Annotated in this window: 45 protein-coding genes and 3 pseudogenes (1 of these 48 cut by a window edge); 19 read left to right on the forward strand and 29 right to left on the reverse strand. The window is 64.8% G+C overall.

The annotated features are described in order from the left end of the window. Together M5E06_RS31860 and M5E06_RS31865 are read right to left on the reverse strand one after the other, a co-directional pair. Positions 1-605, reverse strand: partial view of a sulfotransferase family protein gene (locus M5E06_RS31860; protein ID WP_252141672.1) — the 5' portion only. The gene continues 178 nt to the left of window position 1, outside the view; the window shows 605 of its 783 coding nt (coding positions 1-605); the start codon lies at positions 603-605; its stop codon lies off the left edge, out of view. A 27-nt stretch (positions 606-632) separates the two neighbouring features. Next, positions 633-1,466: an ABC transporter permease gene (locus M5E06_RS31865; protein WP_252141673.1), complete on the reverse strand. Its 834-nt coding sequence runs from the start codon at positions 1,464-1,466 to the stop codon at positions 633-635. Positions 1,467-2,119: 653 nt separating this feature from the next. On the opposite strand from M5E06_RS31865, the gene M5E06_RS36125 reads away from it, so the two are divergent. The 3 genes from M5E06_RS36125 (at position 2,120) to M5E06_RS31875 (ending at position 4,382) form a co-directional block, all read left to right on the forward strand. Next, positions 2,120-2,752 carry a hypothetical protein gene (locus tag M5E06_RS36125; protein WP_502802024.1) on the forward strand — a complete coding sequence of 211 codons (633 nt, stop codon included), beginning with the start codon at positions 2,120-2,122 and terminating at the stop codon, positions 2,750-2,752. Positions 2,753-2,803: 51 nt separating this feature from the next. Further along, complete coding sequence (locus M5E06_RS31870) at positions 2,804-3,100, forward strand: hypothetical protein (protein ID WP_252141674.1); 297 nt, start codon at positions 2,804-2,806, stop codon at positions 3,098-3,100. Between the two features lie 409 nt (positions 3,101-3,509). Next, positions 3,510-4,382 (forward strand): hypothetical protein, encoded by an 873-nt coding sequence (locus M5E06_RS31875; RefSeq protein ID WP_252141675.1) that lies wholly within the window; start codon positions 3,510-3,512, stop codon positions 4,380-4,382. 65 nt (positions 4,383-4,447) lie between these two features. Here the strand turns inward: M5E06_RS31875 and M5E06_RS31880 are convergent, their stop codons facing one another. From M5E06_RS31880 to M5E06_RS31890, 3 genes are read right to left on the reverse strand one after another with little or no spacing between them, the layout of a single operon-like run. After that, on the reverse strand, positions 4,448-5,824 hold the full coding sequence (locus M5E06_RS31880; protein WP_252141676.1) for an SEL1-like repeat protein: 1,377 nt from the start codon (positions 5,822-5,824) through the stop codon (positions 4,448-4,450). Between the two features lie 23 nt (positions 5,825-5,847). Next, positions 5,848-7,248, reverse strand: coding sequence for an HlyD family type I secretion periplasmic adaptor subunit (locus tag M5E06_RS31885; protein WP_252141677.1), 1,401 nt, complete (start codon positions 7,246-7,248; stop codon positions 5,848-5,850). After that, positions 7,245-9,401 (reverse strand): peptidase domain-containing ABC transporter, encoded by a 2,157-nt coding sequence (locus tag M5E06_RS31890; protein WP_252141678.1) that lies wholly within the window; start codon positions 9,399-9,401, stop codon positions 7,245-7,247. The genes M5E06_RS31885 and M5E06_RS31890 overlap by 4 nt, the downstream gene beginning before the upstream one ends. A gap of 230 nt (positions 9,402-9,631) precedes the next feature. On the opposite strand from M5E06_RS31890, the gene M5E06_RS31895 reads away from it, so the two are divergent. The 4 genes and pseudogenes from M5E06_RS31895 to M5E06_RS31910 form a co-directional block, all read left to right on the forward strand. After that, entirely contained in the window at positions 9,632-10,303 is a 672-nt protein-coding gene (locus M5E06_RS31895) for a response regulator transcription factor (RefSeq protein WP_252141679.1), read from the forward strand. A 10-nt stretch (positions 10,304-10,313) separates the two neighbouring features. Next, on the forward strand, positions 10,314-11,729 hold the full coding sequence (locus M5E06_RS31900; RefSeq protein ID WP_252141680.1) for a sensor histidine kinase: 1,416 nt from the start codon (positions 10,314-10,316) through the stop codon (positions 11,727-11,729). Positions 11,730-12,140: 411 nt separating this feature from the next. Continuing rightward, positions 12,141-13,715 carry a M10 family metallopeptidase C-terminal domain-containing protein gene (locus tag M5E06_RS31905; protein WP_252141681.1) on the forward strand — a complete coding sequence of 525 codons (1,575 nt, stop codon included), beginning with the start codon at positions 12,141-12,143 and terminating at the stop codon, positions 13,713-13,715. A gap of 213 nt (positions 13,716-13,928) precedes the next feature. Beyond that, positions 13,929-14,275, forward strand: a pseudogene (locus tag M5E06_RS31910) (ISNCY family transposase); the annotation flags it as partial. Positions 14,276-14,497: 222 nt separating this feature from the next. On the opposite strand, the gene M5E06_RS31915 reads toward M5E06_RS31910, so the two are convergent. Further along, positions 14,498-15,433: a hypothetical protein gene (locus M5E06_RS31915; RefSeq protein WP_252141682.1), complete on the reverse strand. Its 936-nt coding sequence runs from the start codon at positions 15,431-15,433 to the stop codon at positions 14,498-14,500. Between the two features lie 277 nt (positions 15,434-15,710). Between M5E06_RS31915 and M5E06_RS31920 the strand changes: the two genes are divergently transcribed. After that, positions 15,711-17,993, forward strand: a complete 2,283-nt coding sequence (locus M5E06_RS31920; protein ID WP_252141683.1) for a type I secretion system permease/ATPase — start codon at positions 15,711-15,713, stop codon at positions 17,991-17,993. Positions 17,994-18,007: 14 nt separating this feature from the next. Then, a complete protein-coding gene (locus M5E06_RS31925; protein ID WP_252141684.1) occupies positions 18,008-19,534 on the forward strand; it encodes an HlyD family type I secretion periplasmic adaptor subunit in 1,527 nt (508 codons plus the stop codon). A gap of 354 nt (positions 19,535-19,888) precedes the next feature. Here M5E06_RS31925 and M5E06_RS31930 read toward each other — a convergent pair whose 3' ends face one another. Continuing rightward, positions 19,889-21,043: an RNA-guided endonuclease InsQ/TnpB family protein gene (locus M5E06_RS31930; protein WP_252141685.1), complete on the reverse strand. Its 1,155-nt coding sequence runs from the start codon at positions 21,041-21,043 to the stop codon at positions 19,889-19,891. Between the two features lie 201 nt (positions 21,044-21,244). Between M5E06_RS31930 and M5E06_RS31935 the strand changes: the two genes are divergently transcribed. After that, positions 21,245-22,270, forward strand: coding sequence for a class I SAM-dependent methyltransferase (locus M5E06_RS31935; RefSeq protein ID WP_252141686.1), 1,026 nt, complete (start codon positions 21,245-21,247; stop codon positions 22,268-22,270). 55 nt (positions 22,271-22,325) lie between these two features. On the opposite strand, the gene M5E06_RS35965 is transcribed toward M5E06_RS31935, so the two are convergent. From M5E06_RS35965 to M5E06_RS31960, 4 genes are all read right to left on the reverse strand, one after another. Continuing rightward, positions 22,326-23,807: a carbohydrate-binding domain-containing protein gene (locus tag M5E06_RS35965; protein WP_353654382.1), complete on the reverse strand. Its 1,482-nt coding sequence runs from the start codon at positions 23,805-23,807 to the stop codon at positions 22,326-22,328. 177 nt (positions 23,808-23,984) lie between these two features. Beyond that, positions 23,985-24,752, reverse strand: coding sequence for an RNA-guided endonuclease InsQ/TnpB family protein (locus M5E06_RS31950; RefSeq protein WP_252141687.1), 768 nt, complete (start codon positions 24,750-24,752; stop codon positions 23,985-23,987). Between the two features lie 67 nt (positions 24,753-24,819). Next, positions 24,820-25,242: a helix-turn-helix domain-containing protein gene (locus M5E06_RS31955; protein ID WP_252141688.1), complete on the reverse strand. Its 423-nt coding sequence runs from the start codon at positions 25,240-25,242 to the stop codon at positions 24,820-24,822. 93 nt (positions 25,243-25,335) lie between these two features. Further along, entirely contained in the window at positions 25,336-25,704 is a 369-nt protein-coding gene (locus tag M5E06_RS31960) for a helix-turn-helix domain-containing protein (RefSeq protein ID WP_252141689.1), read from the reverse strand. 338 nt (positions 25,705-26,042) lie between these two features. On the opposite strand from M5E06_RS31960, the gene M5E06_RS31965 reads away from it, so the two are divergent. From M5E06_RS31965 to M5E06_RS31980, 4 genes are all read left to right on the forward strand, one after another. Continuing rightward, on the forward strand, positions 26,043-28,718 hold the full coding sequence (locus M5E06_RS31965) for a right-handed parallel beta-helix repeat-containing protein (RefSeq protein ID WP_252141690.1): 2,676 nt from the start codon (positions 26,043-26,045) through the stop codon (positions 28,716-28,718). 146 nt (positions 28,719-28,864) lie between these two features. Then, complete coding sequence (locus tag M5E06_RS31970) at positions 28,865-30,010, forward strand: RNA-guided endonuclease InsQ/TnpB family protein (RefSeq protein WP_252141691.1); 1,146 nt, start codon at positions 28,865-28,867, stop codon at positions 30,008-30,010. A gap of 141 nt (positions 30,011-30,151) precedes the next feature. Then, positions 30,152-31,258 (forward strand): lysylphosphatidylglycerol synthase transmembrane domain-containing protein, encoded by a 1,107-nt coding sequence (locus M5E06_RS31975; protein ID WP_502802031.1) that lies wholly within the window; start codon positions 30,152-30,154, stop codon positions 31,256-31,258. 38 nt (positions 31,259-31,296) lie between these two features. Next, positions 31,297-32,778, forward strand: coding sequence for a glycosyltransferase (locus M5E06_RS31980; protein WP_252141693.1), 1,482 nt, complete (start codon positions 31,297-31,299; stop codon positions 32,776-32,778). A 16-nt stretch (positions 32,779-32,794) separates the two neighbouring features. On the opposite strand, the gene M5E06_RS31985 is transcribed toward M5E06_RS31980, so the two are convergent. Beyond that, the gene (locus tag M5E06_RS31985; protein WP_252141694.1) at positions 32,795-33,199 is read right to left on the reverse strand and encodes a hypothetical protein; all 405 of its coding nucleotides are present in this window, start codon (positions 33,197-33,199) and stop codon (positions 32,795-32,797) included. Positions 33,200-33,309: 110 nt separating this feature from the next. Here M5E06_RS31985 and M5E06_RS31990 point away from each other — a divergent pair, with 110 nt between their 5' ends. Then, entirely contained in the window at positions 33,310-34,494 is a 1,185-nt protein-coding gene (locus tag M5E06_RS31990) for an RNA-guided endonuclease InsQ/TnpB family protein (protein WP_252141695.1), read from the forward strand. Positions 34,495-34,559: 65 nt separating this feature from the next. On the opposite strand, the gene M5E06_RS31995 is transcribed toward M5E06_RS31990, so the two are convergent. The 9 genes from M5E06_RS31995 to M5E06_RS32035 form a co-directional block, all read right to left on the reverse strand. Further along, positions 34,560-34,778: a hypothetical protein gene (locus M5E06_RS31995; protein ID WP_252141696.1), complete on the reverse strand. Its 219-nt coding sequence runs from the start codon at positions 34,776-34,778 to the stop codon at positions 34,560-34,562. A 69-nt stretch (positions 34,779-34,847) separates the two neighbouring features. Continuing rightward, positions 34,848-35,069, reverse strand: coding sequence for a hypothetical protein (locus M5E06_RS32000; protein ID WP_252141697.1), 222 nt, complete (start codon positions 35,067-35,069; stop codon positions 34,848-34,850). Positions 35,070-35,445: 376 nt separating this feature from the next. After that, complete coding sequence (locus M5E06_RS32005; protein WP_252141698.1) at positions 35,446-37,374, reverse strand: PhoX family protein; 1,929 nt, start codon at positions 37,372-37,374, stop codon at positions 35,446-35,448. Between the two features lie 343 nt (positions 37,375-37,717). Further along, positions 37,718-38,452, reverse strand: coding sequence for a transposase (locus M5E06_RS32010; RefSeq protein ID WP_252141699.1), 735 nt, complete (start codon positions 38,450-38,452; stop codon positions 37,718-37,720). 125 nt (positions 38,453-38,577) lie between these two features. After that, the gene (tnpA, locus tag M5E06_RS32015; RefSeq protein WP_252141700.1) at positions 38,578-39,006 is read right to left on the reverse strand and encodes an IS66 family insertion sequence element accessory protein TnpA; all 429 of its coding nucleotides are present in this window, start codon (positions 39,004-39,006) and stop codon (positions 38,578-38,580) included. After that, positions 38,984-39,724, reverse strand: coding sequence for an IS4 family transposase (locus tag M5E06_RS32020; protein WP_252141701.1), 741 nt, complete (start codon positions 39,722-39,724; stop codon positions 38,984-38,986). The genes tnpA and M5E06_RS32020 overlap by 23 nt, the downstream gene beginning before the upstream one ends. A gap of 243 nt (positions 39,725-39,967) precedes the next feature. Next, positions 39,968-40,759 (reverse strand): IS21-like element helper ATPase IstB, encoded by a 792-nt coding sequence (istB, locus tag M5E06_RS32025; RefSeq protein ID WP_353654383.1) that lies wholly within the window; start codon positions 40,757-40,759, stop codon positions 39,968-39,970. After that, positions 40,756-42,072, reverse strand: a complete 1,317-nt coding sequence (istA, locus tag M5E06_RS32030; RefSeq protein ID WP_502802025.1) for an IS21 family transposase — start codon at positions 42,070-42,072, stop codon at positions 40,756-40,758. The genes istB (M5E06_RS32025) and istA (M5E06_RS32030) overlap by 4 nt, the downstream gene beginning before the upstream one ends. A 10-nt stretch (positions 42,073-42,082) precedes the next feature. After that, positions 42,083-42,664: a transposase domain-containing protein gene (locus M5E06_RS32035; RefSeq protein ID WP_252141702.1), complete on the reverse strand. Its 582-nt coding sequence runs from the start codon at positions 42,662-42,664 to the stop codon at positions 42,083-42,085. A gap of 310 nt (positions 42,665-42,974) precedes the next feature. On the opposite strand from M5E06_RS32035, the gene M5E06_RS32040 reads away from it, so the two are divergent. Both M5E06_RS32040 and M5E06_RS32045 read left to right on the forward strand, forming a co-directional pair. After that, positions 42,975-43,214: a hypothetical protein gene (locus tag M5E06_RS32040; RefSeq protein WP_252141703.1), complete on the forward strand. Its 240-nt coding sequence runs from the start codon at positions 42,975-42,977 to the stop codon at positions 43,212-43,214. A 194-nt stretch (positions 43,215-43,408) separates the two neighbouring features. After that, a pseudogene (locus tag M5E06_RS32045) lies at positions 43,409-43,890 on the forward strand (transposase); the annotation flags it as partial. Positions 43,891-44,063: 173 nt separating this feature from the next. Here M5E06_RS32045 and istB (M5E06_RS32050) read toward each other — a convergent pair. Next, positions 44,064-44,819 carry an IS21-like element ISAzs2 family helper ATPase IstB gene (istB, locus tag M5E06_RS32050; protein WP_252141893.1) on the reverse strand — a complete coding sequence of 252 codons (756 nt, stop codon included), beginning with the start codon at positions 44,817-44,819 and terminating at the stop codon, positions 44,064-44,066. A 10-nt stretch (positions 44,820-44,829) separates the two neighbouring features. Further along, positions 44,830-46,344, reverse strand: a complete 1,515-nt coding sequence (gene istA / locus M5E06_RS32055) for an IS21 family transposase (RefSeq protein ID WP_252141704.1) — start codon at positions 46,342-46,344, stop codon at positions 44,830-44,832. A gap of 190 nt (positions 46,345-46,534) precedes the next feature. Here istA (M5E06_RS32055) and M5E06_RS32060 point away from each other — a divergent pair. After that, positions 46,535-47,564, forward strand: a pseudogene (locus M5E06_RS32060) (transposase); the annotation flags it as partial. A gap of 146 nt (positions 47,565-47,710) precedes the next feature. On the opposite strand, the gene M5E06_RS32065 reads toward M5E06_RS32060, so the two are convergent. Continuing rightward, positions 47,711-48,298 carry an NUDIX hydrolase gene (locus M5E06_RS32065; RefSeq protein ID WP_252141705.1) on the reverse strand — a complete coding sequence of 196 codons (588 nt, stop codon included), beginning with the start codon at positions 48,296-48,298 and terminating at the stop codon, positions 47,711-47,713. A gap of 113 nt (positions 48,299-48,411) precedes the next feature. Then, positions 48,412-49,551 carry an acyltransferase family protein gene (locus M5E06_RS32070; RefSeq protein ID WP_252141706.1) on the reverse strand — a complete coding sequence of 380 codons (1,140 nt, stop codon included), beginning with the start codon at positions 49,549-49,551 and terminating at the stop codon, positions 48,412-48,414. Between the two features lie 551 nt (positions 49,552-50,102). On the opposite strand from M5E06_RS32070, the gene M5E06_RS32075 reads away from it, so the two are divergent. Beyond that, positions 50,103-50,516, forward strand: coding sequence for a flagellar biosynthesis repressor FlbT (locus M5E06_RS32075; RefSeq protein ID WP_252141707.1), 414 nt, complete (start codon positions 50,103-50,105; stop codon positions 50,514-50,516). A 142-nt stretch (positions 50,517-50,658) separates the two neighbouring features. Here M5E06_RS32075 and M5E06_RS32080 read toward each other — a convergent pair whose 3' ends face one another. The 4 genes from M5E06_RS32080 to M5E06_RS32095 form a co-directional block, all read right to left on the reverse strand. Further along, positions 50,659-51,429, reverse strand: a complete 771-nt coding sequence (locus M5E06_RS32080) for a DUF1217 domain-containing protein (RefSeq protein ID WP_252141708.1) — start codon at positions 51,427-51,429, stop codon at positions 50,659-50,661. A gap of 115 nt (positions 51,430-51,544) precedes the next feature. Beyond that, the gene (locus M5E06_RS32085) at positions 51,545-53,734 is read right to left on the reverse strand and encodes a flagellin (RefSeq protein ID WP_252141709.1); all 2,190 of its coding nucleotides are present in this window, start codon (positions 53,732-53,734) and stop codon (positions 51,545-51,547) included. Positions 53,735-53,770: 36 nt separating this feature from the next. Beyond that, positions 53,771-55,255 carry a flagellar hook-associated protein FlgK gene (gene flgK / locus M5E06_RS32090; protein ID WP_252141710.1) on the reverse strand — a complete coding sequence of 495 codons (1,485 nt, stop codon included), beginning with the start codon at positions 55,253-55,255 and terminating at the stop codon, positions 53,771-53,773. Positions 55,256-55,352: 97 nt separating this feature from the next. Beyond that, entirely contained in the window at positions 55,353-57,377 is a 2,025-nt protein-coding gene (locus tag M5E06_RS32095) for a flagellar hook-basal body complex protein (protein WP_252141711.1), read from the reverse strand. Between the last annotated feature and the right edge of the window lie 74 nt (positions 57,378-57,451).

The following is a 57,451-nucleotide window of genomic DNA, read 5'->3' on the forward strand; positions in this document are numbered from 1 at the left end:
CGGCGCAAGCCGACATTGAGCGGGGTCATGAGGGAGTCGTCCGGCACGCTGTCAAAGCCGGTGGGATCGATGCCAAGGTGGGTGCTGCACCGCTGCAGCACGCCACGCGGGTTGGAGACGATCTCATCGAAGGTGTCGACATGGATGCGCGCGGCCGGAAAATGGCTGCGCCAGACCCGCAGGCAGGTCTCATAATCGCCACGGCTGGCCGAGCCTTGCGAATTGAAATGGTCGATGAACCAGGTGTCGGAGGCCTCCTCGACCGTCATTTCGGCGCGCGGAATCGCCATCAGCGCCCCCGACCATGCCCGCTCAATCGGGTTGCGGATCAGGTAAATCAGCCGCAACTCCGGGAACTCGCGCTTAATCTCGGCCACGGTCTCGCTGGGCAGGATGCCATAGGCCGGGGTGATCTCGCCAGCAACCGCGCCTGCCGGGGCTGGGGCGAACTGGGCGCGGTACCAGTCCAATCCACGGTCTTTGTGGCTGTTCCAGAAATGCAGCTCCTTTTCCTCCGTCAAGAACACCGCCGGGTGCTTCTTGAGGTTGTGGTAAAGCCAGGTGGTGCCGGATTTCTGCGCGCCAATGCCAAGGAAATGAAGCATGAAAGGATCGTCTGTCGGGAGTGCGGATCACATCACGTCGGCAAAGGCCGGACGGCTGCGGGTGAACCAATAAAGCCCGCCCCAGGCGACGAGCACCGCCACGACGCTGTAGGCTGCCAACTGTCCCCAATCCGGCCAGAGTCCCCAAATGACCAGCGCGCGGGCCTGCTCGACCGGAATGGTCAAGGGATTCAAGATCAGGTAGCCGCGCAGCGCTTCCGGAATGGCCGTGATGGGAAAAAGGATTGGGCTGAGGAACAGCAAAAGCGTCATGACCGGCGAGATCACCTGCCCGATGTCACGCAGGAAAACACCAAAGGAGGCCAGGAACCACACCAGACCAAGCGTCATCACCACCAGCGGCAGCATCACCACCGGCAGCAGCAGCGCCGTCCAGGGAACTGCGCCTTGGACCAGGGCATAGATGAGGAAAAAGGCAACGAAACTGATCGCGCTGTGGAACAGCGCTGAACCAATGGTGCTCCAGCCCAGAATCTCCAGCGGGAAAACCACACGCTTGACCAGGTTGGAGTTGTTCAGGATCAGCGATGGCGCCCGGCTGACGCATTCCGACAGGAAATTGTGCAGAATGAGGCCGACGAAGAGGATCAGGGCAAAGCTGAGATGACTTTCGGGAGAGGCCGTCGTTTGCCCTGGCGCACCGCCGGTCCAGCGCGTCTGGAACATGACGCCGAACACGAGCGTGTACATCGCCAACATGACCAAAGGGGTCAGGAACGACCACAACAGCCCGGCGGCTGAGCCGCGGTAGCGCCCGGCGATGTCACGCCAGGTCAGCTGGCGCACGAGGTAGCGGTGCCGAAGCAGGCTGGTGGGAATGCTCAAAAGGCTGGAGACCATTGACGGCTGCTGCACGTTTGGGGAAATGGCGGAGCAGGCAGGTGCCTGACGCACCGGCTGCCCGGCGGCGGCGATCCTAGCATGCTTCGCTCAAGCCGGTACACCTCAGAACCCAACGTGGCGATTTACCCCTTTTGTTCTCCCAACATTGCCAAGAAGTAATGTGCGCTACCGCGCTATTTTGCGTATTCTGACGGTGAGCCAAGCTAAGTTTGCCGACTGTGGAGGGCACCGTTGGGTGGTAGCCCCGGCCCACTGTGCTGCCACAGTCGGCAATACCTTTTGTTGCTTGTTGCTTTTGGGGAGGAGACAGGATGATCCTGATCGTCCCTCACTCTCATCGCAGAGCTGCTTCAAATTTCTTGCATCGCAGCCTCCCGACCAGGGGATGCGCTGACCCTGAGTTTAGCGCCGCAAGCTCCGGCGTTCAGGCCTTGTCGTTACCCCCATCGCAAGGGAGCACTCCCGCCGGTGTTGGCATCGATCGCCACTGGAGGGGGTGATGACACACATGGTTTCTTCGACGGCATCAGCTTGCCACCGATCCCAGAAGGTGGAAGGGCCGTCCACCACATCATCTCAGACCAATGCGCGGCAGTGGGCAGACCGCCAGTGGGGGACAGGCGAACTGGGCGACGGGCGGTCGCGGGCGGATGGTGGTGATCGGCACGGCCTTGGCGCGCCGGCCGGCCGCCGGCTTGCCAACACAGCTGGAGTGCTGGGGCGATGCCAAAGCCGCCTATCGCCTGCTGGATCGTCTGCAAGTCACGCTCGAAGCGATCACCACGCGGTACCGAGAAACGGTGCGCCAGGAGACGGACACCGCCGCCGGTCTGGTACTCTGTTCGTGCAGGACGACAGCGGCATTGAGGAATGTCACAAGGCGCCGAAGACGGGATGTCGAGTGGAGGGCCGGCAAGTGCGCACAGCGGACCGCTTTTTGCCGCTCATCGGCTTCTTGTCGATGGTCGTCGTTCGCCTGCTCCAGCTCCGTCAGCGCGCGCGCCGAAGGCCGAAGGCCGCGGGTCGCCGATGGTCCGCAGGCGGGAGCGCTGGTGGCTCGGGCTCTGAGTGTGCCCCCCCCCGTGACGCTGGCGACGAGCCGTGGTGTCCATCGCGGCATCACCCGTCTCGACGGAATCCTCGCCCGCCCAGGAGAGGACGAGCCCGGGTGGCAAAGCCTCTGGCTTGGCGTCGAGCCCTTCAGCGCAAAGAGGATGTCAGAAGGCGGATGGGCTCAGTATCCGACGGCTGTGCCAAGGCGGCTCCGCTTCGCGCTTTTCTAGTTCGGGCTTTTCCGTTAAGCCTGTCGCAGCAAAGCTAAGGAGCGTTGAGCGATGGCTGAGGGTACCGTTGATTATTACGCTATGGTCGAAGAGGCATGGAAGCTCAGCGATGCCGCGCGCGATTATGTGAAAAATGCCGGCCGCGAGGTCGACAACGCCGAGCTGTGGGACAAGGTGTTTGCGTCCTCGCCGCTGATCGACCATGACCGCACCCGCGCCGAAGGCGGTCAGCCCATGGTCAAGATCTTCTTCAAGAATCCCTATGGCCTGCAGTACCGCGCCGATCACAAGGACTGGATTCCGTTCCGTCATGGTGCGCTCGATCCGGCCTACCTGCAGGTCATCTGACCAAAGGGGTGTTTGGGCATTTGCGGCCTCCTGACGCGAAGCCCGGCCCGTGCCGGCGCGAGCGCCAGGAGGCTGCGGCTGTGCCACACCCTCTTGTGGTGATCCAGGCGGTGCTGGTGGCGTCCCCACGCAGCTTGGCAGAGAGGTAACGAGCTGGCCGGTAGCAAAGATGCTGAGTGCCTCCTGGGCGGCGCTGGGCGCTTTTCACATGCCAAACGCTGGCAAGGACGACGGCAAGAACGGCCGGGACTGGTGTCATACGGCGTGTTCGCCACCGCACAGGCAGTGGACGGGGGGCTGTGCCAGTTTGCAAAGGGCACCTCTGGCTGGGTGACATCATAGGTTTCGGCCGCAAGGCCGCTGCCAGCGGCAACATCGCACGCCGCCATTTCCGCAGGATGTCTTATCCATGATGCTCGCCATCCTCTTCTGGTTTTACAAGGACTTCGACGTCTGCGAGAATCGGCTGGCAGGGCTGCGCGCCCGTAACCCTGGTGTGCCGATTTATGGCCTCTATGGCGGGGAGGCGGCGCAGGCGCTCGAAGCCGAGCGGCGGCTGCGGCAGTGGCTTGATGATTTCTACGCTTTCACCGAGCCGCGCAGTGCCCACTGGAAGTGGCAGCACGGCGATCGCGTGATCGCGGCTTGGCACCGTGACTGTGGTGCCGAGCTGCCATGGGACAGTCTGGTGATCGTGCAGTGGGACATGCTGCTGCTGGCGCCCTTGGAGCGGCTGTTTGCCACGTTGAAGCCTGGTCACGCCCTGTTTTCTGGTCTGCGGCCGGAGCGAGAGGTGGCGGGCTGGTGGGGCTGGCTGAATGACAGCGACCCGGACAAGCGCACTGACCGGGATGCGTTTCGCACCTATCTGAAAGACCAGCATGGCTATCAAGGGGAGCTGCTGTGCTGCCTGTTCATCGTCGTTTGTCTGCCGCGCCGGTTTTTGACCCTTTATGTCAGTGAGGGACCGCCGGAGGTCGGGTTTCTTGAGTACAAGCTGCCGACCTTGGCGCGGGTCTATGGCATTCCGTTTTGTGAAGACCATCCCTATCGTCCCTGGTGGGCGAGCAACCCAGAAACCCGCCACGCTCCGGCGCGCGCGCGGCTGCTCAATGCGGTGGGCGAGGATGTCAGCTTCGACACGATTTTGGCCGAGATGGCGCGGCCGGATGGTGGGCGGATTGTCCATCCCTATCGCAAGCTCTTCCCCAACCGGCTCAAGACCGGGCTGCCGGCAGGGCTGTTGGCGCGGATGCGACGGCTATGTGGCCGGGTTTCTTGACCATCGGTCTCAGCGCCAGGGGGGCGACCGGTTGGGACCTCTCATCCGGCCTGCAGCCGCTTTTCTCAACTGCGCGGAGACGGGCGCTGCAGTCTGGCAAGCGTCTCTTCGGTTCGGCGGATCTGGTCCTCGTCGGCAGCGGTGGCCGAGGCCCGTGCCCGGTCCAGCCAGCCATGCGCCGTGGCGGCGTCAGGAGCTCCCAGCTGGCCGCGCATGCTCATGAGGGCGAGGTTCAAACACGCCGGAACATGACCGGCAGCGGCGGCCTTTTCAAACCAGAACGCCGCCTGCTGATCGTTGCGAACCACCCCCAGCCCACGTGAATAGAGCAAGGCAAGCGAGAATTGCGCCGGAGTAAAGCCCTGATCGGCGGCTTTGCGGTACCATTCGGAGGCCTCAAAAAAGTCCTTCTCGACCCCTTCTCCGGCCTCATACAGCCATCCCAGCCGCCATTGTGCCAAAGCAAAGCGCCCGGACTTTTCCGCCTTCCGGTACATCTCCGCGGCCTTGCGCAGGTCGCGGGGAACGCCCTGGCCGCGCAGATACAAGGTTGCCAGGTTAAGCTGTGCTGCGCTGTGCCCCTGATCGGCGGCCTTTTGCAGCCAGCCGACCGCTTCGGTAAAGTCGGCTGGGAGATCCGTTCCGCTGGCAAGCAAGGCACCCAATTCGCCGGCTGCGTCGACATCGCCCAACTCGGCGGCGGTGCGCAGATGATCGGCAGCCGCCAGAGGGGTGCGGGGGATCAATTGCCCGTCCAGCAGGGCGCGCGCCAAAACCACATGCGCTTTGCTGCAGCGGGCTTGGGCGGAGGTGCGCAGCAAGGCAAGGCCGCGTTCGACGTCCCTGTCCACCCCCTGGCCAAACAGATAGCGTTGGGCCATGTCGAACTGCGCCAAGGGATGGCCGGCCTGTGCGGCGCGGTTCAACCATTTGACCCCCTCCGCCTCATCGCGTTCGACATTCACGCCGGCTGGGAACAGAAGGTCGCGGTTGGCAGGGCGGCTGGTGGTGCTTTGAGCGGCGGCTGAGTCGGCGTAAAGCCGCATTGGATCACTGAAATCACGGACCCGGCCAGGACCGTTGGCGTAAATCTGACCCAGCATGAGCTGGGCATCAAGCTGCCCCAGCTCGGCAGCCCGGCGCACCCAGGCCACTGCCTCCGGCATGTTGCGGACCACGCCGCGGCCCTGGGCGTAGCATTGACCAAGCTGGAACAGCGCATCGGGCTGCCGCCGTCCGGCGAGAATGCGCAAGATGCGCGCGCCTTCCGCCGGCTGCCCGGCGGCAAAGGCGGCATCGGCCTCCTGGCGCAGCTTGGTGCTGCTCCGCAAGCGGCGGAGCAGCACCGACAGGCGACCTTGCTTCGCCTTCGGCCAGTGCTGAAGCGCCTTGCGCTGCCCCTGCAATGTCGCGAGACCGGGCTTGTTGGTGGTTTTGTTCATGAGATGGACCGAGTGGCGAGCCGTTACGGCTCGCGCATGCTCTCGTTGATGCTGCCCAACAGAGGCTTGAGGAAATAGGCGATGATGGTGCGGCTGCCGACCTTGACGTCGGCGGTCAGCGGCAGGCCCGGCAGCAGGCGGAAGCCCTCCGGCACATTGCGCAGGTTGACGGCCGTTAGATCGATATGGGCCCGATAGAACAGCCCGTTCGACGGGGTGGTGGCATTGCCGGCGTCAGCTTTGGTCAGCGAGCCCATGCGGTCATTGCGGCTGAAGGAGTCGTCGCTGATGGTCCGCACCACACCCTCAGCGGCGCCATGCTCAAAGAAGTTGTAGGTGTCGAACTTGACCGTGACTGGATCTCCCTGGCGGATGAAGCCGATCTCACGCCCATCGATTTGCACCACCGCCTCCAAGGGTGCGTTGATTGGCACCAGGGTAAACAGCGGTTCGGCTGATGTGGCGACGGAGCCTACCGACCGGTTGGCCACCTCCAGCACCACGGCATCCACCGGGGCGGTCAGCGTGACCAAGTCCTGGCGTTTGCGCGCCTTGGCCATTTGCTCGGCCAGCACGTCACGTTCGCTGCGTTGCTGGATGAGGTCCTGGGAGATCGTGTTTTTCCACTGCTGGATAAAGGCTTCGCGCTGCGCCTTCATGTCATCGAGGTCGTGCAAGGCTTGCTGTTCGGTTGCCTGTGCGGCGGCCAAATTGCGTTCGACGTCGAGCCGGTTGGTGGTGGCGGCCAAAGCGTTCAGCTTGCTGCCGACCTGGGAGGCCAGCAGCTGATTGCGGATGCTCTCAATTTCCCTCCATTGTTGGCGCTGCGCCGTCAGATTGGTGATGGTGATCTTGCTGCTGGCAATTGTGGCGTTGGCGCGGGCGATGCGCTCGTCATAGCTTGCTACCTGGGCCTGAAACTGTGCCTGGCGGTTGCGCCACAAGGTGAGCTGGCCCAGTGCAACCTCGCTCGGCAGGTCTTTCGGCGGCTTGTAGGTCTCGCCTGACAGCTCGGCCTCGAGGCGCGAAATCCCGGCTTCTGCCGTTTGCAACCGAACGGTGATTTGGCCAATGTCCGACTGAGCGAAGGTCGGATCCATGGTGGCTAGCACCTGGCCGGCCTTCACGATGTCGCCGGCACGCACCGTGATGCTCTTCAAGATCGCGGTATCAAAGGGCTGCAGCACGATCGGCGTTTCGGTCGACACGAGCCGACCGGTGGCCGACACCACCCGGTCGATCCGCGCCAGCGAGGCCCAGGTGATCGCGATCACGATCATCAAGGTCACCGCATAAAGCGTGATCCGCGTTAATACGGGTTCGGGTTGGTTTTCGATCTCGGCGGTGTCCGACTGAAAGTCGGTGATGGCGCGGTCGATCTCGGCCTCGTCCTGCCGGGTCGGAGTGAGAGGGGCGAGGCTCATGACGCCAGCTCCAGATGCCGATTCTGCTTGTACCACAGGTGACGGTAGACGTCGCACCGCCCGAGCAGCTCGTTGTGGCGGCCGACGTCGGCAACCTGGCCGCGGTCGAGCACCAGGATGGAATCGCAAGCCACCAGCGACGACAAACGGTGGGAAATGATGATCAAGGTGCGGCCCTTTGCGATGTTCTGCATGTTGGCCTGGATGATGGCCTCGCTTTCGGCATCAAGCGCGCTGGTCGCCTCGTCCATGATCAGGATCGGCGGATTGATCAGAAGCGCCCGGGCGATGGCAATGCGCTGCCGCTGACCGCCCGACAGGTTGGAGGAGCCTTCCTCAATCATGGTGTCGAAGCCGCGTGGCAGCCGTTCGATGAACTCGTCGGCTCCAGCCAGACGCGCCGCTTCCATCACCTCCTCCAGCGGCGCTCCCGGCTTGGCGGCGGCAATGTTCTCGCGGATGGTGCCGCGGAACAGGAAATTGTCCTGCAGCACAACGCCAATGTTGGTGCGCAGGTGGTCAAGGTCGATCTCGCGCAAATCATGGCCGTCGAGCTTGACCAGTCCTTCTTGCGGCCGGTGCAGGGCCTGCAACAGGCGGGTGACGGTGGTCTTGCCCGAGCCGCTGCGCCCCATGATGCCAAACATGTGGCCTTGCTGGATGGTGAAGGACACCTTGTCAAGCGCCGGCGAGGAGGCTCCGGGATAGGTGAAGCGAACGGACGAGAACTCGATCTCGCCCTGAATCGGGGTCCGCATGCCGCGGCCGCTGCGGCCCTCTTCCACCTCGTGGTTCATGATCTGGCCCAGCATGCGCAGTGACAGCGACACTTCCTGGAACTGCTGGATCATCTGCGAGAGCTGGATCAGCGGTCCAGTGACGCGTCCGGCAATGATGCGGAAGGCGATGAGCGCACCGACCAGCATCGAGCCGTCGAAGATCATGTAGGCACCGAGCCCCATGACCGCGACCTGGGTGATCTTGTCGATCGGCTGGATCAGCGACTGGGCAACCAGGGCGAAGCTGCCGAGCCGGAAACGGTTGTCGATGGCGCGTGCCAGCTTCTGGTCCCAGACCTGACGCTGACGGGCATCCAGCGACAGCGACTTGATGGTGCGCATGCCCTGGATGGTTTCCACCAGATAGCCCTGGAGGCTGGCCTCACTGGCATAGACATCGTTCATGCGGCGTTTCATCGCCGGCAAAAACGCGATCATCATGATGCACAGCAGCAGCGTGGAGGCCATGACGATCGTCGCCAACTGCACGCTGTACAAGAACATCATCGGAATGAAGACGATCAGGCCGACACAGTCCAGTGCCACTGAGAACACCTGCCCGGTCAGAAACTGGCGGATGCGTTCGGTCTGCTGCATGTTCTTCGTCACCACGCCGGTCGAAGCGTGCTCGAAGAAGTCGATCGGCAGACTGACCAGCTTGGCGAAGGTGCGCATGCTGACCTGGGCGTCGATCTTGTTCGACGCGTACAGCATCAGATAGCGGCGCATGTAGGAGAACAGTGTCTCGAACAGGATCGCCAGCATCATGCCGACGATCAGCACATGGAGTGTGTCGATGCTGCGGTGCACCAGGACCCGGTCGATGACGATCTGCATGAAGACCGGCATCGCCATGGTCAGCGCGCTGAGCAGAATTGCCGCCACGCCGACATCGCGGAAGATGCGCTTTTGCTGGCGGATCATCGGGAAGAACCAGGCAAAGCCGAAGGGGGGCTCCTCTTCGGTCGCCGCGCCGTCCTGCTTCAGGAGCACGACTTCTCCGGTCCACGCCTCAGTAAAGCGCACTTCATCAACCGGCAGTGCCGCCGCATCGGCGGCGAGCGGGTCGTGCATCAGCACCACCGGAACACCGTTCACCACATTGGCGCCGATGATCAGGACCGAATTGCCGTTGCGCAGCCTGGCGATGACTGGAAATGCCTGGTCGAGCTTGCCGAAATGTCGCCAGCCTATGCGCACGGCGCGGGCTTTCAACCCAATGTGGGTGGCGGCGCGCAGCAGCAGCTTGGTGGAGGGTTCGCGATCATCCAGCACGAGATCGTGCTGGATGCGTTCGACCGAGGTGTCGATGCCTCGCAGGCGGGCTGCTTCCACAAGGCATTTCAAGGCGCTGTTCGGCCCGGAGACGGGCATCGGCGGGACGCTCCCCAAACTGGTGCTGGATGATTGGTATAGGCGGCTTGAGGTTAATAACTGGCAAATTAAAACATTGTAATGCGCTATTTTTCGGGCATTTTCGAGGGATTTGAGTGCCGTCTCGAAGCCATGATAAGACAGGAGAAAGTTGCCAGGATCACGCTTGGCAGTGGCTTGCCCTGTCCCTTACATAGAGGTCGTTCTGACATCACGGTGACGTTCTGGCCATGAAGATCCTGGTGATTGAGGATGATCCCAAAGCCACGACCTTGGTGGTCAAGGGACTGCGTGAACATGGTCATGACGTCGACCATGTCGGCGATGGGGCGGCGGGGCTGAAGAAGGCCCTAAGCGGCCAGTATGATGTGCTGATCGTCGACCGCCGGCTGCCGTCCCACGACGGTATGTTGATCGTGCGCGCCCTGCGGGCGACCGGCAACGACACGCCGGTGCTGATCCTTAGCGCGCTGGGCAGCCTGGAAGATCGCCTCTATGGACTACGCAACGGCGGCGACGATTACCTGACCAAACCCTGCTCTCTGGGGGAGCTGATCGCCCGGGTGGAAATCCTGGGGCGGCGGCGCATGCCGCCGGCGGAGGAAACCCGCTTGAAGGTGGGTGATCTGGAAATGGATCTGCTGGCGCGCAAGGTGAAGAGGGCTGGCCGTAGCATCGAGCTTCACCCGCGTGAATTCAAACTTCTGGAATATCTGGTGCGCAATGCTGGCAATGTGGTGACGCGCACCATGCTGCTGGAAAATGTGTGGGAGTTCCACTTTGACCCGCAGACCAACGTGATTGAGGTGCATATCGCGCGTTTGCGCCAGAAGATCGACAAGGATTTTTCCGTGCCGTTGATCCACACGGTGCGGGGATCGGGGTATTGTTTGCGTGCCTAAGCGCTTGCGTGTGCGCACCGTCACGGTGCGGGTGGCCCTCGTGTGCCTGGGACTGTTCGTGCTATCGGCGCTGACAGTGTCGGCTGTGGTCAACCGGGTGACCGAAGACTTCCTCAACCAGCAGGCCGAAGAGACCGTTGGTGCCGAGCTTGATGGTCTGCTTGCACATTACCGGCAAGGCGGGGTGGACAAGCTGGTCCAGGTGCTGCGCGACCGCACAAGCGTGCCGCGCTCGCCCGACCTGTTCGTGCTGACTAGCCCCCAAGGCATGACGATCGCTGGCAATCTGCCGAGGCTGCCGGCTGGCGTCGGTTCTGATGGCTGGGTGGCGTTCCGCACCGCAGGAGAGGGGGCAGGCGGCCCAGGTGGGCGGGCGCCGGCGATGGGGGTCATGCGCACCCTATCCGATGGCCACCGACTGTTGGTCGGAACGGAGTTGGGTCAATGGCAAGGCTTCCGCAACCAGATTGTCCGGGCGCTGTTCTGGAGCTTTACCGTCCTGCTGGCAATCTCGGGCTTTGGCGGCTGGCTGGTCAGCCGGCATGTCACCCGCCGGCTGGAGGTGATCAACCGCACCACGCGCACCATCATCGACGGACATCTGCACGCCCGCATTCCACGCTCGCCCAACGACGATGAGCTTGACCGGCTGGCGGCCAACCTCAACGACATGCTGGAGCAAATCGAGGGGCTGATGGCCGGCTTGCGCGATCTCAGCGAGGACATCGCCCATGACCTGCGCACACCGCTCAACCGGCTGCGTGGCCAGCTGGAGTTGGCTCTCAGCGAAGCCGGCGAGGAGGGGCCGGTGCGCGATCTGATCCAGGAGGCGATCGCCGAAGCTGACCGGCTGCTCGACATGTTCGGTGCGCTGCTCAGCATCGCCAAGGCGCAAGCTGGTTACCAGCAGATGCCACTGACCGATGTGGCGTTGCCCCCGGTGCTGAGGCGGGTGGTGGAGCTCTATGAGCCGGTCGCCGAGGAAAAGCACATTGCCTTGACCGTGCGCATCACGGTTCCGGCGGTGGTGCGCGGGCATGAGCAGCTGCTGGCTCAGGCCCTCGCCAATCTGGTCGATAATGCCGTCAAATACACACCTGATGGCGGGCGCATCGATGTCACTGTGGCGTCGGGGCAAGAGCCCGGTACCACCGACGTGGTTGTCGCTGACAGCGGCATCGGCATTCCCATAGAAGAGCATGAGCGCGTGCTCGGCCGCTTCATTCGCCTCGACTGGAGCCGCAGCACACCGGGCAACGGCCTGGGACTTGCTCTGGTGGATGCCGTGGTCAGGCTGCATGGTGCCCGTTTGGTGATGGAGGACAACAGCCCGGGCCTGCGGGTTCGGTTGCGCTTTCCAAACATCAGTTTGCAGGAAACGGAACACGAGTGCAGAGCAGAGGCGGGGGAGGGAGATGTGTCCTGACAGGATCATTTACCCAAAAGGGTAGTTGGGTAGATATCTTCTTGGCCTTCGGCTGTGCGGCTGTGCGGCTGTGAGATCGGCGTCCGATGGCAGCACAGCTGCGGTGGGACACCTGAGCTCACGGCCAAACTGCATGTTTTTCTAGATTGCCACAGCCCGGCTTGGTGTCTTGGGAAAGACCATCCTGACGCCGGAGCAGTGCTGTCCAATTTCTGGGGCAACACTGGAAGGAGGACCAGATCGCTCCTCACTGTGGTGGCTTAATCAGACACGGTAAGGGGTTGAGTGGCCTTGTCCCTGCTGTTGGCGTGCTGCTAGAATCTCGACAATCATCACCCAATGTTCTTTGATTGAACTCCCTGTACCGGGCATGAACGGTGCGCGACGTCTGAAGGAAGAAGGCAGGAGCGAATGGCGACCCCGACCAGCAGCGAACAGATTTCTGCCGTCACCAGCGCACCCCAGCCCTTCATCAATGCGTTGCTCGGTGACACCAAGTGGGGGGAGGCGGTGGGGACCGGCCTGACCTTGAGCTACAGCTTTCCTGGTTATGGCAGCAGCTGGTCCACAGCACCAATCGGCAGCGGCGGCTACGGCCCAACTTCGGGCATCGGCGAGCCTTGGAGCAACCGGCTGATCCCGCTCAACACGACGCAACAGAGTGCTTTTGTCCGGGCCCTGCAAAGCTGGGCAGCTGTCGCTGACATCAGCTTCGTGCCGGTGGCCGATGCGCCCACGCAGGTGGGCGATATCCGGGTGGCTTTCAGCACTGCGGTGCCTTCAAGCAATTCAGGCTATGCCTACTATCCCTACAGCCAAGGTGGAGCCGGTGGTGACATCTGGCTCAATCCCAACACTTCCGCCATCCAATCTCCTGAGTCCGGCGGATTCGGCTATATGGTGCTGGTGCATGAGATCGGTCACGCACTGGGCTTGAAGCACCCATTTGAGGACGGGATGACCTTGCCTGCCAGCACCGACACCAACCAATACACCGTGATGTCCTACAACGATCCGCCCTCGGCCACGATCTATCCGGCCGGGCCGATGCTCTACGACATCGCAGCGATGCAGTACCTGTACGGTTCCAACACCAGCTATCGGACCGGCGACGACAGCTATCAGTTCAGCGCGTCCACAGAAGAGCTGCAGACCATTTGGGACGCTGGTGGCATCGACAGCATTGACGCCACCAACCAGCTGCTGGGGGTGACGATCAATCTGACCGCCGGGAGCTTCAGTTCGGTTGGCGTCACAAGCAATGGCGAGGCGGCCCGACAAAACATTGCGATCGCCTATGGGGTCGTGATCGAAAATGCCCGAGGCGGCACCGGCAATGATGCTCTCATCGGCAATGGTGCGGCCAACGGCCTTGATGGCGGCGGCGGCAACGACACGGTCACTGGTGGTGTGGGGCGTGACAGCCTGCGCGGCGGGGCCAACCAAGACCTGCTCTATGGCAACCAGGGGGAGGACACGCTGTTTGGCGACGACGCCAGCGACACAGTGTTTGGTGGGTTGGACAGTGACGTCGTGAACGGCGGGGATGGCAGCGACGCGCTGAATGGCGATATTGGAAATGATTTGCTGTCCGGCAACCATGGGGTTGATGCGCTGTATGGCAATGCCGGCAATGACACGCTTTATGGCGGGGCCGATGATGATCAGCTCTATGGCGGTCGCGACAATGACCAGCTGTTCGGCGATCTGGGGGCGGACATCCTGTCCGGCAATTTGGGAGCAGACACGCTGACTGGTGGCGTAGGCGCCGACCTGTTCCGTTTCCAGACTGATGATGGTTCCGACACAGTGCTGGACTTTGATGCCACTACCGGCGATCGGTTGGCTGGGGTGAGCGGGCGCGCCCATGTGGTGCGGGACGCCGGTGCCGAGGGTATGGTGATTGATTTCCTGAACGGCGACAGCATCACGCTGGTGGGCCGAACGGCCGCCGAGTTCTCTGTTTCCTGGCTGGTCGGGCTATAGATGGCTGACTGGTCGTGTATGACGCAGAGGCAGGGCACACAGGTCAAATTTCCATAAGCGTTCTTATGTGTTTTTGGTGTGTAGGCGGGGTAGGTTCTATTCTGAAGTGCAACTTTCTTGTAATCATAGGGCTTTACGGGTCGTGAGCGTCGATGGGTGAGCATTGTTCGCAGATCGATTTTCCCGAGTGCCGCCGTATCCAGAACATGCGCTGAGGATCGCAACCATCTCTGCACGATTGTGGTGTTCATCGACGATCCAATGGGCCGGTTGATGCAGTTTCGCTTCGCCGGTCGGAGAGCGCCTTTTCCTACTTCGAGGCGCTGGAGGAATATCTGAATCTGAACGCCCATGGCCGGCCGCAGGCTTTCTACTCGGACAAAGACTCGGTGTTCCGGGTCTCCCAGCGCGAGGCGAAGGGCGGCCAGGGCATGACGCAGTTCGGCCGGACCTTGGCAGAATTGAATACATCGAGATCCTGCCAAGCGCCGACCGCGCATCTGCGGCAACCGGCAGCAAGACAGCGGCAAGACAAGCTGTCGGGAGAGAGGCTGGCTGGGTCAGCGGTCTCTCCAGCGCTGCTCTGCAGCAGCGGATCGGAGCCTGCCATTGCCTGTGCCCTTCCGCTGGCCGGTCAGATGCAGGCCGCCGCGTGGATGGGGGCATGGAGGCCGCCGAACTTGGCCACTCCAAAGTTGCGCCAAACCCCCGCTATCCCTCCAGGGCCAGCGGGGGCTCGTGTGAAGAGCGGTGCCGGTTGCGCCTTTCCGCCGACCGAGGGATCACTCACGGGCTTTGGTGGCCGGCTGCAGGACCAGGTCGAGCACCAGCCTGTGGCCGCGCTCCTTGTCGGGCGGCAAAATGGAGGAGCCGGCAAGCTGTACGGTTTTCTTGGCGCCGGCCGCACTGAACAGCAGCTGGATATCCTCTCCCTTGCGCTCGATGCGGTAGGTTACGGCGCTGGGAAACAGCGGGCCTGCCGGTGCCGCCAGCCAGCGTGTGCCAACCAGCGGCACCATCAGCTGTCCGTCGGCGCGCGACCGGAGTGCGTTGATCTGCAATGGCTGATCGATGTCCAGCACGACCCGCACCCCGCTGTCGCTGTGAGCGGTGCGGATCCGGAAAACCTGTCCGCCGCCAGCTGATCCGTTTCGCGCAGCGGCGGGTGGATCGGCTGGAGGCGGTGTCGGCTTCACCGCCGGCAACTCGCCAACAGGCTCCGGTGCAGGCTGTGGGGCCGCTGCTTGCGGCGGAACCGTGGGCTTACGGGCGGGCGGGGTGCTCTCGCGAGAGGGGTCAGTCTGCGCCTTGGGGTGCGCCTCGCCTGGCGCGGGAGCGGTCGGTGTCGGCAGGGCGGCAAGGGCCGGCACCGGCGGTGAGGAGGGCGGGGCAACGGGGGCGGCAAACCCAGCCGGCGGCAAGCCGATGTTGCGCCCTTCAGCACGGCCAAACTGGACGTAATGGGTATAGCCGTTGGCGATCTGTCCGTCGCGCACCGCGGCAGCGACATCCGGATTGGCAGCCAGATAGCGGCTCTCGCGCCATCCCGATGGCGGCACCAGAGTTGCGCTGCTGGGGTCTGTGGACGCCCGTCGCCAGCTGGAGATTGTCGTCGGAAAGGATTGCACCAAGCCCAGGCTGTCCACCGTCAGCGACAGCCACAGCGGCATCAGCAGCAAAACCGCAAGGCGCAGGAGCTGAGAGAGCGGGAAAGACAAAGCGCACCATCCTGGTTCACAAGGAGGGGCCTCGGCGTGCCGCGGGTCTGACCGGTCCGACGCGGGACGGGGCGCCTCCCGACTCCCTACTCCCTAGAGCGTCGTAGGGTCCAGAAAAAGCAAGCATCATGATCCAGTCCTCTCCCACTGATCACTGCTGTCCGCCGCGACGGAGTACCCCATCGTTTGGGTGGTTTCACCCTGGCCCAAGGCACATCTTGGGGTACGGGCAGTCCTTTGGGTGCCTCTCGTTAAAGTTTTGGAACTGGAAAGTCTCATGGAACAGATGCGAGACGGCACGCCAGCCGAGGCCGCGGGGGAAAGGTCTGCTCACCTGAACAGCGGTGTGGCCAGCCCCCCCTCGCCTCTTGCTGGTGAGGCTCCCGCCGCACGTCCGCACTCCGGGCTCGCCGCCCTGGTGGCGGCCTTGCGCATCCTTGGCATTCCGGCCGATTACAGCAGCCTCCACCATGCCTGCGGCGGCGATCTGCCCGATATCACCGGCTTGGTCCGCCAGGCGCAGGGGCTGGGAGCCAAGGCGCGGGTGGTGAAGACCACATGGGAGCGGCTGGAGCGCACACCGCTGCCGGCGCTGGTCCCCGGCCCCGATGGCGGCGTCTTGGTGTTGGTCAAGGCTGGCAGCGGCCGCGTGCTGGTCCATGATGCAGCGGCCAACCAGACCCGCATTCTCGACCGCGCCGGCTTCGAGCCTTTGTGGGACGGCCGGCTGCTCTGTCTGGGGCGCAAAGGCAGCTTCGGCATGGGCCAGCCGCGCTTTGATGCCCGCTGGTTCGGCGCCATCGCCTGGAAGTACCGCGGCATTCTTGGTGAGGTGCTGGCCGCCTCCTTGTTCCTCCAGCTGTTTGCTCTGGTCACCCCCTTGTTCTTCCAGGTGGTGGTCGACAAGGTGGTGGTGCACCGCAGCCTCGGCACGCTTGATGTGCTGATGGTTGGGATGATGGCGGTGATCCTGTTCGAGGCGGTGCTGGGGGCCTTGCGCACCTACACTTTCGCCCACACCGCCAACCGGCTCGATGTCGAGCTGGGGGCAAGATTGTACAAGCGCCTGCTGTCGCTTCCCATGGGGTATTTCGCCACGCGTCGGGTCGGCGACAGCGTGGCCCGGGTGCGCGAGCTGGAGACGATCCGCAACTTCATGACCAGTTCCACCGTTACGTTGGTGCTGGACTTGGTGTTCACCGTGGTCTTTTTGGGGGTGATGCTGCTGTACAGCCCGCTGCTGACGGCAGTGGTCGCCGCCAGCTTCCCGGTCTATGTCGCCATCAGCCTGGCGGCAACACCGATCCTGCGCCGCCGGCTGGATGAGAAGTTCGCCCGTGGCGCGGAGAACCACAGCTTCCTCGTCGAGACGGTGTCGAGCATTGAGACGGTCAAGGCCATGGCGGTCGAGCCGCGCATGCAGCGCCGCTGGGAGGACCAGCTCTCCGGCTATGTCCGCGCCGGTTTTCGCGCCGGCACCCTCAACACCATCGCCAGCCAGTCGGTGCAGTTCGTTTCCAAATTCTCCACCATGCTGGTGCTGTGGTTGGGAGCGCGGCTGGTGATCGAGGGCGGTCTGTCGGTGGGCGAGCTGGTGGCTTTCAACATGCTGGCCGGGCGTGTCGTCCAGCCGGTGCTGCGCATCGCCCAACTCTGGCAGGATTTCCAGCAGGTGCGGCTGTCGATGCACCGCATCGGTGATATTCTGAACACCGCCCCTGAGCCGCTGCAGAGCCCCGGCCGTGCCGCCATGCCGGCGATCAAGGGCGATGTGAGCTTTGACCATGTCACCTTCCGGTACCGCCCTGATGGGCCGGAGACACTGAGCGAGGTGTCACTGCACATTCCCGCCGGTCAGGTGGTTGGCATCGTCGGCACCTCGGGTTCGGGGAAGAGCACGCTGGCCAAGCTTTTGCAGCGCTTCCATGTGCCCGAGCGCGGGCGGGTGATGGTCGACGGCACCGATTTGTCCACCGCCGACGCGGTGTGGCTGCGCCGGCAGATCGGCGTGGTGCTGCAAGACAATGTCCTGTTCTCCGGCAGCATCCGCGAGAACATTGCGCTGAGCGACCCGACCATGGACATGGCCCGTGTCGTTGCCGCGGCCAAGCTGGCCGGCGCCCACGACTTCATCGTCGAGCTGCCCGATGGCTACGACACGGTGGTGGGCGAACGCGGCGCCAGCCTGTCGGGCGGGCAGCGCCAACGCATCGCCATTGCCCGGGCCCTGGTCACCAACCCGCGCATCTTGATCTTCGACGAGGCGACCTCGGCGCTGGACCATGAGTCCGAACGGGTCATCCAGGCCAACATGCGCCGCATCTGCGCCGGCCGTACCGTGCTGATCATCGCCCACCGCCTGTCCACCGTGGCCATTGCCGACCGCATCGTCACCATCGAGCGGGGCCGCATCGTCGAGGACGGCGCGCCCGACGAGCTGCTGCGCCGCGGCGGCCGCTACGCCACCCTGTTCCGTGGCCAGATGGGGCAGATGCCGGGTGGCGGCGCCCTGCCCGCTGCCCTGTCCGGGGATGGCGTGATCGAACGGGCCGCCGGCTGAAGGAGGGAAACGCCATGAGCAAAGCCACCGCCGCGGTGATGACCACGCCCACCGCCAAGCCGGCGCAGCCCGGTGCGCAGGGGCCGACCACCCCCATCCCGGCCAACACGCCTGGCGCGCCGCCGGGTCCTCCTTCCCTGCCCCGCCCGCCCCGTCCGGTGCGCCGGCGCCGCGACGAGATGGATTTCCTGCCCGACGCGCTGGAGATCTTGGAGCGACCGCCCTCGCCGACCATCCGCCTGTTCAGCGCCGTCATCATGGTTGCCTTCGCCGCCGCCTGCACCTGGGCCTGGTTCGGTCATGTCGATGTGGTGGCGGTGGCCAAGGGGCGTGTGGTGCCGAGCGGCCGCACCAAGACCATTCAGCCGATGGAGCCCGGGGTCGTCCGGGCCATCCGGGTGGAGGACGGCCAGCTGGTCAAGGCCGGCCAGACGCTGATCGAGCTCGATCCGACCGAGGCCGCCGCCGACCGCGACCGCATCACCTCCGATTTGTCGGCCGCCCGCGCCGAGGCCGCGCGGCTGCGCGCCGCCCTCGAGGTCGTCGACGGCCGGGCCGATGCCGCCGATCCTGGGGCCGCCTTCGCCGCGCCGGCGGGGCTGGCGCCCACTCTAGTGCGGATGCAGCGTCAGCTGCTGGCCAGCCAGATTGCCGAGCAACGCGCCAAGCTGGCGGCGCTCGACCGCGAGCAGGCCCGGCGCATTGCCGACCGTGCCACCGTGGCGCAGACCATCGCCAAACTGACCGCGACCTTGCCGTTGATCCGCGAGCGGGCCGAGGCGCTGCACGAGCTGTCGCAGCGCGGCACCTCCTCGCGCTTCCAGTATCTCCAGCTCCAGGAGGATTTGGTCGGTCAAGAGCAGGAGCTGTTGGTTCAGAAAATCAAGCTGACCGAGGCCGACGCTGCGATCGCTGCCAACGCCGAACAGCGTCGCCAGACCGAGGCGGAGTTCCACCGCACCCTCTACACCGGACTGGCCGAGGCCGAGCGCAAGGCGGCGTCGCTGGAACAGGACCTGGCCAAGGCCGAACAGCGTCTCGGCTTGCTGCGGCTTGCGGCTCCAGTCGATGGCTATATCCAGCAGCTCGCCGTCCATACCGTGGGGGGGGTCGTCACCACCGCCCAGCCGCTGATGGTCATCGTGCCGGAGGACAGCCGGCTCGAGGTCGAGGCCTTCATCCCCAACAAGGACATTGGCTTTGTCCAGGAGGGCCAAGTGGCCGAGGTGAAGGTGGAGGCTTTTTCCTTTACCAAATACGGCCTGATCCCCGGCCGCGTCGCCGCGTTGTCGGGCGATGCCGTGCAGCAGCAGGGGGGCAAGGAGCAGGACAAGGAAGGGCCGAAGGCCGGTGACGGCGGCTCGGTCTATGTCGCGCGCATTGCGCTCGACCGTGACAGCCTGGACGTTGACGGCAAGCCGACGCGGCTGCAGCCTGGCATGACGGTGAGTGCCGAGATCAAGACCGGCAACCGCCGCATTGCCGATTACCTGCTCTCGCCGCTGTCACGCAGCACCCAGGAGGCGATGCACGAACGGTAACGGGCAAGGTTTGTGAGATGAACGATCCCAACCAAGCCCTCAGTGGCTCTGGCTGGGGCAGGGCTGGCGCCCCGGGCCCGGTTCCGACCCTTTGGCCTGAGCCCAGCGGTCAGCCCCCCCAGGGCAGCCGCCTCATCGCGCACGGCGATGAAGCCGCAGCCACAAGCCCCCGTTCGAAACACGGGCGCTGGGGTCCAGGCGAGGGCTCGCGCGGCGATGAGCAAGCGACAGGGTGGTCCCCCGTGTCTGGTCTCGCCCGGCATTGCACACAGGAGCGCCGCGGTTGGCTGGAGCACTGGCCGCAGCTCGTGACATCCTCCTCTGCCTGAAGACGGAGGCTTCGCAGCGCGCGGCCTAGGCCGCGTGCTGCAGGCCCTGTCCGGGCCGGGTTCCAAAGGCGCGATACTCCACCACCTGCGCCGCGGCCACGTCCCGGTGGGCCGTGTACCCGCACTGCAGACAGCGGTGTTCGCGCTCACTCAGCGCCTTCTCCACACGACCATCGCAGACGGGGCAGGTCTGCGAGGTGCCGCTCGGATCAACCGGGATCGTCACCTTACCGGCCCACGCTGCCTTGTCAGTGACCATCGCGATCAGCGTTCCCAGAGCCACGTCATGCGCGCTGCGTGCCAGCATGCCGCGGCACAGTCCTGTCACGGTCAACGCCTCGTGACCGAGGCGACCAGCCAGATTGACCACCAGGCGGCTGGTCTTGTGCAGGCGGTCCTTGCGGCGGCGCGCCACCCGGCGCTGCGCTTTGGCCGCAAGCCGCGCTGCCTTCCGGTAACGCTGCGAGTGTTTCTTGCCCGGTCGGCGCCGCCGGGCCATCGCGCGCTGGTGCGCCGCCACGGCCGGCTGCTCCTCGGCCCAGCACCGCTCCCGCGGCACCGTCAGACCGTCCGACGTGGTCACCAGGTCGATGAAGCCAAGGTCCACGCCGAGGTCGGGCAGGAGAGGCTGCGGGCCGACGTCGCCGTCGTGCCGGCACTGGACGATGAGGAACCAACCATCGACACGGCGCGTGAGCACCGCGGTTACCGGCTTGCCGCGCAGCGGCCGGTGCACGAACAGCCGCATCCCGCCGTCGATGCCGGCGATGCGAAGGCGTGTGCGGCCGGTCTTCTTGTCGGTGCGCAGCGTCAAACCGTCGCCGAACCGGAACTCGGCTGAGGAAAACCAGGAGCGCGCCTTGTAGCGTGGAAAGCCGGGCTTTTCGCCGCGTCTCACGCGGCGAAAGAATGCTTGGTAGGCTTTGTTGACGCGGCGCAGGAGTTGCTGTTGGGCGGTGTAGGACCAGCGCGCCAGATCGGGCATGGCGGCGCGCAGGGCCGGCAGTTCGTTGGCCTGATCCTCGTAGGAGAGGGAAACGCGCCGGCGTTTCCAGGCTTCCTCGCGCTGCTGGAGGGCGGCATTGTAGAGGCCGCAGAAGTCAGCGAGCAGAGCGTCGAGGCCGTCGGCCTGACGCTGCTTTGGGTAGACTCGGAACTCCTGCGAGGACACGAAGGACATGCGGAATGTTCTAGTTTTGTTCACGATTGGCGTCAAGCGCCAAACGTGATACGCATTCCCCCGCCACCTGAAGGAGGCGGTCCTCTGCGCTGAAGGTGATGGAGTAGTCTTGGTGTGAGGTATGCCCCCCTGCGGGGGCGCGTCTGCTGATCGCTGGATGCGAAACCATCGAGCTGGTGTTGGGTGAGGATGCGAGGGCCGTTGTCGCAAGAGTTTCCATCGCAGAATTTTGCTCCCCAGCCTGTGGGACCAGCGGCCTGCCGCGTGTGCGGTCATCGCGACGGCAACCACCGCCACACGGCCCGCGAGATGATGTTCGGTCGGCGCGATCGCTTCGACTATGTCGAGTGTGCTGGGTGCGGCTGCCTGCAGATCGAAACCATTCCCCACAACCTTGGAGATTATTATGGCCCAGATTACTACAGCATTTCCGGTGATTTAGATCAAGAATTCGCCAGTAAGGAGAAGAAGAGGCGCCATGGGTTGCGCGCTCGTCTGCTGCTGAGCTTGCCAGACCTGCTGGCCAAGCGGGTGCGCTTTGCTGACATGCGGCGCCCGCTGTGGTCGCTTCGGCGTGCCCTTCCCTCACGCCGTGGCCGCATCCTTGATGTCGGCTGTGGCGCCGGGCGGCTTCTCTATCTGCTGTCGCTGGCCGGCTGGCGGCGCGGGTACGGGGTCGATCCTTTCTTGCCGGAGGACCTGTGTTACGCCAACGGCCTGAAGGTGCAGCGCGGCAGCCTGGACGAGGTTGAGGGTGGTTGGGATCTCATCATGTTCCACCACTCCTTCGAACATGTTCCCGATCCCTTGGCCAGCTTACGGGCGGCGGCACAGCGGCTGACACGCACCGGCACCTGTGTGCTGCGCATTCCGGTGGCGGATTGCGAGGCGTGGCGGCGCTACGGTGCGGACTGGGTACAACTCGATGCACCGCGTCACCTCCACCTCTTCACCCGCAAGAGCATCGAGATCCTCGCGGCTCAAGCCGGCTTGCGGGTGGTCGGCGTCGCGCACGATTCCTATGAGATACAGTTTTGGGGAAGCGAGCAGTATCGGCGGGACATTCCCTTGTTTGCCGAAGGCTCGTTCCGATGGGGCAACGGGGCGCCAATCTTCTCCCCTGCCCAGATCAAACAATGGCAACAGGAGTCAGAGCGGCTCAACCGTGCCGGGGCGGGCGATCAGGCAGTGTTTTACCTGAAGCCTGACGCTCCCCGGCGCGGTTGAGCCGCAGCCTGCCAAGCGGGAGTGCCGCTGGCAGGCCTTTTGTCCAGGCGCTCCGTCAGGCCGCCAGCTCATGGAATGCGGGTGCACCGAGCGGGCCGAGACCATGGCCATGGGCATCGTGCAGGTCATGGAGGCCCGCTGTCTCGGCGGTCGCGGCCAAGTCTGGCGACCAAGCCGTCAGGGGATCGGCCGTGGTTGTGATCGCCTGATCGCGCGCACTGCTGGTCACGGCGTGGCTCCACACCCCCTCGCTGGCCTGCAGCTCCGCGACCTGGGCCGCCGCGGCCGTCTGGTCGGTGAACAGGCTTTTGTCGGCGGCAACCACCAGCGTGCCGTTCCACCACATCCCGCTCTGGCCCTTGACCACGTCGCGTCCGTCGAGCGCACCCTTGTCGTAGGTTGCCGCGGCGTCGGTGGCGGCATAGCTGTGGCCATTCACGCTGACGCTGTTGACGAACAGGTTGCGGTCCTGGCCGCCGGCGAAGCCGTCATTGTCGTACTGGACCTGCACTTTGTGGGCGCTGTCGGCCGACACAGTGGCGGTGAAGGCGTAGCTCTTAGCCGCGGTGCCGACGGTGGCACCGCCGACGGCATGGCCGTCGACCAGCAGGGTGAAATGGGCGTTCACCCCGGCCGCCGGCGTGCCCTTGGCATTGACCAGGATGGCGGCGGTGGTGGTGGCGGGGGTGCCGGTGTCGGGCAGCGTCGGCGTCGCCGTTGTGCCATAGAGCTGACCGATCTTCGCCAGCAGTGCCTGGGTGTTCAGGTCGGTGTAGCCGGTGCCGGCGATCGGCGTTCCGGTCTGATGCGCCAGCGACAGGAACTCGTCCTGGGTCAAGGCGCTGCCGCGCAGCGCGATCGCCTCCTGCTGGGCAAGCGCCACCGCGGCGGTCACCGCCGGTGCGGCAAAGGACGAGCCGTTGCCCATCAGCGTGCGCCCGGCCAGATCGGTCAGCCGGATGTCGGTGCCGTCGGCGCAGAGGTCGGTGATGCCCGGGTTGCGCTGGGCCCAGCCCGGCATGGTGCCGTCGCCGCCCGACGCGCTGACGCAGATCGTGTTGTGGTCGGCGGCGAAATAGGACACATCGGTCGCCGTCCCGTTCTGCCCGGCATTGCCGGCGGCGGCCGACACCAGCACCCGCTTGGCGGCGAGGCTGGCCAACTCGTCCGACAGGATGGTCGTGATCTCCGACGTGGCGGAGCCGCCGGCCAGCGACAGGTTGACGCCGACGATGTTGTAGTCCGACGCATGGGCCACGACCCATTGCAGCGCCTGCTCGATCGCCGACCCCGAGGCGGTGGTGGAGGCGTCCGGCATCACCTTCAGCGCGATGATGCCGAGGTCCGGCGCCTGCGACAGGATGCTGGAGGTCACCAGGGCGCCATGGGTGTCGGCGCTGGGATTGCGCGCGTCGGCATCGTTGTTGGCGTAGTCGTGCTGATAGACCACGCGCGCGGCGGTCTCCCAGGTCGGCGACCAGCCGCTGTCGATGACGACGACCGTCTCGCCCCGGCCGGTATAGGTGCTGTTCGCCATGCTGTCGGTCCCCGTCCTGCTGCCGTCGATGAAGATGCGGGGTGGAGTATGGCGGCTGGCGGTGTGGCCTTCGGATGACAAGGACGGGGCGGATTATGAACTACCGCCACCACTCTCGCGATTGGAAGCGGTTTCGCGGCTGTTCCGCCGCCTCGGACAGGTCCTGCCCGGTGTTGGTCAAGGTGTCGTTCGCCCAGCGCAGGACGCCCAATAGACAGCGACACGCGCTGAGGTGAAATCGCGCGGTGCCGTATGCCCGCATGCTGAGCAGGTGTGCGTGCGCTCGCCGAGGGCCTTCTTCCCCACCGACCAGCAGCACGGACACCGTTGCGACGGCGTGAGAGCGCGGGTCGGCGCTTCCAGGAACAGGCTACCAGCATCTGCCGCTTTGTGGCGCACCATGGAATAGAACTGGGCTGGAGCGGTGTCGAGGATCTCCCGGTTCAGCCCGGACTTCTGCTTCACGTTTGACCCCGGTTCTTCCACCGTGCCGGCAGCGGAGCGGGTCAGGGTCTGGATCGACAGGGTCTCGGCGGCGATCACCCCGAAGCGGGCGATCACTGCGGCCGAGGTCTTGTGCTGCCAGTCCTTGCGTCGGTTGGCGATTCTCCGCTTCTCGCGGGCGAGCGTTTTGGTTGCCTTGCGGCGCCGATTGGAGCCACGCGTCTTGCGATTGACGCTGCGGGCCAGATCGCCCAGGCGGTCACGCGCCGTCTGGAACCAGCGCGGGTTTGCGACGGTCTCATCGGCGTCGGTGTCCGCGGTCTTCACCGCCAGCGTCAGGACGGTCTCGCTGCCCCAGTCGAAGGCGCAGGACGCCGCGCCATGGCGGCGCTGGATGACCGGGCAGTCCAGGGTCAGCCAGAGGTGCCAGCCGCCGTCCTCGTGCATCAGGTCGCAGGAGTTGATGGTGCCGCCCTGGCGGGGCTGCCCGCGTGCCGTCACGGGGCCGACGCCCTGCACGCGCAGCTTGCCGTGCCGCCAATCCGCACCGAGCGTGAAGCACCAACCGTCACCGTGCCCCGTGAAGCCGAAGCCTGGAAAAGCGCTTGAGCGACTTGAATCGCGGGAAACCCGGGGTCTGCCCCGCTTTGACGCGCCGAAAGAAGGCTTGGACGGCCTTGGTCAAGCGGCGCACGGTGATCTGCTGCGAGGAGCAGTTGGCAACGGCCCAGTCCGGGCACTCGCGGCGCAGGGTGGTGAGGTCAGCGCACTGGTCGGCAGAGGACACAGACAGCTTGGCGTGGCGCCACGCGTCGATCCGTTGCTCCAGGCAGGCGTTGTAGAGCTGTTGATGATGGCGCAGCAGATCAGCCAGTGCCGTCGACTGGGTCTTGGAGGGATAAAGACGGTGGGTGACCTTGCGCCGTTCCCTGCGGGAAAGAGGCCAGCAGTTCCGGATTTGTCCAAGAGTGCGGGCGCCATTCACCTCCACCCAACTTTTCAAATTGGGTGGAGGTGAATGGCGCTTTTAGGTGGGCGCGCCACCTCTTATGCGTCCCTTATGCGACGGCGCATAAGGAGGGGGTCAGGTCAGATCGCCCAACTCCATGCGCAGAGCCTGGGCGATGCGCTTCAGGGCGTCCACCGAGCCGTTCCGCGTCCCGACTTCGATCTGCGAGACATAGGACTGCTTGAGGCCCGCGGCTTCGGCGAGCTGGGTCTGCGTCAGGCCGCGGTGATCGCGGAACACCTTCACCGGATGCTCTCCCTCCAGCAGCCGCGCCGCGACCCCGTCGGGGAAGGTTTCGGGGGAGGCATTCCGATAGGCGTCGTATGCCTGGATCGCCGCGGCTTCGTCGGCGGCCTCCAGCAGCCGCTCATACTCAGCAATGGGCAACACGGCGAAGGCGGCTTTGCCATTGCCGTCGCGGATGATCTGCGCCGGTCTAGTCATAGATGCCTCCTCTCGCTCCAATCTCGATCCCGATCAATACCAGAACCCCGTCCTCGATATCGTAGACGAACCGCCAGTCGCCGACACGGAGCCGATAGCCATGGCGACGAGACAGTATTCTGGGAGGAACGGTGAGTCGAGCTGCGCCGACCGGGTTGAGCGGAAGACGATCAAGACAACGCGGAAGATAGGCAAGTGACAACTGCGATGGCTGGGGCTTTTGTCACAAAATGAACACCGGCTTTCCGAACGAAAGTGAGCATCCGAAAGGATGAGGCTACCTCCTTATTAAGTATCCATGCCGTGTGATTGCCCGATATCGGCAAGGCAATCCGGCAATGACAGACACGCAGCAGGCTTTCTACGTCGCGACCAACGGCAACGATTTCTGGTCGGGGCGTTTGGCGGCACCCAATGCCGACGGGACGGACGGCCCCTTCGCCACGCTGGAACGCGCGCAGGGCGCGATGCGGGCGACCGGCATCCGCGACACCTATGTCCGTGGCGGCACCTATGCCATGGCGCGCACGGTCACGCTGACCGGGGCCGACAACGGCGTGCGTATCCTGGCCTATCCGGGCGAGACGCCGGTCTTCAGCGGCGGCGAACGGGTCGGCGGTTTCACCGCCATCGGCGGCGGGCTCTATGCCGCGGCGACCTTTGCCACCGGCCTCGACCTCTTCATCGGTGGGGTGCGGCAGAAGGTGGCGCAGACCGGCGACTGGAACGCCGGCGACGTCAAGTCGGGCTGGTCGGTGCTGGAGGCGGTGGGCGACGGCGCCAGCAGGACCAGCCTGCGCGTCGCGGCCGGTGACGGGGCGATGGCGGCGGTGCTGGCCGCCGGGGTCCAGCCCGGCACGATGGTCCAGACCTTCGACACCGAACGGCTGTCCGACACCATCGTCGGCGTCGCCTCCACCGATGCCGGCAGCCGCACCATCAGCTTCACCCAGGGGGTGAAGTATCCCCTGCGCAGCGGCGGCACCTATCGCCTGTTGAACGACGACGCCTTCATCCGCGACGCCAGCGAATTCGCCTGGCAGGCCGAGACCGGCCGGCTAGTGGTGAAGCCGCAGGACCCCAGCATCCTGCTGAGCCAGGGTGCGGTGGTGGCGCGGCTCGGCACGCTCTTGGCGCTGAACGGGGCGAGCGGCGTCACCCTCCAGGGGCTGACCTTCGCCGACACCAGCTGGGACGGCTCAGCCCTGACGCTGACCAACGCGCCCGCCAACAGCATCGCCGGCAACCGCTTTGTCAATGCTGGCACTGCGATGACGCTGACCGGATCGTCCGGCAACGCGATCGAGGCCAACCGGCTGGAGCATCTGGGGGCCGGCGGCATCAAGGTCACCTACGGCAGCAACGGCAACCGGATCAGTGCCAACAGCCTCTCGGACATCGGCGAGGTGCTGAAGGACGTTGCTGGCATCCAGCTCTACGGCACCAGCGGCACGCTGATCTCCGGCAACGACATCCGCAACAGCCCGCGTTACGGCATCTCGATCAAGAACTGGGACGGCGCCACCGTCAACACCGACACGGTGGTGGAATACAATCGCCTCTACAACACGATGACCGAGACCGCCGACGGCGGCGCCATCGAGATGCTGGGCCGCTCCAATCTTGACACCCGCACGATCATCCGCGGCAACGACATCCGCAGCGTTGGCGGGCTGGCGACCGACGGGTCGGGCTGGCTTGACCGCCACAAGAGCTTTGGCATCTATCTGGACGATATGGCCAACGGCGTCACCGTTCAGGACAACTTCATCCAGAACACCGGCTGGGCCAGCGTCTTCATCCATGGCGGCGATTCCAACACCGTCACCAACAATCTCGCCGCCCTCTCCAACCCGCGCGAACGCTTCATCCGGCTGGAATGGGTGCCGAGCGCCGGGACTATCGGTCTGCTCAGCAACAACCGGGTGACCGGCAACGTCATCTCCTCCTCCACCGGTGTGGATTACTGGGAGTTTTGGACCCCAGGCTCCTACACCGTCACCGGCAATCTGGTGCAGGGGACCCGGCTGCTGACCACTGGCGACACGGCGGCATCCGGGGTGTTCGTCAACCCGGATGCCGGGGACTACCGGCTTGGTTCTGCCGCGACGCTTCTTGGCATGCACGATCTCAACTGGGCGCAGATGGGCACTGCCCCCCTGACGGTGCCGGCAATCGCCCTGCCGACGGCAGTGGCCGCCTCGGTTGACCTGGGCGCAACAGTGCCGCTGGTGTCGGTTTCGCCATCCTTGGCGACCGGCACCAGCATGGTGGCTGCCACCGGGGCCACCACTGCGACCTTGCGCAGCACCCCAACCGCCGCGGCCCCAATCGCCAGCATGATCGTGGGCAACGATGCGGTCGACATCCTGCAAGGGGCCGCTGGACAAGAGACCGTCTGGTGTGGGGGCGGTGATGATTGGGGGGCTGGTGGGGATGGCGCCGACCAGCTGTTCGGCAATGTGGGCAATGACAGCCTGTACGGCAATGCCGGTGCCGACCTGCTCTATGGGGGGCGCGGCAATGACCGGCTCTATGGCGGGCGGGACGATGATGGGCTGAATGGCGACGACGGCGATGACTGGCTGATGGGCGACCTCGGCAATGACCGGCTGGTCGGCAATGCCGGGCGTGACCAGCTGGTCGGCAACAGTGGCTCAGACACGCTGTTTGGCGGGCGCGATGATGACACGCTTTATGGCGGCCAGGGCGATGACCGGCTGTTCGGTGATCTTGGCGCTGACTGGCTGTCGGGCGATCTCGGTAACGACACGCTAAGCGGCGGTGCGGGAGGAGACCTGTTCGTCTTCTCCGGTGCCAGCGGCCAGGATGTCATCACCGACTTCTCCGCTGCCGAGGGCGACCGCATCCGGCTGGCTGCCGGCCAGGGTTACTCGCTCAGCGCCAACGCCGCCGGCGAGGCGGTCATCGTCTTCACCTCCGACCAGGGCATCACCCTGGCCGGCGTGCGCCGCGACGCCTTTGACCCCAGCTGGGTTCAGACCAGCGGGTGAGCGGCGGGACAGGTCCATGCGAGCGGGTTCTCCCATCAGGTGATCCGGCTGGGGACCGCCGCCTTGAGGCGGCGGAGGAAAGCCGGTCGGCCGCAGGCCGAAGATCGAGAGTTGAACGAACCGGGAACGACAGGTAAACTCATCGCATGTCCGTGCTCAGCTACAAATACCGCCTCTATCCCACCCAAGCACAAGTCGCCGGGATGGAAGCGATGCTGGGCGCGTTCTGCGACCTCTACAACGCCGCTCTGCAGCAACGCATCGAAGCTTACCGCCGTCGGCGCAAGACCTTGCGCTACACCGACCAAGCCGGCGAACTGAAGGCCGTCCGCGCCGCCGATGAGCGCCTGGCCGGCTACAGCTTCTCCGCCCAGCAGCAGGTCCTGCGCCGCCTCGACAAGGCCTTCCAGGCCTTCTTCCGTCGCCTCAAGGCGAAAGGCAAGGCCGGCTTCCCGCGCTTCCAGGCCAAGGCTCGCTTCGACAGCGCCGAGTTCCGCGTCGGCGATGGCCTGACGCTGCGCAAGAGCGGGCGCCTCGGGCTCACCGGCCTTTTCGGCGACATCAAGGTCAAGTGGCACCGGCCGTTGCCGCCGGGCGCCAAGCTCGGCGCCGCCGTTCTGTCGCGGTCTGCCGGACACTGGTCCGTCTGCTTCCAGGTCACCGTGCCGGATGTGGCGGTGGCGGAGCGCGACGGCGCCGCCGTCGGCATCGATGTTGGTCTGACATCTCTGGTTGCCACCTCGGACGGCGAGGTGGTGCCGACGCCGCCGTGGACCAAGCGCGCCGCCAAGACGCAGCGCCGTCTCCAGCGCGCGCTGTCCCGCTGCAAACGGGGCAGCCAGCGCCGGCGCAAGGCCAAGCAGCGACTGGCCCGGCACAGCGCCCGCACCGCCAACCAGCGCCGTGACGTCCTGCACAAGCTCAGCCGCTCGCTGGTCGACCGCTACGCCTTCATCGCCCTCGAAGACCTGAGCGTCGAGCGACTGGCCCGCTCAATGCTCGCCAAGTCCGTTCACAACGCCGCCTGGGGCCAGCTCCGTTCCTTCCTCGAGTACAAGGCTGCAAGCGCCGGCACTCGGGTGGAAGCGGTCGATCCGCGCGGCACCAGCCAGACCTGCCCGCAGTGCGGGGCCGTGGTCGCCAAGACGCTCGACATCCGGGTCCACCGCTGCCTCTGCGGCTGCGTGATGGACCGCGACGTTGCGGCAGCCACGGTCATCCTGCAGCGGGCCAGCCACGCCACGGGGCCGGGACACGGCCTTCGGACACCAAGCCAGCGGGGTGCCGCCTAGCTGGTCCGAGAAGCCGCCGCGCTTTAACCGGCGGAGTTGTCACCAGGAGAGCCCGCTCACATGGATGACAAGCTTGACGCAAGCCGGTACAACGCGCGTTTGGCGTTCTCTGGCAGGGCGCCCGGCTTGTGTGCAGGGATGATGTCTCACCTTCTGCTTGACCCAGTTGCCCGGCAGCCAGCCTCAGAGGCGCCGTACGGGCTGACGGCGCCTCCGGGGCGCCAGCCAACCAGCGCCAGACGGCGGTGGCCGCTGCTGGTCAAGCTGGCGGTGACAGTCGCGGTCTTAGGCGCGCTCGCCGCTGGGGCCGATTGGCCGGGCATTGCCACGCGCCTGTCGGCCGCCGATCCGTGGCTGTTCGCCGCCGGCTTCGTTGTGAAGGCGCTGACCCTGCCCTTCGCCTCGCAGCGGTGGCGGGCGGTGGGCCGGGCTGCCGGCTTCTCCCTGACCCGCTGGACCGCCTTCCGCCTGCAGATGGCCAGCGGCTTCGTCGGTCAGATCCTGCCGGGATCCGTCGGCGCCGACCTGCTGCGCGGCTGGTTCACCTGGCGGCTCGGGCATCCGGCCGGCCCGGTGATGGTGGCCCTGCTGGTCGACCGGCTGATGGCGCTGCTGGGCGTGGTGCTGATCGGGCTGGTCGGGCTGCCGCATCTGGCGGCGGTGGCGCCGCCCGCCGTCGCCGGCACCGTGCTGGCCGGGGCGCTGGCCCTGGCGGTGGCGATGGGGTTGCTGCTGCTGGCCGGGCGCATCCCGCGCGACCGGTTGCCGATCCCGAAACGGCTGCGCGACGGGGCGCTGGGGCGGACCGTCTGGGGGGCGGTGGCGCAGCTGCGCGCCATGGCCGGCAACCCGGCCGCCTGGGCGGCGCTGGGCCACAGCATCGGCGTCCACCTCGCCACCATCACCGCCACCATCCTGTTTGCCCGCTCGATCGGCCTGCCGCTCGGCTGGCTGGACGGGCTGGCCATCGTGCCGGCCGCCATCGTCGCCGCCGCCTTGCCCGTCTCGCTCGGCGGCTGGGGCGTGCGCGAGGGGGCGATGGTGGCCGGTTTCGCGCTGCTCGGCGTCGATGCCGACGCGGCCCTTCTGGTTTCGCTGCTGATCGGGCTGTCGATCGCCGTCCTGTCGCTGCCCGGCGGCCTGTTCTGGCTGCTGCTGCGCAGCGAGACCGCGGCAAAGCCGGTTGCCGGCTCCTCTGCTGGCTCCCTTGGCGGCCCCGACGCCTTTCCCACGGATTTCTCCCGATGACCGACCAGCCGACCCCGACGCTTTCCCGGAGCGCTTCCATGGATGCCGCCACGCCGGACACCGCCGCCGAGATGCGCAGCCTCTCCCCCCGCCAGCAGCGGATCTGCCAGCTGTTCGACGCCATGGCCCCGGTGCGCGACCGCTGGGCCGAGCGCAACCGCGCCTTCCACGAGGGCGACCGCGCCTATCTGCGCTTCCTGATTCCGGAAGGGGCGACGGTGTTGGAGATCGGCTGCGGCGTCGGCGACACGCTGGCCGCCCTGAAGCCGGCGCGCGGCGTTGGCATCGACCTCAGCCCGGCGACCATCGCCGTGGCGAAGGCGCGCCACCCGCAGCTGGAGCTGGTCGCCGCCGATGCCGAGGATCCGGCGACCATCGACACCATCGAGGGACCGTTCAGCCACATCCTGCTGTCGGGCACCATCGGCTTCCTCGACGACATCGAGGAGACGCTGCGCCTGCTGCGCCGGGTCGCCAATTCCAAGACCCGCATCATCGTCAGCTATCACTCCCGCGCCTGGGAGCCGATCCTGTGGGCGGCGGAGAAGCTCGGGATGCGCATGCCGCAGGGCCAGCAGAACTGGCTGTCCACCAGCGACATCGTCAACCTGCTGGATCTGGCCGGCTGGGAGCCGGTGCGTCGCGAATGGCGCCAGCTGATCCCGAAGCGCCTGTTCGGGTTGGGCACGCTGGTCAACCGCTATGTCGCTCCCCTGCCGGGCATCCGCCGGCTGTGTGTGCGCAATTATGTCGTCGCCCGGCCGCAGCCCACCGTCGAGGCGGTGACGGTGGATGGCAAGCCGGCCTCGGTCACCGTCCTGATCCCCTGCCGCAACGAGCGCGGCAACATCGAGAACGCCATCCGCCGCCTGCCCCGCTTCGCCCCCGACATCGAGGTGATCTATGTCGAGGGCAACAGCCAGGACAACACCTATGAGGAGTGCTTGCGCGTCCGCGACGCCTATCCCGACTGGGACATCAAGGTCATGAAGCAGCCCGGCAAGGGCAAGGGCGACGCGGTGCGCGCCGGCTTCGCTGTGGCGCGTGGCGACATCCTCATCATCCTCGACGCCGACCTGACGGTGCCGCCGGAGACGATGGGGAAATTCTATCAGGCGATGGTGTCGGGGCGTGGCGAGTTCGTGAACGGCACCCGGCTCGTTTATCCGATGGCGCCGGAGGCGATGCGCTTCCTGAACTTCCTGGCCAACCGGGCCTTTGCGCGCATCTTCTCCTTCCTGCTGAACCAGCGTTTCACCGACACGCTGTGCGGCACCAAGGTGTTGTGGCGCCAGGATTACGAGACCATCGTCGCCAACCGCCATTACTTCGGCGATTTCGACCCGTTCGGCGATTTCGACCTGATCTTCGGCGCCGCCAAGCAGAACCTGAAGATCGTCGAGGTGCCGGTGCGCTACGCCGACCGCAGCTATGGCGAGACCCAGATCTCCCGCTTCACCCACGGCTGGCTGCTGGCCCGCATGGTGGTGTTCGCGTGGAAGAAGCTGAAGGCCTTCTGAGCCTCCCGGCGCAGGGTCAACGTTCGCCCGGCCAGAGTTCGCCGGTCCAGACCAGCGCCGCCGCGATGATGCCGGCGATGGCGAACAGCGCCATCAGCACGAAGCCGGCGGTCTGCGCCTGATCCAGCGCGCGGTCGCGCAGGATGGCGTCGGCGATGGCGCCCTTAACTTCGATCCGGGTGAAGAGAATGCGCAGGCGGCCGATGAGACCGATGACCAGCGCCGGGGCCGCGAGGCTGAACATGCCGCTGCCCAGCCCGACGAACAGCGTCTTGTAAACCCGTCCGACAAGATCGCGGTTGTCGCCGAACAGCGGCAGAGTGCGCTCTCCCAGGACAGAAAGGCTGATCAGGGTCAGGAGGACGACGAACGCCGCGAGAAGCAGGCGTCCTTCGGTGGAGGACGGAAGCGGATCCATCATGGAGGCCGAAGGGGACTGCTTGCTTCAGCTGGCAGGGGAATTCGGCTCGGTGACTTGCGGCCAGCATGGATTGCGTATACACTGGCACAAAACAGGAACGCTCGTAGCAAATGAAGCTGAGCTACAAATACCGGCTGTATCCCAACCGGCGCCAAAACGAGGCGCTGGGTGAGATGCTGTATTGGTTTTGCCAGCTCTACAACGCCGGCCTACAGCAGCGCATTGAGGCCTACCGGCGCCGGGCGGTGTCGCTGACCTATAAGACGCAGGCCGACGAACTCAAGCTGTTGCGCACTGAAGTGCCGGAGCTTGGTAATTATTCCTTCTCCGCCGAGCAGCAAGTATTGCGTCGGCTCAACAAGACCTTCACTGCCTTCTTTGGTCGCGTGAAGCGCGGCGCTAAGGCCGGGTTCCCCCGGTTTAAGGCCTCCGCCCGCTTCCACGCGGCCGACTTCCGGTTTGGCGATGGCTTGACGATGAAGTCGGGACACCGGCTGTCAATTCTCGGCGTTTCCGGCCTCGTGAAGGTCAAATGGCATCGGGATTGGCCGAAGGACGCGACGTGCGGCTCGGCGATCATCACCCGCCAAGCCGGCAAGTGGTCTGTCGTTTTCCAGCTCGATGTGCCGGATGTGCATTCAGTCGTTGGCCCCGAGACCGTCGGCGTTGATGCCGGTCTATCGGCGCTGGTGGCGACGTCGGACGGCGCTCTGGTCGAACGGCCGAGATGGACCAAGACAGCCGCCAAGGGGCTCCGTAAGCGTCAGCGCGCCGTCTCCCGTAGTCGTAAGCCAAATCTGCGGAGCAAGCGCCGGAAAAAGGCGAAGGAGCGCTTGGCAGCTTACAGTCGGAGGGTGGCAAACCGCCGCGCCGACTATCTACACAAACTCGCCGCGAGCATCGTCGCCAGATACGATCGCATCGCCGTCGAAGAATTGAACATCCAAGGTCTCGCTCGGTCGATGTTGGCCAAGGACGTGTTGGACGCCGCGTGGGGGCAATTGATGTCGCTCATCGCTTACAAGGCTGAAAGAGCCGGTAAGCTGATGGTGAAAGTCGACCCGCGCGGAACATCGCAAGAGTGCCCGTGCTGTGGGGCGAGAGTCGAAAAGACCCTGGCCGACCGCGTGCATCGGTGCCCGGACTGCGGTCTGGTTGAAGACCGCGACGTGGCCGCTGCCAACGTCGTTGAGTTCCGGGCCTTCGGGCACAACAGAGTCAGGCCGGGATCAGGCCTTCGGACGCCAAGCCGGCGAGGTGCCGCGGAGCTTGTCCGAGAAGCCGTTGGCTTTTAGCCGACGGAGTGATCACTGACCATCGCGCCTTGCCCGGCCCGCGACCGGGCGATGTGACGCCGCCGTCAGGCGACGACGATGGCCGGCATGGCGAGGGCCTGGTAGCCGTCGCGCTGTTCGGTGAGGTTCAGCAGCAGGTCGGTCAGGCTGTCGCGGGCGAAGGTGTCGGTGGTCGACGCCATCCGGCGGCGGACGACGGCGATGAACTCCTCCAGCACGTCCAGATGCAGGGTGGCGGCGGCGAGGACGTCCTGGGCAATCGGGGCGGCGATCGGGGCGGTCATGATGGCGGTCTTTCGCGGAAGAGGGGGGCGATGGGAGCGGAGCTGCCGGCGCGGACTGGATCGGTCGGGTCAGGCGGCGAGGGCGTTGGCAGTCGGGGCGGCGGCGAGCACGGCGCGGTAGGACTCGCGCTGGTCGGTCAGGCCGGAGAGCAGGTCGGTCAGGCTGTCGCGGGCGAAATCGCTGGTGGTGCCGCTCAGCTTCGACTGGGTGATGGCGATGAATTCGTCGACCACATCCAGGTGAAGGGAAGCAGAGGCAAAGACGTTCACGGCGCAATCAATCTTGGACATGGCGGCGATCCTTAGTATTCGTGGTGGAGGCTTCTGCCCGTTCTGATGAGCTTATTGAGCCATCCGGCCAGTTAACGAGGTGTTAAGATCACCGATTGGTCCCAGGTCGATTGGTGATTACCCCTTCCAAGAAAAACGCCGCTATGCGATTTGTCGGTAGTGTTACTTCTTTCGATGAGGGGGGCCGGGTCCGGCAGGCGACCGAAAACAGGCCCCGGAAAGTCCCGGGGCCTGTTTCGTCATAAGCGGTACAGCCGCCAGTCATGGCTCTGGTGCCAGAGCCGCAGGCCGTTCGTGAAAGCTGCGTTCCATCGGGCCAGTGACTGAGCCAGTGACTGGGCCAGTGCGGCGCCGACCATCGGCGAGAACTGGGCCATCAAACTGCCTGGGGCAGCCCGTGGATGTAGCCGACGCCGCCGGCGCGGCGGTTGCGGTAGGCGTCGTCGATCAGCCCGGCGAGGCTGTCCTTCATCTTGTCGTGCAGCCCCTTCTCCCAGTCGCCGGGGTGCTGGAAGTTGCTCATGATGTAGGAGAAGCCGTTGACGTCGTCGACCGCCTGCAGGCCGGTCGATTCCGCACCCGCCGGGCAGGACAGGATGCGGGCCAGCGTCTTGGTCTCGACGTTGTAGGCCCACAGGAAGTTGTTGACGTGATTGCCGCTGTCCTCACCGATGAACAGCGTGCGCAGCTTCTCGGAGAATTTCAGGTTGTCGGGGTTGGCGATCCGGTCGGCGTCGGCGGTGTTGCCCAGCGCGTCCGGCGTGGCCAGGTCGCGGCCGACCAGGGCCGGAACAGCGCTGAAATGCACCGGCACCCAGTCGCTGGCGATGGCGGATCCTGCCATGTCGGTCTGGCCGCCCGTCATCGGCAGCTGATAGACGGCGCCGGCGTTGATCTTGTCGACCTTGATGCCGTTCTTGCCGTCGCTCATCGTCTTGTAGATGTAGGACACGGCCATGTAGGCGGTCTTGTCCTTGGCGTTGACGGTCACGCCTTCCAGCTTGGTCAGGGCCAGCGTGGCGCCGACGGTGGGGGCGTAGCGGTGGGTCTCCAGGAAGGCGGCGGCCTTCTCCATGCCCGGCTTGAACTTGACCCACTGGGTCTTGCCGCTGAAGGGGATGGCGGTGAAGGACGGGTCCTTCGGATCCTCCGTCTTCACCTCGACGATGTCGGCGGCCTTCAGGCTGTCGGCCAGCTTCTCGATCTCGGCGCTGGTGGCGTGGCCCAGCTTGATCCATTTCAGGGCGAAGGCGCCGCCCTTGTCGATGTCCTTGCCGGCCTCCTGCTCCATCTTGGCGGCATAGAGGGTGCCGGCGGACAGGTCCTTGGCCTGATCGGCGATGAACATGAACAGGCCGCCGTTGGTGGCGTCGTCACCCATCAGCACGGTGCGCTCGTCCGGCATCACCTGCACCAGCTCGTGCGAGATGCGGCCCAGGCAATAGTGCTTCTTGATGGTGCCGGTGCCGTCGGCGTTCACCGTCACTTCCGGCAGGTGGCCGTAGTGGTAGGGGTTGGCCTTGGTCTCGTCGCCGAACAGGGTCTTGCTGTAGGCGCGGAACTGGTCGTCGAGCGCCGCCGCGTCCGGCTCGTACTCCTCGCTCGACAGGTGGGTGTTCCAGGGCGACAGGCTGGCGCCGCAGGTGATCCACAGGCCGTGTGCCGGGCTGGTGTCGACATTGTGGTACTGTACCAGCTTCAAGGCACCGGTTTCCTTGTTCTGGTCCAGCGTCAGGACGGCGATCGGCGACGGCAGCTTGCCGTACATCGAGGCGTCCTTGGAATCGCGGGTGGCGTATTCGAACTGGACGACGGCGAACAGGGTGTTGCCGGTCACGCCCGCCACCTTGGCGCCGGGGATCGGGGCCAGCAGGTTGCAGCCGTCCGGGCAGTCGGAGAAGAACGGCGCCGGAGTCGCCATCGACTGGTCGAGGATCGGCTTGCCGTTGATGTCGGTATAGCCGCCGGCCAGGATCGTGCCGCCTTTGCCGTCGGGGACCTGGTCGCCGGTGATGAACAGCGGCTGATAGCCGAGCGCGAAGCTTTGCTTGGAGCCGTCAGCCCAGGTCACGACCATGCTGGACTCAACCGTGGTCTTGGCTTGCGCTGCGGCGGTGGTGGGAGCGGCCATGCCGACGAACTCGACGGCAACCGGCGCCCCCTTGGCGGATGCCGCTTGGGCGCTCGAGGCGAACAGCAGCTCGCCGGCGCCCACACCGGCGACCGGCAGCAGAGGCAACCCGGCAAGCGCACGGAGCACCGAACGGCGCGACGTTTCAGTCAGATGGACGGACAGGGTGGTCATAGTGGATGTCTCCCGAACCCTCATTGGGGCAAGCGGCTGGCACGGGGCCGCGCCGTCGAACCACTGGAGGGCGGGGCGGAGCGGCCTTGTTCTTGGGCGAGCGCCGGGAAGCTACAGCGAGGATGTTACAGTTTGACGGTCGCTGCCCGACGACAGCCGTTGATCCCAATATCTAGCCGCCTTTATTCACCAGGGTGGTGAGCGGTCTGGTTGCCGCGTGGAGATGATCAACGTGGGGCTGCATAGGCGCGCGTCGTTGGCCGCCGCGCTGACGGCGGCGTGACGGTGGCGGAGTTGGTGGTGGACGGGATTGGGTGAGGGCTGGGGCACGCTGCTCCGGTGCTCAGCAGATGAGCCGCGGCAGGCGCCCGAGGGCGAGGTGGATGATCGCCTGATCAGGCGCGCTGGTCGGCAGGTGGACCTTGATCTGGGTCTTCATCTCGACGATGCGCGCGGCGATCTTCACCAAGCGCAGCCGCAAGGTGTCGAACTGGACCGAGCGCCAGCGGGAGCGCTTCGGCATCAGCGAGCGCAGGCTCCACAGCAGCCAGTACGCCCCGGCGTGCAAGAACAGGCGCAACTGCTGGCCGCCATGCACCGTGTCGAAGGTGTCGTCTATATCCAGCACGATGCGCTTGGGCACTTGGCGGAAGGACGCGCAGTAGAGATCGACCATGGCTCGGCCCATGCGCAGCAGAGCCCGGGTATCCGGCAGGTTCTCCAGCCGCGAGATGGTGGCTTGCGAGCACAGGTCGCGCTCCGACGGCAGGCGCTCCAGGGCCATCTTGAACAGCGGGTCGGAGCGCAGGCTGCCGGCGTCGTTGGCGTCCTCGTAGCCCGCCGCGATCGCCAGCAGGCGGAAGCCAATGATGTCGGCCAACGAATGCACGGTGCGGGTGGGATCGCGCGGGTCCTCAATGCAGGCGGCCAGACGATCGGCAACCCCCAGCCGCTTCGCCACCTCCCGCAGCACCAGCAGCCCGCCATCGGAGGACAAGCGGCCGCCATCAAAGCGCCCGATCACCGGCTTTCCAGCAACGGGTGATGGGCCGGGCAGCGGCAGGGTATGATCAACCATGGCGGGTGGGCGCTCCGGAAACGGCAGGAGTTGGCGTCAGCACCCAAATCCTATGGCCGCTCAACAGATGCCACTACCCCCGCCAACCCTCATGAATTTTCCCGGCTAGCGGCAATACCGTGTCGTTAAAGGGCGCCTTGAACTTTGCGGTAGTTTGGCCGGACGCTGGGTCGTTGGCAGTCCACCCAACGATTGAAGGTGTTTGGATTGAGGGCATGCCGGCGGCAGTAGTCGGCTCGCGATAGGCTGCTGGCGCGCCACGCCTTGACATGCTGGCGGTCTGGTGTCGCGGCATGGCGATCTGCCGTGGTGGTTGGCAGTTCGGCCGCGGACACTGGTTCAGGCGTTTTGGGAAGGGGAGCCGGCGGCTGCAGGTCAGTGGGCGGTAGAATGTGGATGTGGTCCTCGTAGCTCCAGCGGCGATGGTCCGTCGCGGCGGCTCGGCTGCGGGTGGGAAAGTTGCTCATCTTGCGTTTCACCACGCGCGGATTGTGGCGCCCGCGGCTCCGTTCTGCGGGCACCGCCCGGATTTCAGCCAGGATCATCATCAGCATCCGCTGCCGTCGCCGAGGGGGAGAACGCCGCATGTAGCGGCAGATGGCGGCGCACCACACGCACCGTGTGCAGGAAGGAGAGCGTGTCCGGATCGCGTGCGTCGGCGGCCCCGAGGGCTTGGCTGGCCTGCGCCATCAGGTGGCGCAACGCGAAGTGGGCAAGCAGCAGCCCATAGACTTCCTGCTCAACCAGATCGGCTCGGCGCGAACGCAGCATCAGCCGGCGGCCGGGCAGCGTCACCTTGATCTCGGCGAAGAGGACTTCCGCCTCCCAGCGCTCATGGTACAGCGCGGCCAACTCGCCGGCGGGTGCGGTGGCGGGATCAAGCAATGTGGTGATCAGCCGATATACGGGCTCAGCCGCCGGCACACCGTCGAGCTGGTAGTCGATGACCCGAACCAGCACGCCTCCTTCCCGGCGGCGGCGATGCGCGGGCGAGACATACAGGTGGCTCAAGTAGGAGCCGTCCGGCAGCGCCGTCTCGCAGGCGAACACCTGATTGGCCCGCAGTCGCCACAGCAACTCGGCTTTCGTGGCGCAGGCCGCCTGCCATAGGTCGAAGCCGACGAAGCCTCGGTCGGCCAAGCACAGCATGCCCGGCTGGAGCCGATCGAGCAGACGCCCGGCCAGCGTCGTCTCCGCCACGGCGTAGGCGTCGAATGCGGCGGCGAAGATCGCATGGGTGCCGGTTTCCGCCAATGCCAACAGGCGTGTCAAACGACTTCAGGAATGGGCCCCCTGGCGACACGAGGAAAGGGCCCCCGGTTTTCGTCCAGCGTCACTTCCGCTTGCAATCCATGGTGAGCAACGGCTCCTGCGGGGCGGGCTCGGTCAAGCCCCCAGCCGCCTTCGGCGGAGGCCCGCAGGGCCTGGCTTGAGGGAGCCCGATCCGCAGGAGATCATCCAGCCTGGATGCTGGCGGCGCTGGTCGGCCGGACTTGGAAAGGGTTGTCGGCGCAGTCATGCCGAACTCTGTGCGTCGGTGGCGAACGGGGTTGGCTTGATCAGGCCGGAGCGGCGCTTCTCGCGCAGCCGGTAGCTGTCGCCGCGGATGGTGATAACGTGGCTGTGGTGAAGCAGGCGATCCAGGATCGCCGTCGCGGCCACGGGGTCCCCGAACACGCTCCCCCACTCGCTCACATTGCGGTTGCTGGTTACCAAAATACTGCCGCGTTCATAGCGGCGGCTCACCAGCATAAAGAACAGGTGCGCCGCATTGGTCTCCAGAGGTAGGTAGCCCAGTTCGTCCACAATGAGCAGCTTGGGCTTGGCGAAGTGCCCCAGCCGCTCCTCCAACCGGCCATCGGCATGCGCTTTGGTCAACATCGTCAGCAACGTCGCCGCCGACACGAACAACACCGAGTAGCCGTGCCGGATGGCCTCGCGGCCAAGCCCGACAGCCAAATGCGTTTTGCCAACGCCGGGCGGCCCGAGCAACAAAAGCGCGTCGCCGTTGGCCACCCAACGGCCGGTCGCCAGATCGCGGATCTGTTTGGGATCGAGCGAGGGCTGGGCGTCGTACTCAAACCCCTCCAGCGTGCGCACGAAGGGGAACTTGGCGATGCTCATGGCCATCTGGATGCGCCGCTCGTCCTTGCGTGCCACCTCGGCCTCGCACAGGAAGGCCAAAGCCTCGCGCAGGCTCAGCTCACGCCGCGCTGCTTCGTCGAGCAGGCTGTCGATCTGGTCGCGCAGCGCGGTCAGCTTCAGACGTGTCAGCATCCGCGTCAGGTCATCGGGATCGGCGTTCACCAGCCACCTCCAATCACCGCTTCGTACTCCGCCAGCGGCCGCAGCAGGTCCGGATCGTGGCGCGGTGCCGTGGCGGCCGCGGTGGTATGCGGTGCCGCGGCTCCGGAGCGGTCGGGCGGGACGCCAACCACGCCGTCGAGATGACGGGCGTCGATGACACGTTGTCGGCGCCCGCTCGCCTGAACATGCCGCGCCACCTCGCTTCCGGCCAGCAGGACCCGAACCGTGCCGTCGCTCACTTCCACCGTGACGCTCTGCCCGATCAGTCGCCAGGGCACGCTGTAGTGGTTGGTGTCGATGCCGACGGTGCCATCGCTCTGGACCTTGCGGTGCAACTCGCGCACCTGGAGATAGGGCGGGCGCCCGTTCAGCGGCCGCAAGCTGACCGCTTCGGCGGCCTGGAAGCGGTCGATCGGCCGGTCGCCCGTGGTGCCGTGAACGCGGACATCGGCGATGGTGCGCATCCAGTGCACCAGGTGTCCTTCGAACGCCTCCCAACTGGCGAAGCGCCGCCCGGCGACAGCGTTCTTCTTGACGTAGCCGACACCGTTCTCGTCCTTGCCTTTGGTGCGCGCCCGATACGGCGCGCAGGCGCGCGGGCGAAAGCCCCAATAGCGGGCGAAGGCATGGAAGCGGTCGTTGAAGGTCACTTCCCGGGTTTCCCGATCGTGATGGGTGACCAGGGTCTTGGGATTGTCGATCAGCACCTCGTGCGGCACGCCCCCAAAGTGCCGGAAGGCGGCCTCCAGGCCGGTGATCCAGGCAGACTGCCGCTCGTGACGGAACGCCGTGACGAAGTTGCGGCGCGAGTAGCCCAGTGTCGCGACGAACAGGTGAACCCGCATCCGCTCACCGCCGATCTCCACGGCGGTGGTGCCGAAGTCGATCTGCAACTGCTGCCCCGGCGCCGTCTCGAAGCGCACCGTGGCTCGGCTCTCCGCCTCCAGATCCTGGCGCAATCCCTGAACGGCGCGTTCCACGGTGCGCAGCGATACCTGGACCCCATGCTCGTCCGCCAACTCCTGGCGGACGACGTCGGCATTGCCCCGATGCCGCCGGAAGCGCTCGGCGAGCCAGTCCGTCAAGCCATCGAGCCGACCAGGCCGCTGCGGTGACCGGTAGGGGTGCCAACCACCACCACGCAAGTAACGCTTCACCGTCTTGCGGTCGCACCCCAACTCCCGGGCGATCCGCTTCGTGCCCCAACCCAGGGCCTGCAACCGGATCATCGCCGTCACATCGTCTGGGGCCAGCATCACGTCCCTCCGATCCGTCGTCTCGGAGGAACTCAACGGTATCGTGACCTCGACCATTCTCTACCCCTCAATGTCGAAGGGGGGCCCTTTCCTCATGTCGTCCAGGGGGGAGATTCTCATGTCGCCTGACAAGGCGCAGTTGGGGATAGGCGCTCATGCCCCGCGACGCCGCTGGCCGGCCAAAGCGCGTGTCGATCTCGGCCGTGTCCGGCAGTTCGAGGGTGGTGCCGTCCAGGCTGACCAAGCGGTGACCGCGATAGAAGGCGCCGGGTAGGCCCGGTGTGGCGAGCGGCCGTGCGACGCGTCGGTACAACTCGGCCAGCGGCGCCACGCCAAGGCGGCGGCGTGCCTTGGTGATGGAGGACTTGGTGGCGAGTGCGAGGGCATCGCCGCCCCGGCACAGCCAGCGCACGCCTTCCAGCAGGCAGCGCAGCACCTCGCCGTAGGAGGCTTGCCCGTACAGCGCCAAGGCCATGACGTAGTAGACAACCAACCGCGCCGGCAGCGAACGCTGGCGCACGCTTGCTCGTTCAGTATCAGCCAAGACGGAATCGATCAGCGACGCCGGCACCGTGGTCGTCAGCACCCCGAGCGTCACATGATCGCTGACCCGCACCCCTCGCGGCAACGCCGACACTGTCCGCGCCATGACACCGCCCTCCGCAGACCATGATCTGCGACCTTCAACAGGCGGGCACGTTTAACGACACGGTATTGCGGCTAGCCCTGGCACCGACAGGCAACGGGACAAATTCGCCAGCAGTATCAAATCTGAGGAAGAGCCGGTTTTGGACGCCGATGCACAGCTGATCTCTGCGAAAGGGCAGCAAGGCTGTGAGTGGAATTTTATCGGTGCGGTGATGCGCTGAATTGACGATGCTGTGGTGGCCCAAGGCACAATGTCGCCTCTGGCCCATAGGGTCTCAAGCCCTGTCCACGGATCAATAAAAGGCAATTCGATGGTCAAGCCAAGTGAACCAACCAAAGACGAGATGAGCACGTCGTATGCCGTTTTCCAGGGCGGCAGCGAGGTTGGCGAGGTAATGTCAGTGCTGAGTGTACGCCTGCCCAGAGCAACACTGATTGGAGCGATCAACACTGCCGCCATCCTGAAGATGCCATTGGAGCAGTTCGTCGTCGACGCTCTAGCTGACTACACCCGTCGGCACATGGAAGATTTGATGATTGAGACGGCGTAACGATTGTCGATGGTTTGATGTTTCGGTAGCTCTCACAGCCTCTTGTCGGCGTGGCTCGGGGTTCGTTCGGTGGATGGCTTCAAGCGGTAACGCCTCCGTCTCAGCCGTGATGGCGGACACGGTGACCCTCTGCGTCAGGATGGTTGTCGCCCGAATAGGGTTGTATGAATCCGAGGGCGATGAGGAGAGAGCCGTTGGGCAGATACGGACAAGCCTTCAAGGACCGTGCGGTGGCCCGGCTGCTGCCGCCCGAAGGCGCCTCGCCGGCGACGGTGAGCCAGGAACTGGGTGTCTCGGCGGCCACGCTCGAGCGCTGGCGGGCCGAGGCGCTGGCCACCCCCGCCCGGGATCGGGGCTGGACGGCGGCCGCGCGCCTGGACGCGGTGCTCGCCACGGCGGCTTTGGACGAGGCGTCGACGGGCGCCTGGTGCCGCGAAAAGGGCATCCATCCGGAAGAGCTGGCGCGCTGGGGCCGGGCCGCCACCCAGGCGCTCGCCGGGCCCGAGGAGGCCCGCGCCAGCCCGGGCGAGACCAAGGCCGACCGCAAGCGTGTCCGGGAGCTCGAGCGCGAGCTCCGGCGCAAGGACAAGGCCCTGGCCGAAACCGCCGCGCTCCTGGTGCTCAGAAAAAAAGTCGCGGCGATCCTGGGCACGGGCGAGGACGAATGATCGTCCTCTAGGATCGCCGCGAACTCGCCTGCGTATTTCGGCGAATTCGCCCAGGCGTTTCGGTTGAAAGCGCCCACCGTTTCGGCGAAACCGCCCACCCGAATTGAAAGCTGGTGGGTGCCGGGGCCGAACCCTGGATTTACGTTATGAAGGTTGTAGGTTTGGTTGCCAAGCACCGGCCTTAGGTGTCGGGGGTTTCACTGGCGGCATCGGCCTTGGTGCGGCGCATGGAGTCGCCATGCAGGTCGATGCGGTAGGCACGGTGCACGAGGCGGTCGAGGATGGCGTCGGCGTAGGTGGCATCGCCGATGAGCCGAAGCCAGTTGGCCACGGGAACTTGGGTGGCCAGCATGGTTGCGGCCCGGTCGTGGCGGTCGTCGATCACCTCCATCAGGTCTAGGCGCTGAGCCGCGGTCAGCTCGGTCATCGCCCAGTCATCCAGGATCAGCAGATCGAGCCGGGCGATCCGTCGCAGCAGCCGGGCGAGCGAACCGTCCAGGCGGGCGGTGGCCAGATCGTCCAGCAGGCGGGTCAGCCGGGTGTAGAGTACGCTGTGGCCTTCCCGCGCCGCCTGGTTGCCGAGTGCACAGGCCAGCCAGGTCTTGCCGATCCCGGTCGGGCCGGTGATCAGAACCGGCCGGTTCTCCTTTACCCAACGCCCGGTGGCCAGCTCGCGCACAATACCGCGATCGAGCCCACGCGGGGTGCGCAGGTCGAGGTCCTCCAGGCAGGCAGTCTGGCGCAGCCGGGCGCGTTTCAGTCGGCTGGCGAGCGCGGTGTTGGCCCGCTCCGCCGCCTCGCGTTCGATCAAGGTGCCCAACTGCTCGTCGAAGGCCAGTTGGCCGCGGTCGGGCAGGCGCTCCAGGGCCTCCAGCCCTTTGGCCATGCCGTACAGACGCAGCTGGCGCAACCGCTCGTGGTTGACGTGCTTCATCATCATGTCTCCGTCAGTGATAGTAGGAAGGGCCGCGCAGATTGGCGTGCTCGCCGGCACCGGCCGGGTCCGCCGCCGTGGCGGGGGGCGCCGCTAACCAGCGCTGGACGTAGCGGTAGGATCCGACGTTGGCCTCCAGCGCCGCTTGGCAGGCTTGCTCCAGCCGGTCGGTGCCATGGGTGGCCGCCAGGCGGATCAGGCCGATCCCGGCCCGCACCGCCTGTTCGGGATGATCGGCGCCGGCCAAGATGCGCGCGAACAGCAACGCGGCGGCCGGGCCGATGGCGGCCAAGTCGGCCTGGATGGCGTCGGGGGTGAAGCGGGCGACGGCCCGGTGGTTGGCGGGGCGATGGGCGTCCAGCGTCACGGTGGCGCCATCCTGCCGCCGGACATGGCAGGCCATCCGCTTGCCGCGCAGGAAGACGCTGATCACGCCGGCAGTGCTGTGTACGTCGACCGTCTTGCCGATCAGCGTGTGGGGCACGGAGTAGACGCCGCCGTCGAGGGCGAGATGATAGTCGGGCGGCACCTTGTGGCGAGCCCAGGTGCCGGGCACGAAGCGTTCTGGCGGCAAGGGGCGCAGGGTCGGCTTCTCCTCGGTGGCGAACAGGCCAGAGCGCGTGTCCTGTGGCCTGCGGCTCAAGGGAGCGGCGTTGAGGGCGGCCAGCTTGTCGCGCAAGGCTGCGTTGGCAGCGTCCAACGTGGCGAAGGGCGTATCGCGCAACGGGGCCAGCACCCGCCGCTCGACCTGCTGCACACCGTTCTCGGCGCTGGGCTTATCGCGTGGGCGCCGCACCCGGGCCGGCAAGACGGCAGTACGGTAGTGCCGGGCGAGATCGTGATAAGCCGGGTTGATCGCCGGATCGTAGAAGGAGGCGTGGCTGACGCCGACCTTGAGATTGTCCGGCACCAGCTTGCCCGGCACGCCGCCCAGATGTTCGAACAGCCGGACGTGGGAGGCCAGCCACTCCTCGGCCTGCTGGGTCCAGGTCGCCTCGGCATAGACGTAGCCCGAATACGGCAGACAGGCGACAAATACCTGGGCCTGCCGCGCCTCGGCGCCGAGCCCGACGCTCAGCGTCATCCCGGCGTAATCGACCTCGATCGCCGCCCCCGGCCGATGCTCCCGGCGCAGACGCGGCTCGGCATGGGCACCCTGCCATGCCCGAAAGTGCTGGACGAATTGGGTGTAGCGATAGCCGCCGGGATGGACCTCCAGGTATTCCTCCCACAGCAGCCGCAGCGTTACGCCACGGCGGCTGAGTTCATGGCTGATGTGCCGCCACTCGGGCACCGGGCGCGCCGACGTGACCGGAGGCGGGAACAGCCGCTCTTCCAACTCGACGTCCGTCCAGCCCAGCACATCCGCGTACCGCAGCCCGGAGGCCCGTAGCCGATCCAGGTAATCGCGCACGGTGCTGCGCGGCAGCCGGCAGGCATCGGCAATCTGCCGTTGGCTGGCGCCAAACTCATCCCGCAGACGAAGGACTTCTCTGATCCGCCGCATGTCCGACCTCGCTCGGGGCATCCCGATCCTCCTTGGCCTGTGCCGTGGAAAGATCATGGGGATGCCAAAGGCTGGTTCGGACCCCGACACCACCACCCCTACGGGTGGGCGAATTCACCGAAACGGCTGGGCGCTTTCACCGTTCTGCCCGGGCGCTTTCCGCCGTTCCCGCTGGGTGCTTTCCGCCGAAATATGCAAACTCGCCCATCTCATCCACGAGGTCCACCGGGCCGGCGCCCGCCTGCACGCCGCCTGCGAGGTCGCTGGCATCACCGTCCACACGCTCCAGCGCTGGGAGGCTGGGGACGGCCTGGAGGCCGGCGACCGCCGGCCTTTGGCCGAGCGGCCCCGGCCGGCACATGCGCTCAGCGACGAGGAGCGCGCCCGTGTCCTGGCGGTGGCCAACGAGCCGCGCTTCGCCGCTTTGCCGCCCGCGCGCATCGTCCCCATGCTGGCCGACGAGGGCACTTCCCTGGCCAGCGAGTCCAGCTTCCGCCGGGTTCTGCGCGAGAACGGCCAGAGCCGGCACAGGGGCCGCGCCAAGGCGCCCCAGGCCAGCCGCCCGCCGACCACCCACGTCGCCCGCGCTCCGGGAGAGGTGTGGTGCTGGGACATGACCGTCCTGCCCGCCGAGACCAAGGGCCGGTGGTTCTTCCTCTCCCTGATCCTCGACCTCTACAGCCGCAAGGTCGTCGGCTGGGAGGTCCACGACACCGACGAGGCCGACCACGCCGCCGCCTGGTCCGGCGCACCGCGCTCGCCGAAGGCGTGGACGCGATGGCCAGCAGGCCAATGCTGCACGACGACAACGGCGCCACCCTGAAGGCCATCACCGTGCTGGCCATGCTCCACTGGCTCGGCATCGCGCCTTCGTACTCGCGGCCCCGGGTCTCGGACGACACTCCCGTCGTCGAGGCGCTGTTCAAGACCGCCAAGTACCGCCCCCCGAGTACCCCGCCCGCGGCTTCGCCGGTCTCTACGAGGCCCGCGCCTGGGCCAAGCGATTCGTCGGCTGGGACAACGACGAGCATCGCCACGGCGGCATCCGGTCCGTCACCCCCGCCCAGCGCCACGCCGGCCTGGACCGCGAGATCCTGGCCGCCCGTCACGACCTCTCCCGGCGCGCCAAGAAGCGCAACCCGAGCCGGTGGAGCGGCAGGACGCGTGACTGGTCGCCCGTCGACGCCGTCACCCTCAATCCGGAGCGGGAGGTCACCATCACAGCCGCTCCCTACGCCGAGCAAAAACCGGCGCGGCCGCATAATACGGGCGACAACTACCTTGACTTGCTCCGACCACACATGGGACCACCCTGTCGCTTGTTCATCGCCGCGTGAGCCATCGCCTGTACCTCATGCCGTGTTTTGAGCGGGAGCACCGCTGTCGTTCATGGGTGGGGATGGGCGAGCGCCTGGGCAATCTCTGTCTGCAACACCATGCTGACCAACGCGATTTGGGTCAGCAGATGTATTTCACCGCGACCAATGGCCTCCAGCAGCTCTGTGCGGGTTAGGAGCAGGATTTCAGTGTCCTCCAGATCATCGGAGACTGGATCAGTGACGCGGCGGCAGCCGGTGGCATGGAACATATGAGACCATGCGCCGCCTTGATTGGCGTTGACCATGTAGGCTCCAAGCCCGGTCCAGGTCTCTGCTTCCATCCCGGTCTCCTCCTTGAGCTCCCGTCGAGCGGCATCGAGCGGAGCTTCTCCTGGTGACAAATGGCCACCGGGAAAGACCAGGCCGACCTTGCGCGGGCCGTGGCGATATTGGCGGTAGGTCACGATGCGGCCGTCCGGGGTTTCGGCGAAGATGCAGGCGAAGGACGGCATGTCGAGCTGATAGTAGTCGGTGATGAGACGACCATCAGGCAATCCCACAGTCTCCACCCGCACCGTCAAAAAAGGATCAGCGTTGAGCAGCGATCGGCTGTTGAGCACAGTCCAGGGGAGATGGCCGGGGGTGCGGTTGGGCATGAACAAACCTTCTCGTGAGCGCCGCTGGATGTTCACGGTTCTGGAACAAGGCAAGGGAGCCATACTTGCCTTATGGGGGCGTTCTGGCGCCAGTCTCGGCAAACGCTACGCGGTCACCCCTGTTCCACGGCATCCTCTTGGTTCAAGGATGAGGGTGCGGTCTGCAGCCGGTCCGTCAAATCGGACCTTGGCCGTGCTGTTCGCAGGTGGTGCAGCAGAAGATGGCAGGCGAGCGGCAGGGCCACACCCAAACCGACATAGACCGGCCACATGGTTGCGCCCTTCCACGCGTACCAGATGGTCACATCGGCGGCAGGAACGATGCCGGCTTGGATCAGCACGACATTGATCAAGGTGAAGACGAACAGGTGATGCGCCATCACTGTCTTGCTGTGGGTGCCAACCAGCGCAAAGGTGGCGCTGTGCTTGGTCTGGGCGATGATGGCGGCTGTGCTCAACACCGCAAAGCTGCCGAGCAGAGCTGTGAGCATGTGGCGCCCGAAGCCGGATGGATAGTCGCTCCATGCCATCGACATCGGTTTTACCCCAAGGACAACGACGCTTTCATACAAGAGTACCATCAGAACAAGCGTTGCCAGCGGGGAGCGCAGCCACCGCCAGAACCAAGCGCTTGCCGACAGCACATAGCCAAGAATGATGAACCCACACCCCACCAGGACTTGGGAGAGCAGGTTAAGATAAGGGCTATGCGTGTCCAAGAAGCGTGGCGCGGTTTTGGCGATCCCAAGATAGCTGAGCAGTCCCGCAACGCCAACCAACAGCACGGTGCTGGATGCTCCAGGGACACGCCTCAGATGTTTGATAACGAGGAAAGCCAAGCTTCTGGCAAAAAACAGGGCGATCAGAAACCAACCGACCAGGAAAAGCAGAGCGTCGTGACCATTTCCGACCAGCAGCCGGGTGGTGGCGTAGCGCAGCGAAAACCCGGCTGGTGGGAGGAGATGGATGCCATAGACGCTCTGAATGGCCCAACCGATGATAGAATACACCAAGGTCAGCACTGCCGCGTACACCAGAAGGCTCTTGGTGTGCGCGATGAGCGTTTGGCGCAGAGTGTATGCCGGATTCAGTCCGATCCCACTGAGGAAAAAGAAAAGTGGCATATGGTAGATATATACATTGACTTTGTCAAAAATTGGAGCTGAATTGTGCCCGATGACCACCAGGATAATCCCCAGGCATTTGGCAACATCGATCTCCGTCTTCCGAGTGGTTTTGGCCAAACTGCTCATCGATGCTCTCAAAAAAGTTACCAAAGAGAAAGCTGTCAAAGCCAGGTCTTATCAGGGACGGCAACCAGCGGCAAGTTGCTTTAAAGGACAAATTCTTATCTGACGTGACGGGTTTTGAAGGCCAAAATTTGACAGATGTGTGTGTCAATCGATCAACCAATTAAGCGGTTGCTTTCCGCCGTTTCGAGACGGCCAGAGGACAGCCGGGGTGTCTGCTGGCCTTTGCCTTGAACACATGAGAACCCGCTCCGGGACGCCTTACCGCACCCAGTGGAGCTCCGCATGCTGGCTCACCCCCAAGACTTGGAGGTGTGGTCCAGCCGCTGCCCCGGCAGGCCAGAGGTGATGGATGCATGCTTCTCACTCAGCCCTGCACAGATTTCCCTCTTGCACCAGGCAGGCGGTCCACACATGGTTCAACCCAGGCCTCTTTTCCATGGAGACGACGGGCGTGGCCACGAGATCGCGCCATCTGGTGATGTCACGGTATCAAATCACGCTCACAGTTCAGCACTGACTCTCTAAATTTTTTTGAGGAAGCCAGCCAATCCATGCCCTTGAAAGTCGTTCTCCGACCAAATGAGCGTGTGCTCATCAATGGTGCTGTTGTCGGTGCAGCCGATCGCTGGACCACGATCATTCTGCACAGCCAGACCCGATTTCTGCGTGAGCGCGAGCTTCTTGCCGAGTCGCTGGTGGATAATGCGGAAAAGGGCTTATATTTTGCGATCCAGTGTCAGCTGGCTGCGCCGGATGGCGGCGCAATCGATCATGCGCGCATCGCCGATGCAGTGGCAGCGGTGCGGGCATGCCGTCCTGATCTGATGGCACAAATAGAGGAGGTCGAACAGCTCGTTCAAGCGGGGCAGCTTTATCCAGCGCTCAAGCGGTGTCGACGACTGTTGCAAGCCGGTGCCCCCTTCCCGTCGACCGATGGCACGCCACAGGCTGAAGCCGAGGATTAGGGTCTGTCTAACAACCTCTCTCCGGCACAGCACAATGCGACGTTCTCAGCAAAACTGGCGCCATGTCGCAGCCGGCTTGGAGGGTCAGACATGTCCGGGTCTGGTGGCTTTTACCGGATCCGGGCCGAGCGTGCCTCCCCCTTTATGCAAAAAGGTTTAGGATCGATCCAGCGCCGCCGCTTGTCGCGCTCATGGCTTGGATGTCACTGTTCACAAGGTAGCGGTCAACGAACTTGTTGACATAATCAGGATTGGAGAAATCCTCATACTTCAGCTTGGAGTTCAGGATCCGGGCTTGTTGGTCAACATCCAGTGCGGCGAAGCTGTCTGGAAGATTGAGTGCGCCTCGAGCAACCTTTGACAGGGTGGCATTTGCCAAAATCTGATAACCGTTTTTGATACCAGACACGCTTCGCGTGAAGTACAGGGCTTCCCGCAATGCGGGGTTCCGTTCTCCCTGGTTTTTCTCAAATTCATTGGTCTTCCATCCAGCGGTGATCGCAGCCACATCGCTGCTGGAAAATCCATCGCCTGCGATCAACCCTTGAACAACTTGGCTCACCTGCTTGAACCGCGCATCGTTCATGCGATTGGCCAAGGAGGTCGGGTCTGATGGGTCGGATGTCATGATCTTCTTCAAAAACCCCTTCATATCCACCTGGTCTTCCAGCTGGAAAGCCCCCAGGGTGAATTGAAGCAGACGGCGGTCCTTGAAAAGATCGTCGAGTGATTTCACCGAAGTTGCTTTGCTTTGGAAGTACTCCAGGTCGCGCTTGCGCTGGGGATCCTTGAAGCAGCGCTCCTCGAGGTTTGTCCGGGTCTTTTGCAGCAGCTTGTAGCTGCTATAGGCGGGATCCTGAGAAGCGGCTGCCGTTGCGCTTCCAAAGAGTGCGCCAATCAGAGCTGCGCCCATCGCCGATCTCCCCATATGCGGGGCTTAAGCCCGCGCGCCGTTCTGGTTAGACTACACCAAATTGGGTGGTGCCGACACAGAGTTTCCTCTGGTCGTGCGACACCGCCCCGCCCCGTCACAGGTAATTCGCCAAAGTGAGCTTGCGCAGCTCACTGGTCACGCGATAGCTGGTTTCCAAGCTGCTCTGCAGTTGCTGCAGCCGTGTGATGGCCTCATAGGGGTCAACGGTCTCGATGTCGCCCAATGCTTTGCCAGCCTGGGTCCGCAACTCCTTATGCTGGTTCAGCTGGTTTTCCAACACCGCTTGGTAGCGACCATTGTCGGCAATCCGACCTTTGATTCCTGGGGCGGTGGGGGTTGGTTTGTCCTTGTCGGTTGCCGCGAAAACATCAGCGCCGATCGCCGCTCCGCCGGTTCCCACAGCCACAGGCGTGCTGAGTGCCCGTTGCCTGGTGTCGAGTATAGTCAACACCCCCGACGTTTTGTCGTAGGAAAACGACAGACCGCGGGCCTTCTCCTGAAGTGCTTTGTTGTTCTTGACCAGGTCATTGAGGCTTTCGCTCAACTCCTGTGGTGTGCTGTGCTTGAGCGCAGACACGTCGAACTTGAGGGTGGTCTGATCCGCTCCCGATCCTATGGGGAGAGATATGATGGCGACCGACGAGGTGTCGGGGCCAAGAGCAACACCATATGAGCTGTAACTCGGTGCGGAGCTGCCATCGAGAGAGCGCTGCAGGCTGTTGGCGGTCTGTTCGATGAAGTCCATATAGCGCATATGAGCGGCGTTGCGCCGCACCTCGTCGATGGGCTCTGGCACGCTGAGCACGTCAACCCCCGTCACCGGTGCACCCGTCCGGACATCGACTGTCGTCACGCTCCTGATCTGGCTGTTGGCGGTTGATGCGTTCGCCGGGTCACGCGCGATTTCCAACTGCCCGGTGCTGTCGACGGAAAAGCGAAAGCCCGTTCCCTGCAGCGGCTGACCGCTGGTGGTCAACTGCTCCAGCCGTGCTTGCAGGTTGGTCAGCGTTTGCGTGGCATCCGCCCCCAGCGCGAATTGGCCATCGCCAGCTGGCTCTCCTTGTGCCACGGCCGACAGGGCAAGTTTGCGCTCTGCCCCCGTCGTGTCGCGGTAGCTCAGGACAAACGAATCCCCCACGCCGAATGCGTTGACGATGTTCGGGGTCGCCGCCGTTGACGTTTTGGCGGTTGTCATGAGGGGCGTGATCAGGCTGACCCCTGCCCCATCGGTTACCGCCATGCTGGAAAACGGCCGGTTTTGCTTGTCGACGATCGTCAGGTCGCCAGTGACGCCATCCACATCAAACCGGACATCCTGAAGGCCGGGATAGGCTTTGGAGACTTCGCTGTTGAGTGCGTTGGCCAGATCCTTGGTGGTGCTGCCCGCCGGAGGCGTGAGCGGAACACTGTAAGTGTCGCTGCCCAAGGTGAAGGCGAAGCTCTCGGCCGTGGCGAGAGACCCGCTGGGGGCGCTCAGCGTGTAGGTCGATGCCGTGATGGTGGCCTCAAGGCTGGCCGAGGTCAGCCCGCCAGTCACCTTTTCCAGCGTGACTGGGTCGGATGGATCGACGACAGCGAGGACCGCCAGTTGCGTGATCAGGCTGCGGAACGGATCGTCTGGATTCGCCGGATCCATCAAAGTCTGTGATTGCGCCACCGTTTTGGTGTCAGAAATCCGGATGTCCGCTGGCGTCGCGCCAGGAGAGGCCCATCGCGAAGGGCCTCCTGGTGGGTTGAGATGGGCGTCGACCACCGCGGCCAAATCGTCAAAGGAGAGCGGTCCCGGTGCGGTGCTGAGCGCCGTCTTGACGGCGGTACGGACGCCGTCAAGGATCTCTGTCGCGGATGTGACGGGCGGCGTGGTGGCGGTGGTGCCGGCGAACACGTGATAGCCGCCAACCTCACTGTTCATCAGGCTGACCACATCGGTCAGGGCGTCGGTTGCCGTCTTGCGCAGATCGCTCGGGAATTGCTGATTGTTCAAGCGCAGGCGTGTGGCCAACTCCTGGGTGGCTTTGACCGCATTGGGAATGGCCTGCAGCGCCTGATCTGCCTGGGCGGCGCGCATGGCCAAGGTGTTTACCGTTGTGTCATACGACTCCGTCCGGTTGATGGTGCCGCGCAGTGACAGCATCTCTCCGGTTGACTTGGCGCCATAGGCACCGAACGCGTCGCTTTTGCGCCCGGTGTTGAGCTGCTTTTCGATCTGGGCGATGTCGCTTTGCATCGCCCGAACGTTCGCCTGCACCAGAAGATTTTGCCGGTAGCCGTTGATGATCGTCATGGGTCCTGCCGCTTCCTGCCGCCGTCACCCCCCGCCTCAGCGGACAAGATCGAGCAGCTGATCATACATGGTCTGGGCCGTCGTCATCACTTTGGCGGTGGCCGCATAGCTGTTTTGGAGCTGCAAGAGACGTGCCATTTCTTCATCGAGGCTGACCCCGCTCTTTTCGGCCAGCTTGTCGGCAAGCAGCGTGGTGGTCGATTGTGCTTGGTCTTGTGCCTTTTGGGTGGCTGCGACATCGGCCGCAATCGTGGTGGTGAAATTGGACGCCGCTTGGCTGAGGGTTAGCGGACCACTTCCGGTCAGTGCAGGATCGGAGAAGGTGAGCTTGGTCATGAACACCTCCCGAGCTGTGGCAATGACGGTGGTGTCACTGGCCGGGAGGCTCCATTTGGTGTCGGAGGGAGTGGTGATCTCTTCACGGTTGGCCGGTGGCGGCACGTCGGCCCGGTCGCGCCAAGTGCCGGTGCGCAGATAAAGTGGATTTTTCACAATGTCCGTGTTGACGCCGATGCGGCTGGCATACCCCACCTCCTGCTGGGGCAGCTTTGCCGGGTCGGGATCAAAGTGGACGGTGCCGCTGTCATCCTTGAAGAGTTCCAAGTGCCGGTCGGCGCCGGGGGCCGTCGAGGTGGCGGTGTCGAACTGCACGGTCAAGCGGCTGGCGAGCTCATCCAGTTGGGCTTGGCGTTGCGGCACCAACTCATCCCGCAGCCATTGATTGGCACCGATGCGGCCACCAGGACGAAACAGCGGATCATTCCCGAGCCGCAAGGTGCCGTCGAGCTCACCGGTGGCTGTCCGCCCCAATTCCAACGGTCGGGCCGCTTCATCGACCAGGATTTTGTTGTCGGCGGTGTAAAGCTGATACACGCCGCGACCATCCTCAAAGCCGTGGACTTCCAGCAGTTCCGACAGCTTGGAGATGACGCGATCACGCTCATCCTCCAAATCCGTGCTGTCACTGTGGCTCGCCCGCGTCGTGGCGATCCGCTGGTTGAGGCCGGCCATCTGTTTGGTGAGCGTGTTCACCGCCCCGGCATCGTCGGTGATCGCCTTCAAGCTGGTCTGCTTCAGCTCAGACAGGGTGCCAGACACGGTGCGAAAGGCCGAGGCGACGTCGCTCGCCGCATCAACGACACCACTGAGCAGCGACGGGTTGCTGGGGTTGGCCTGCAAGGTCTGGAAGGCGCTGCCGAGCTGATCGATCTTTGCTCCGAGGTTGCTGTCTGCCGCGGGGTCGTTCGACAGCGCATCCAGCTTTTGCAGGGCGGCGAGCTTGGTGGTGTCGAAGGACAGGCTGGCTTGCGATTGGCGCAGGTTGGCCGCGATCGTGGTATCGATGGCGCGCTTGATCGGGCCGGACCAGGCATTGCCCTGGCTGTCGACGGAGACCCCGTTTTGGACCTTCTTGGTGTAGCCCTCGGTCGACGCGTTGGTGATGTTGCGCGTCGTCGTGTCCATCAGGCGCGAGGCCGTCGCGATGCCGTTGGAGGCCTTGAAAAGGATGGAGTTCAGCATAACGGCCTCCAATGGAACTCAAGGTGCTGTTCGGGGCGGTCCTCCCGCCCTGCCCGGCGGACCGGCGGGGGCAACCCGCCGCGTCGCCGCGTCGTCATCACCGCACGATGCCGATGGTTTCCTGGAGCATTTCATCGCTGACCGTCACCATCTTGGCGTTGGCCGAGTAGCTGCGCTGGGCGGTGATCATTTTGGTGAACTCCTCGCTGACGTCCACCGTGGAGGCCTCGATGCTCGTTGGCGCGAAGGTGCCGGCACCGCTTTCTCCGGCCGACACGGTCATCGGCTTGCCGCTGGCCGGCGTTTCCCGGAACGCCGCACCGCTTTGCAAGGCCAAACCGTTGGGGTTGGGGACGGTGGTGAGGGGCACCTTGAACACCGGAACGGTGCGGCCATTGCTGTAGGTGAGATTGACGAAGCCGAACTGGTCGATGGACATGCTCTGGTACACACCCATCGGCCGACCGTCCTGCTCTGGATAGCCGAGCTGAATGCCATCACTGGCATATTGCGTCAGACCGCCCGACCCGTCGCCGGGATCACCCAGACGCAGGTCAAATCCCCATTGGCTCTTGGTGTCGGTGTCGGTGATGGCCAACGGGATGGTCGTTTTCAGGGCTTCCCCTGGAGCCGGGGTGCTGTTGGCGGACACCCACTGCAGCTTTCCGGCGTCATCGAACTTCACAAAGTAGGTTGCGCCGGTTCCATCGGCCGCGCCGTTGAGGTCGCCGTTCTTCATCGACATCTCCAGACGCCACAGCCCGCCTGTGTCGGGAGACCCGGGAACCGGAACGGTGGTCTGGCTCGATGTGCTGGCCGCGCCGAAGGCCCCGACCTTCACGCTGGCGCGAGCCTCCGGCGTCGAAAGCGCCCGGGGAGCGGGCGTTCCATCCGCCAAGGTGGTGCTGTCCGACACAGCCAATGCGGCGGGCGGGCCCGCGCTATAGGTGATCGCCAGCTTGGGGTCTTTGGCCTTGACCAACCCATCAAGGGCTTTGGCCAAGCTCGCAGGATCGGAGGCCGGCGCCGACAGCTGCAAGTCGATCGGCGTCACCGTTCCGTCGGCATTGGTGACGGTGAAGGAGTAGGAGCCGACCGTTGCTGCATCCAGAACCGGATCGGCGACAACGTCTCCTTTGGCCATCGGCTGAGTGAGGGCGCGGTTTTTCGTATCCGTCAGCGTCAGCGTTTTCGTGGCCGCATCATAGGAAAACGACAGGTTCGGATCCTTGGCCTTAACCAGCCCATCCAATGTCCCAGCCCAAGTGGCAGGATCGGGGTCGGTTGCAGGGGCCGGTGCCGGCAGGTCCAAATCGATGGGGATTGCATCTGCGCCCGAGCCAACGATGAAGGACACCCGGCTGATGCCCGCGGTTCCCGCCCCCACCGTGGCGTTATAGGTGCTGTAGGTGGTGGTGGGGGCGTTGATCTTGACCCAATTCATGCTCAGGTCTCGCGCCTCACCCGCCTTGTCATAGACGCGCAGTTGGCTCGCGGCCAGTTCAATGTCGTTGTTGATGGTGCCGTCTGCGTTCATCTTCTTCAGCACCGTATCATCTTTCAGAGGATCCGGTGCTTTCGGCAGATTGGCCGAATACTGCAAGTAGCTGGTCGGCAGGGGCGAATCCTGCATGCGGTCAATGCGAACCGGGGTCAATGTCTGGGTGACCGCCTGCTTTTCCGAATCTTTTGCCGCATCAGGGTTTTTGACTGCCCAGCCGTTCAAATAGTACCCGGCCGAATTGACCATGTAGCCGTCCTTGTCGACCTCGAAGTCACCGGCGCGCGTGTACAGGTTCATGTCGAAAGACTTGATGCCGTCGGTGCGCACCAAGGCTTGGCTGACGCTGAAGAAGCCCGGCCCATCAATCGCGATGTTGCTGCTTGAGGTGGTCCGCTGGATGCTGCCTTGCAGGCTGGCTTGCAGCAGAGGCGTTGAGGTCACACCACCAGCGTTATGCCGGTTGGGATTGGAGGAGGTGACCAGCTCCTGGAAGCGCATGTCGACCTTCTTGTACCCAACGGTCTGGGTGTTCGCCAGATTGTCGCTGATGGCGCTGATCTGCTGACCCATCGCGCGCATACCGCTGACAGCCGCATTCATGGCGATGAAGATTGACATGGGTGCTCTCCTGTGACCTCGAAAGGCGCCCGGCTCCGCAGCGGAACTCGCAGCGTCTTGGTCAAAGCACGTTT

The organism is Azospirillum sp. A1-3 (assembly GCF_023806445.1).
In the GTDB taxonomy this organism is placed as follows: Bacteria; Pseudomonadota; Alphaproteobacteria; order Azospirillales; family Azospirillaceae; genus Azospirillum.

Excerpts from the sequence above, each read along its gene's own strand:
- M5E06_RS32040 (WP_252141703.1), top strand. The coding sequence starts at position 42,975 with ATGGTCAAGCCAAGTGAACCAACCAAAGACGAGATGAGCACGTCGTAT.
- M5E06_RS32080 (WP_252141708.1), bottom strand. The coding sequence starts at position 51,429 with ATGGGCGCAGCTCTGATTGGCGCACTCTTTGGAAGCGCAACGGCAGCC.
- M5E06_RS31980 (WP_252141693.1), top strand. The coding sequence starts at position 31,297 with ATGGATGCCGCCACGCCGGACACCGCCGCCGAGATGCGCAGCCTCTCC.
- M5E06_RS31985 (WP_252141694.1), bottom strand. The coding sequence starts at position 33,199 with ATGATGGATCCGCTTCCGTCCTCCACCGAAGGACGCCTGCTTCTCGCG.
- M5E06_RS31970 (WP_252141691.1), top strand. The coding sequence starts at position 28,865 with ATGTCCGTGCTCAGCTACAAATACCGCCTCTATCCCACCCAAGCACAA.
- M5E06_RS31890 (WP_252141678.1), bottom strand. The coding sequence starts at position 9,401 with ATGCCCGTCTCCGGGCCGAACAGCGCCTTGAAATGCCTTGTGGAAGCA.
- istA (WP_252141704.1), bottom strand. The coding sequence starts at position 46,344 with ATGCCCCGAGCGAGGTCGGACATGCGGCGGATCAGAGAAGTCCTTCGT.
- M5E06_RS31930 (WP_252141685.1), bottom strand. The coding sequence starts at position 21,043 with ATGTCCTTCGTGTCCTCGCAGGAGTTCCGAGTCTACCCAAAGCAGCGT.
- M5E06_RS31920 (WP_252141683.1), top strand. The coding sequence starts at position 15,711 with ATGGAACAGATGCGAGACGGCACGCCAGCCGAGGCCGCGGGGGAAAGG.
- M5E06_RS31875 (WP_252141675.1), top strand. The coding sequence starts at position 3,510 with ATGATGCTCGCCATCCTCTTCTGGTTTTACAAGGACTTCGACGTCTGC.
- M5E06_RS31870 (WP_252141674.1), top strand. The coding sequence starts at position 2,804 with ATGGCTGAGGGTACCGTTGATTATTACGCTATGGTCGAAGAGGCATGG.
- M5E06_RS31965 (WP_252141690.1), top strand. The coding sequence starts at position 26,043 with ATGACAGACACGCAGCAGGCTTTCTACGTCGCGACCAACGGCAACGAT.
- flgK (WP_252141710.1), bottom strand. The coding sequence starts at position 55,255 with ATGCTGAACTCCATCCTTTTCAAGGCCTCCAACGGCATCGCGACGGCC.
- istA (WP_502802025.1), bottom strand. The coding sequence starts at position 42,072 with ATGGTCGAGGTCACGATACCGTTGAGTTCCTCCGAGACGACGGATCGG.
- M5E06_RS32070 (WP_252141706.1), bottom strand. The coding sequence starts at position 49,551 with ATGAGCAGTTTGGCCAAAACCACTCGGAAGACGGAGATCGATGTTGCC.
- M5E06_RS32000 (WP_252141697.1), bottom strand. The coding sequence starts at position 35,069 with ATGTCCAAGATTGATTGCGCCGTGAACGTCTTTGCCTCTGCTTCCCTT.
- M5E06_RS31995 (WP_252141696.1), bottom strand. The coding sequence starts at position 34,778 with ATGACCGCCCCGATCGCCGCCCCGATTGCCCAGGACGTCCTCGCCGCC.
- M5E06_RS32035 (WP_252141702.1), bottom strand. The coding sequence starts at position 42,664 with ATGGCGCGGACAGTGTCGGCGTTGCCGCGAGGGGTGCGGGTCAGCGAT.
- tnpA (WP_252141700.1), bottom strand. The coding sequence starts at position 39,006 with ATGCTGATGATGATCCTGGCTGAAATCCGGGCGGTGCCCGCAGAACGG.
- M5E06_RS31925 (WP_252141684.1), top strand. The coding sequence starts at position 18,008 with ATGAGCAAAGCCACCGCCGCGGTGATGACCACGCCCACCGCCAAGCCG.
- M5E06_RS31865 (WP_252141673.1), bottom strand. The coding sequence starts at position 1,466 with ATGGTCTCCAGCCTTTTGAGCATTCCCACCAGCCTGCTTCGGCACCGC.
- M5E06_RS35965 (WP_353654382.1), bottom strand. The coding sequence starts at position 23,807 with ATGGCGAACAGCACCTATACCGGCCGGGGCGAGACGGTCGTCGTCATC.
- M5E06_RS32075 (WP_252141707.1), top strand. The coding sequence starts at position 50,103 with ATGCCCTTGAAAGTCGTTCTCCGACCAAATGAGCGTGTGCTCATCAAT.
- istB (WP_252141893.1), bottom strand. The coding sequence starts at position 44,819 with ATGATGAAGCACGTCAACCACGAGCGGTTGCGCCAGCTGCGTCTGTAC.
- M5E06_RS31960 (WP_252141689.1), bottom strand. The coding sequence starts at position 25,704 with ATGACTAGACCGGCGCAGATCATCCGCGACGGCAATGGCAAAGCCGCC.
- M5E06_RS32005 (WP_252141698.1), bottom strand. The coding sequence starts at position 37,374 with ATGACCACCCTGTCCGTCCATCTGACTGAAACGTCGCGCCGTTCGGTG.
- M5E06_RS32010 (WP_252141699.1), bottom strand. The coding sequence starts at position 38,452 with ATGGTTGATCATACCCTGCCGCTGCCCGGCCCATCACCCGTTGCTGGA.
- M5E06_RS31880 (WP_252141676.1), bottom strand. The coding sequence starts at position 5,824 with ATGAACAAAACCACCAACAAGCCCGGTCTCGCGACATTGCAGGGGCAG.
- M5E06_RS31895 (WP_252141679.1), top strand. The coding sequence starts at position 9,632 with ATGAAGATCCTGGTGATTGAGGATGATCCCAAAGCCACGACCTTGGTG.
- M5E06_RS36125 (WP_502802024.1), top strand. The coding sequence starts at position 2,120 with ATGGTGGTGATCGGCACGGCCTTGGCGCGCCGGCCGGCCGCCGGCTTG.
- M5E06_RS32085 (WP_252141709.1), bottom strand. The coding sequence starts at position 53,734 with ATGACGATCATCAACGGCTACCGGCAAAATCTTCTGGTGCAGGCGAAC.
- M5E06_RS32065 (WP_252141705.1), bottom strand. The coding sequence starts at position 48,298 with ATGCCCAACCGCACCCCCGGCCATCTCCCCTGGACTGTGCTCAACAGC.
- M5E06_RS32095 (WP_252141711.1), bottom strand. The coding sequence starts at position 57,377 with ATGTCAATCTTCATCGCCATGAATGCGGCTGTCAGCGGTATGCGCGCG.
- M5E06_RS31905 (WP_252141681.1), top strand. The coding sequence starts at position 12,141 with ATGGCGACCCCGACCAGCAGCGAACAGATTTCTGCCGTCACCAGCGCA.
- M5E06_RS31990 (WP_252141695.1), top strand. The coding sequence starts at position 33,310 with ATGAAGCTGAGCTACAAATACCGGCTGTATCCCAACCGGCGCCAAAAC.
- M5E06_RS31975 (WP_502802031.1), top strand. The coding sequence starts at position 30,152 with ATGTCTCACCTTCTGCTTGACCCAGTTGCCCGGCAGCCAGCCTCAGAG.
- M5E06_RS31885 (WP_252141677.1), bottom strand. The coding sequence starts at position 7,248 with ATGAGCCTCGCCCCTCTCACTCCGACCCGGCAGGACGAGGCCGAGATC.